Below are 43,286 nucleotides of genomic sequence, written 5' to 3'. Positions count from 1 at the left end.
AGAGCCAGAGCCAGAGCCAGAGCCAGAGCCAGAGCCAGAGCCAGAGCCAGAGCCAAAATTACAGCTGCAATACGCAGAACCGGAGTCGTATCAATACAGTGATTCGTACTCGCCAGAATTAGAAGCGCCTAATCTGGAAGACGTTCAGCGATTGCTTAGCCAACTTGAGTCCACCAACGTGGTGGCAGAGTTGGATATCGATGAAATTCTGGAACAAAACACCATTGATATTGCGACTGAAGCAAAAGCAATGGAGCCAGAAATTGAAGTCGAAACAGCGGTGGAAACCGTTGAAGAAATTCAAGAGTGGGTGATCGACGAAGAGCCGATACCGACTGTTGAGGTTGAACAACCTGAGCCAGTTTGGGAGCAACCAGAAATTGAAATGGTTGAACCCACAGTTGATGTTGAAGTGGAGATTGAACAGCACACTGAGACAGAAACAGAACTGGAAACCGAAGCGGGTGCAAAGTTACCCAATACTTGGGAAAGCACCCAGCGGAGTGCAGACTTTCAAGTGCTTTACTTCGATGTAAATGGCGTGACTTTTGCGGTGCCGCTTGATGAGTTAGGGGGTATTCACCGCATCACAGAGCTGAACCACTTGATTGGTCGCCCTGCATGGTACTTGGGTTTGCAAACCAGTCGTGAGCAACAATTTGATGTTGTCGACACTGCAAAGTGGGTGATGGCGGATAAGCTTCGCGACGACAACTACAAAGATAACTACCAATACGTCGTCATGCTTGGGGAAAGCATGTGGGGGCTGGCCAGTAACCAATTGATGGGGACTGAAACGCTCAATATCGACAAAGTCCGGTGGCGTGAACAAGCGGGCAAACGCCCTTGGCTAGCGGGCATGGTGAAAGAAAAAATGTGTGCTTTAATTCATGTCCAAGCACTTATAGACATGCTAAACGCGGGTTTAGATGTAAAATCACTGAATTAGATTTTTGGTCGGGAACGACATTAACGAGGATTAACTATGTCTCAAGCTTTTGAAGTAGAAGTGAAGAAAGATACATCGAACGACGAAGTTCTTCAGTGGGTGACGTTCCAACTAGAAGAAGAAACGTACGGCATTAACGTAATGCAAGTTCGTGAAGTTCTTCGCTACACAGAAATCGCTCCGGTTCCAGGTGCGCCAGATTACGTGCTAGGTATTATCAACCTACGTGGCAATGTTGTAACGGTTATCGATACACGCTCACGTTTTGGCCTAATGGAAGGCGAAGTAACAGACAACACGCGTATCATCGTGATTGAGTCTGAGCGTCAAGTAATCGGTATCCTAGTAGACAGCGTTGCTGAAGTGGTTTACCTACGTTCTTCTGAGATCGATACAACACCTTCTGTAGGTACTGACGAAAGTGCGAAGTTCATCCAAGGTGTAAGCAACCGTGACGGTAAGCTGCTTATCCTTGTTGATTTGAACAAGCTGCTAACTGATGACGAATGGGATGAGATGGCTCACCTGTAATTGGCTGATGAATCATGGCTGAAGAAACCTTCCTATCATTACCGCTTATTGTAGGCGGTCTAGCGTTTGTCTTCTTGGTGCTGCTTTTGCTTCAGCTGCGCGTGCGTGCGGGTTTGCAAAAGCAGATGGACCAGCAACGTGCTCAAGCGCGTCATGCGGAAAAAGAAGTGCAAAAGCTGAATAAACAACTGTTGGAAGTACGTTCAGTGGTGGTTGGCCTAGGTCAGAAAGTCACTGAACAACAAGATGTTATTCAACATCTTAATGAGCGCATTCGTGAACTTGAACACGCTGATACAGACGGACGTTTGTACAGCCGCGCTTCAAAAATGGTTCAACTTGGTGCTGACATCAATGAGTTGATTGAAGAGTGTGAATTGCCGAAAGCAGAGGCGGAATTGATGTTGTCTCTGCAGAAAAAACTGGCAGGGAAAGAGAAAATCCCACCGCTAAGCAGTCAACCGTCTGATGACCCGACATATTCCTCTCGCGGAAGACGTCGATAAAGATTGAAAAAAGAAGCTTCGGCTTCTTTTTTTATTTTTAAAATAAAAACTTATAATCACTTATGGTTATTTTTATTAAAATGTGACTATAAGTTAACAAAAACTCACGAACTTACATACATCAACGCTTTCTTATCCTGTTTTGTCATATCTAAGCTGTGCTAATATAGCGACTCGTTCATTTTTTAGTTGAAGCCCTATGTTAGAAGTCTCTAACCTAACTGCGATCCGTGATGACCGGGTTCTGTTTGAAAACCTGCAATTCGAAATCAAGCCTGGTGAGTTGGTCCAGATTGAGGGACGTAACGGTACAGGTAAAACCACATTATTGCGTATCGTGACAGGGTTAGGAGACAGAGAAGAAGGCATCATCAAATGGAAGGGTGAAGAGGTTGAGAAATCTCGCGACGTATTCCATCAAGACTTGCTGTTCTTAGGGCATCAAACTGGCGTTAAACGCGAACTGACCGCATTAGAAAACCTGCGCTTTTACCAATCTATCCACAATAATCGCTCCTCTGAAGAAGAAATCTTTGCCGCACTTGCCCAAGTGGGGCTTGCAGGCCGAGAAGATGTGCCTGTAGCACAACTTTCTGCAGGCCAGCAACGTCGCGTGGCGTTGGCAAGGCTGTGGTTAAGCAATCAAATCTTGTGGATTCTGGACGAACCTCTTACTGCCATCGACAAACAAGGTGTCAAAGTGTTGGAGTCATTGTTTGCCAGTCATGCAGATAATGGCGGCATTGTTGTACTTACCACACACCAAGATATGTTTGCAGACAGCCCGAAACTTAGAAAAATAAAACTGGGTGATTGATATGATTTCGGCCATGACAACCATTATCCGCCGTGAGCTTCTGATCGCATTTCGCCGTCAAGCGGACATCTTGAACCCGTTGTGGTTCTTCATCATCGTGATCACACTTTTTCCTCTCAGCATCGGTCCCGAGCCTAATTTGTTAGCACGTATTGCAGCTGGCATTGTTTGGGTTGCTGCGCTGCTGTCTGCCTTATTATCATTAGAGCGTTTATTCCGTGATGATTATCAAGACGGCGCACTTGAACAAATGATGCTAATGCCAATTCCATTGCAACTTGTTGTGATTTCAAAGGTCATAGCTCACTGGTTGCTGACGGGATTGCCTCTGATTTTGATCAGTCCATTGTTGGCGATTCTGCTTTCTCTTGATTTCAATACTTGGTTGTCTGTAGTGCTGACACTTGCTATCGGTACCCCGACGCTGAGTTTTATCGGTGCCATTGGCGTGGCACTGACGGTTGGGTTGCAAAAAGGCGGCGTTCTTTTGAGTTTGCTCATTCTTCCGCTCTACATCCCGATTCTGATTTTCGCTACGTCCGCGATTGATGCTGCGGCATTAGGTATGTCGTATAACGGACAACTGGCAATTTTAGGCGCAATGCTGATGGGGGCGATGACCCTCACGCCATTCGCCATAAGCGCAGCATTGCGAGTTAGTGTTAACTAACTCAATAAATACGATTTAAGCGACGTTTGATCAAAGAATTATTATTAAAGCACTGCTACGGTCTCGGCCCAATGGACAGTGTCCCTGAAGTAAGAGTGAGAACTTAACATGTGGAAATGGCTACATCCTTATGCCAAGCCTGAAACAGCTTATCACCTGAGTGGTAAGTTCCTACCTTGGTTTTCTGTATTGGCTCTCGTATGCCTAACGGTTGGTACTGTCTGGGGCCTTGCATTTGCGCCTTCTGACTATCAACAAGGCGACAGTTTCCGAATCATCTATATCCATGTACCTTCGGCTATCTGGTCGATGGGTGTTTACATGTCGATGGCCATTGCCGCATTTATCGGCTTGGTTTGGCAAGTACGCCTGTCAGATATGGCAGCATTGGCGATGGCGCCAATCGGTGCAGTATTTACCTTTATCGCTCTATTAACGGGTGCCGTTTGGGGTAAACCTATGTGGGGCACTTGGTGGGTATGGGATGCACGTCTGACTTCAGAATTAATTCTTCTATTCTTGTACCTTGGTGTTATTGCGTTGTACCACGCGTTTGACGACCAAAAAACAGCGGCGAAAGCGGCAGGTATTTTAGCTATCGTTGGTGTTGTTAACCTTCCGATAATCCACTTTTCAGTAGAATGGTGGAACACGCTTCACCAAGGCGCGACTATCACTAAATTTGAAAAACCATCCATCTCATCCGATATGCTTTGGCCTCTACTGCTAAACATCTTTGGTTTTGCGTTCTTCTTTGGCGCAGTCACGATGGTGCGTTTCCGTAACGAAATTATCAGCAAAGAGAGTCACCGCCCTTGGGTGCGCAAACTCGCAACTGAAAAAACTCAGTGAGGTAATTGATTATGCTTTTTGATTCTCTGAGCGAACTATTTGCCATGGGTGGCTACGCAGGATACGTATGGAGCGCGTTTGGTATCACCTTCTTATCTATGCTTATTCTTCTGATTTCGAGCATCCGTCGTGGGGATGCATTGTTGAAAGAGGTGAAAGCGAAAATTGATCGTCAAGCGCGTATCGACGCGGCGAAGAATATGGAGAACACGTTATGAACCCGAGACGTAAAAAGAGGCTAGGCATTGTTTTAGCAATCTTTATCGGTATTAGTGCAACCATCGGTTTAATGCTATATGCACTGAACCAAAACATGGATCTATTCTACACGCCGACGGAATTGGTAAACGGTAAGCCAGACGGTACTAAACCTGAAGTAGGCCAACGCCTGCGTATCGGTGGCATGGTAGTTGAAGGTTCGGTTCGCCGTGACCCTGAATCATTAAAAGTAAGCTTTGATCTGCACGATGTGGGCCCTAAAGTAACCATCGTTTATGAAGGTATCCTTCCTGACTTGTTCCGTGAAGGTCAAGGTATCGTTGCGCAAGGTGTTCTTGAAGACGCGACGACCGTAAAAGCTTTTGAAGTGTTGGCAAAACACGACGAAGAATACATGCCACCTGAGATTGCAGAAGCAATGAAGAAGACTCATGAGCCTCTGCAGTACACAACTGAACAGAAACAAGGAAGCGGCCAATGATTGCTGAAATCGGTCACTTTGCCCTCATACTCTCGCTAGCAATGGCATTATTGCTCAGCGTATTGCCGCTATGGGGTGCATCAAATAACAACACCATGCTGATGAATACAGCACGACCGCTTTCGTGGTCGATGTTCATCATGCTGTTTTTCTCTTTCATTATTCTATGTTGGGGTTTCTATACCAACGACTTTACTCTGCAATATGTAGCAAGTAACTCAAACAGCCAACTGCCTTGGTACTACCGTCTGACTGCTGTTTGGGGCGCGCACGAAGGTTCATTGTTGCTGTGGGTACTTATCCAAGCTGCGTGGACAGTGGCAGTTGCTACTTTCAGCCGTGGCATGCCACAAGAATCGGTTGCTCGTGTACTTGCAGTAATGGGTATGATCTCGGTGGGCTTCCTGCTGTTTATCATCCTGACGTCTAACCCATTCCTACGTACGTTGCCATTCTTCCCGGTCGATGGCCGTGACTTGAACCCACTTCTTCAAGACCCGGGTTTGATCGTTCACCCACCGATGCTTTACATGGGCTACGTAGGTTTTTCGGTAGCGTTCTCGTTTGCAATTGCGTCTTTGATGACAGGTCGTCTTGATACGGCTTGGGCTCGTTGGTCTCGTCCTTGGACAACGGCAGCTTGGGTATTCCTGACACTAGGTATCGCACTAGGTTCTTGGTGGGCTTACTACGAACTTGGCTGGGGTGGCTGGTGGTTCTGGGATCCAGTAGAAAACGCATCATTCATGCCTTGGCTAGCGGGTACAGCATTGATGCACTCCCTAGCGGTGACCGAAAAACGCGGTACGTTCAAAGCGTGGACAGTGCTACTGGCGATCTCGGCATTCTCATTAAGTTTGCTAGGCACCTTCTTGGTTCGTTCCGGTATCTTGGTATCGGTTCACGCGTTCGCGTCAGATCCATCACGCGGTATGTTTATCCTTGGTTTCCTAGTCTTCGTTATCGGCGGCTCACTCCTGCTATTCGCAGTGAAAGGGGCAGCGGTTCGCGTACGTGGTAATTTCGATTTGGTGTCGCGTGAGAACGCGCTGCTTGCTAACAACGTCCTTCTGATTGCTGCGCTAGTCGTAGTATTGGTTGGTACCTTGTTGCCATTGGTTCACAAACAAATTGGTCTTGGTTCAGTATCTATCGGTGCACCATTCTTCGACATGCTGTTCGCATGGCTAATGATGCCGTTTGCCTTCCTATTAGGTATTGGTCCTATGATTCGCTGGAAGCGCGACAATCTATCTAAGCTTGTTAAGCCAATGATTGTTTCTGGTGTGCTTGCTTTCGCATTGGCTGCAGTATGCGTGTTCCTATTCGCTGACTTCTTCTCAGTGATGGCCTACATCGGTTGGGTGATGGCAATCTGGATCATTGCAATGCATGGCTTTGAGTTGTACGAGCGTGCTACGCACCGTCACAGTTTCGGCGAAGGTGTTCGTAAACTTCAACGTAGCCACTGGGCAATGATGCTAGGTCACATCGGTCTTGCGGTTACCGTGATTGGTATTGCGATGGTGCAAAACTACAGCATCGAACGTGATGTACGCTTAGCACCAGGTGAGCACTTCAAGATTTACGGTTACGACTTCTACTTCTCAGGCCTACGTGACAAAGACGGTCCAAACTACGATGGTTACATCGCGGACTTCGAAATCACCAATGATGGTAAATACGTGAACACGCTGCACGCTGAAAAACGTTTCTACCGCACGGCTAAGTCAATGATGACAGAAGCGGCCATCGACCGCGGCATCACTCGTGACCTCTATATCGCAATGGGTGAGCGTCTAGACGACAACCGTTCTTGGGCAGTACGTATTTACTACAAACCATTCGTTCGTTGGATCTGGGCTGGTTCATTGATCATGTCTTTGGGTGGTGCACTGGCTATCTCTGATAGACGCTACCGCTTCCGCAAAACGGCTAAGAAAGACGAAAAGTCAAAGCTAGCGGAGAAGGAGGCATAATAAATGAATAAGAAGGTCTTATTTATCCCGTTGGTGGCGTTCATGGTATTGGCGGGTATCTTCGCAACTCAGTTGGTTCGTAACCAAGAGGGTGATGATCCAACAAAATTGGAATCGGTACTGGTAGGCAAGCCAGTGCCTGAGTTTCACTTAGAAGATTTGGCGGAGCCAGGTAAGCAATACGATCAATCGATCTTTAAAGGTGAGCCTTTGCTACTTAACGTTTGGGCGACTTGGTGTCCAACGTGTTACGCAGAGCATAAATACCTAAACGAGCTTGCTGGTAAAGGTGTGAAGATCATCGGTATGAACTACAAAGATGATCGCAACAAAGCTGTGGGCTGGCTTAACGACCTAGGTAACCCATACCTAATCAGCCTGTTTGATGGCAGCGGCATGCTAGGTCTAGACCTTGGCGTATATGGTGCTCCAGAGACATTTATCATCGATGCTAACGGTGTGATTCGTTACCGCCATGTTGGTGATGTAAACCCTCGCAACTGGGCGGAAAAACTAGAGCCGCTTTACACCAAGTTGGTTGAGGAGGCGAAGCAATGAGAAAGTTTATCTTAGCGGCATTGGCTGCAATGACATTCTCTCTTGCTGCCCACGCAGCGATTGAAGTGTATGAGTTTGATAACCTAGAGCAAGAGCAGCAGTTCAAAGAGCTAGGCCATACTCTGCGTTGTCCAAAATGTCAGAACAACACTATCTCAGATTCGAATGCGGAACTGGCTCAGGACCTACGCCACAAGGTGTACGAAATGACCAAAGAAGGTAAGTCGAAAGATGAGATCGTCGACTATATGATTGCTCGTTACGGTAACTTCGTAACTTACAATCCTCCGTTTACTTTTGCGACTGCAATTCTTTGGCTAGGTCCGCTTGCAGTGGTATTAGGCGGTTTTGGTTTGATCGTGCTACGTAGCCGCAAATCTAAAGCAAAAGCAGTTCAGGCAAGCAATGAGCAATGGGACGAAGAGAAAGAAGCGCGTCTCAAATCATTACTTGATGAAGAGAACAACGGAGATAAGAAGTAATGACACTATTTTGGGTTTCAACCGTTGTTCTTACGCTAGTAGCGTGTGCACTGATTGCATTGCCATTGCTAAAGCAAAAAGCCAACAACGATGAAGTGTTACGTGATGAGCTCAACAAGGCGTTCTATAAAGACCGTCTATCTGAGCTTGCTGAAGAAACAGATGAAGGTCTGGTGGAAAGCGAAGACGATCTGATTTCGGATCTAAAGCAGTCTCTACTTGACGATATCCCGGGTGGTAAAGCTCAAAAAGAAACCAAGGTTTCTCCTATTGCTGTATTAATCCCATCGGTCATTCTGACAGTAGTCTTGAGTTACGGCTTGTACTACAAGTTTGGTGCATCTCAAGATGTGATCAAGTGGCAAGAAGTTAACGCTAACCTTCCTGAGCTTTCTAAGAAGCTAATGTCTGCTGCATCTGAGCCGTTAAGTGAAGACGAAATGGCCGATCTGTCTTTAGCACTGCGTACTCGTCTGCATTACCAGCCTGAAGATTCAACCGGTTGGTTGCTACTAGGTCGTATTGCTTTGGCTAACCGTGACGTGACGACTTCTATTGATGCGATGGAAAAAGCGTACAAGCTAGAGCCAAAAGACCCTGATGTACAACTAGGCTATGCGCAAGCATTGATGCTTTCTCAAGACGAGATGGATCAAGCGACGGCTCGTTCTCTACTTGGAAAACTGATGCAGCAGGATTACGTTGATCTACGTGTATTCTCGCTTCTAGCGTTTGATGCATTCGAGCGTCAAGACTTCCCTGCGGCCATTAAATACTGGGGCATCATGCAGCAAATGATCGGTCCTGAAGACAGCCGCTACGAAATGTTAGGCCGCAGTATCGAGAGCGCGCGCAAGCAAATGGGCGAAGCGGTTTCTCCAGACAAGAGTGTGGCAGTGACCATTAATGTTGCTCCTGAAGCTCAGTTGGATCCAAACGCAGTGTTGATCGTTTCAGTTCATCGTGCAGATGGTTCTCCAATGCCAGTTGCGGCGGCTCGTTACCCATTAGGCACATTCCCTCGCACAGTCGTACTGGATGATGGTAATGCGATGATGGATGGCCAAAAGCTTTCTTCACTGGATAAGCTGATAGTCCGTGTCCGCGTAGACTCTGATGGTAACGTAGCGACTCGTGACCAAGATTGGCACGGTGAGAGCGCTGTGGTAGATTTCGGTCAGCCAGTTGAAGTAATGATTGATAAACAGTATCAATAGACATCATTGTCTCTGATAGTTGACACTCAGTGAGCGCCACATCGGTTTTGTGGTATGACTTGCAACTATCGAGTAGAATATACAAAGGCCAGCAATCGCTGGCCTTTATTTATATACCCAAGTGACTTTTGTTTCGGCGCTAAAGAGCGACAACACAGGTTGCTTAGGTATATTAATAGTCGTTATGGAACGAAGAATGTATAACAAGGGTAAATCCATCTTCTTGTTGCTGTTTGCAGTTGGACTGGTTGGCTGTTCAAGTGCTCCCGAAGAGGCAGTGACTGAAGAAAACGAAACGAATCAAGCAACTTCTGATGTTTATGACCCATTAGAAGGCTTCAACCGCGCTATGTGGGACATCAACTACGACTATCTAGACCCGTATTTGGTTCGTCCAATCTCTCTTGCGTATGTTGATTACACACCAGTACCGATTCGTTCTGGTATTGCTAACTTCTTAGCGAACTTAGATGAACCAGCGAGTGTGGTAAACAACCTTGTAATGGGTAATGGCACTAAAGCTGTCGATCACTTTAACCGCTTTTGGATTAACTCGACGTTCGGTGTTTTCGGTTTGTTTGATATTGCGACGGCTGCAGGTATCACGAAATACGATAACAAAGAGTTTAGCAGCGTAGTGGGGCACTATGGCGTTGGTAACGGGCCTTACTTTATGATCCCTGGTTATGGTCCATATACACTACGTGAAGTGACAGATACCGTTGATGGTATGTATGTACCCTTGTCTTACCTTAACTTCTGGGCTGGTCTTGGTAAGTGGGCACTAGAGGGTATGGAGAAACGTGCGCTATTGGTGCCACAAGAAGCACAGCTCGATGCATCGCCAGATCCTTACGTGTTAACGCGTGATGTTTACCTACAGCGCCAAGACTTTAAAGCGGAAATCAACAATGTTGATGAAGTGGATGAAGACGAAGAAGCATACTTGGATGAGTACTTAGAAGAAGACTTCTAATCGCTTCAGCAAATAGCAAAATAAAAAGGCTTGGTTTTCACCAAGCCTTTCTTTTTATCGTTAACTTTCTTTTTATCGTTAACTTTCTTTTATCGATAATTCGCGTTCAGATTAGAACGTGTAGTTCGCTTGAACACCGATTAGCCAGATGTCACCCGAAATCTCACCTTGGAATTCGCCACCAATCAGAGAAGATAGTTTATCTGATTGGTCTCTAGGTTCTTTAATAGGCGCATCTTTAGCTAGAATATAAGTAAAGCCACCATCTAAAGTTAGGTTCTTAGTAAATTCGTAAGATGCACCAACGCTTAACCAAGTACGATCTGTCTCTGGAATTGTTGTAGTACGGTATTTGTCATCCACTGCGGCCGTATCATACGCAACACCGGAGCGAAGTGTTAATTTTTGATCCCATTGGTATGTAGTACCGATTGCGAAACGGTAGTTGTCTTTCCAATTTTCAGTTTTGATTACGTCTGATGTGCCGTCTTTAAAGTTAGCTTTTAGCTCTTTAAATGTGCTCCAATCTGTCCAGTTAACACTTGCATGTACACCAAGTTGTTCTGTAATTTGGCTGTATGATGCGATTTCAGCAGTAGCTGGAAGAATAATTTCTAGACTACCATCTTTCTTTGCTGAAGGATTTTTATCGTTGAATCCATAGCCTGTTGCGTAGCCATCAAAATCCATTGTCACTTCAGACTTGTAGGCAAAACCAACTCGGTTAGTATCGTTAATTTGCCATGCTGCACCAATTTGATAGCCCCAAGAGCTGTCATCACCTTCCATATATTTTAGAGTGCCAAGCTTTTTGTTGCTTGCTCCAAAATGCCCCTCACCAGTGACGTAACGAACACCTGCACCAACACTAAATTGCTCGTTAATCTTATATGCTAGGCTAGTAAGTGCTTCAACTGTCATCACTTTAGCTTCATCACCGAAGTGAGTCGCATTAAAAGTGCTTTCTAGTTCTGTTTCCATGCCATAGTTTGTGCCAAGAGCGAAGCCAACAGCCCATTGATCGTTGTACATGTGTGACAGGTAAAAATTGGGAACAACAGCACTATGCGCAATGTCTTTCGCTGAAGTGGCACCACGATTATCACCAGTGAGTGATGGGGTTGTTATTTCACCATCAATATCAATATTAGGATCAACATAGATAGCACCAACAGACACTTGTGTGCCTTCTAGGTAAGTTAGCATTGCTGGGTTACGCCATTGTGCGCTTGCGTTATCAGCCATTGCTGCTTCACCAGCGTATGCACGACCTAAGCCCGTTGCAGAGTATTCCGCAAGTTGGAAACCTGCTGCGTTTGCAACGCTTGAAGTGCTTAGTAGGCCAAATGCCACTGCTGCCGAAAGGAGAGTCTTGTTGGTTTTCATTGTAATGTTCGCTGAGTTATTTATAACGTGGGGCGAAATTTTACGACTAGAGTTATTACTTTAAAAATGAAAAGCCAATAAAACAGTGTTTTTAGTTTGATGCTCTGCTAATTTGTAGGTATGTAGATGATCTATCTAACTGTAATGGCTGTGTGAAAATTTTTCAGCGAACACCTGTGAGTCATAATTATGGCTTTTGATTACACGTGTACGCCCAATCTTGGTGAATGGAAAGCAATAGATAAGAAAAAAGGCTGGAATTCCAGCCTTTTATATAGAGAGTGTTTATATTAGCTTGTCGCGTAATGCTTAGAAGCTGCGGCTGTACTGTAAGCCGAATAGGATCGCGTCTGCACGAGTCGTTGCTTCGATTGTGCTACCTAGGCTAGAAGTCTCGTTAACTTTAACGTCGTCACCCAGTAGGTATGTAAAGCCGATATCAACGTTTGATGCGTTATCAATGTGGTAAGTTGCACCTGCTGAGAACCATTGGCGATCTGAGTCAGGAACAGACACTGATGTCTTCTGGTCTTGAGCACTTGTGTCGTACATGTAACCAGTGCGTAGTGTCCAGTCAGAGTTCATGTAGTAGGTGCCACCGATAGCGTAGTGCCAGCCGTCTTGCCACTTGTATTCGTTAAATGTGTAGTCACCACCGTTCACAGTGCCGTCTAGAGTATCGAATGCGCTCCAACCGATCCATTGAACGCTGTAGTGTACTGCGAACTTAGTATCTTGAATTTTGTGGTAACCAGAGAACTCCGCCATATCTGGAAGAGGTAGCTTCAACTTACCATCAGAGTCTTTAGCGCCTGCTGGTGCATAAGTGATATCGCCTTCAGCTTCGATTTCTGGACTGTAACGGTAAGAGAAACCGAAACGGTTATTTTCATCTAGCTCGAATACGGTACCAACGTTAAAGCCAACGCCAAAACCTGCTGCATCAGCGTCTAGAAGCGTTGTGCCTTTAGGGATAGGGTTTAGACCTGGAACAGTAAAGCCAAGTTTACGTTCTAGTTTACCCGTACCGTAGATAAGGTCGATACCTGCACCAAAGCTCCATTGGTCATTCAGGCGGTAAGAACCTGCAACGCCAAGGTTTACGCTTTTCACGTCAGTCAAGCCACCAAACTCAGACCATGTTAGGTCGTTGCTGAATTCTGTTTTTGTACCGAAGTTAGAGTATGCGTTTACGCCCCATGCAAACTTGTCGTTTACTGGCACGATAAGGTGAATGTTCGGTGCTACAGACGTACTGCCGATATCGTCATAGTCGGTACTATCCGATACTAGGCCACCAAGAGCTTTGTAATTTACGTTTTTTGCCGAGATATCAGTAGTGATCGTTTCAAAACCTAGCGACAGTTCCATTTTGTCAAATAGAGCCATTGCTGCTGGGTTACGAGCCATTACAGATGCGTTATCTGCAATTACCGCATCACCTGCGAATGCACGACCGATACCAGTCGCTGATTGTGCGTTTAGCTGGAAACCAGCTGCCATTGCTTGACCTGATGCCATTGCAACCGTCACTGCTAGGAGAGTCTTTTTAAACAGACGCGTATTCTGAGTCATTTTTTATTCCTTATGGGTTTCGTCTCTTTGGACGATAAGTTGAGCTTTTGCTCAGTGGCGCAGATAGTAGTATTAAGAGTGGACCATACAAATCCGACCATTGGATAAATTTGAATAAAAATTGCAGAAATGATGTCTAAATGTCGGGAAATTGCACCTAAAGTGCATAATTTAGAGTTTTGACTCTAAAGTAAATAATTGGTGTGAATGGTTTTTGTTTTATACATAAACAAAAAGCCGCTAAATTTCGAAATTTAGCGGCTTTTTACTGTGCAGTTGCGTGCTTTCGATGAAGTTACTACATTGGCTCCATCATTGGCGCTAATTTCGCTGCGATAGCATCGATATCTTCGCCGTTGCTACCAACAAGAATCATGCTGGCTTTGCCCACCGGTTTCACTACACCACTCATACCATCTTTATCAAAGTCTACTTTCTGGTCGCTCTTCACATCAGTCACAAACATGGTGACTTTGCCTTCTTTGCCTTGGAAGACGATATGAAGCGCATTATTCGACTCACCAAAACCACAATGGTTTAGGTAGTAGACGTGATATGGGAAATCACCGTTTAGCTGATAGTGGAAAGGCATCATTTTCGCATTGACTTGCTTATTCGAAACATCTTCATCGATGTTGCGAACGAACGGCTCTTCCGCCACGACGTGTTTCATTGCGGTGTCTGCGAGGCTTGCTTGCGCTGGAGAAACAATAACGTTACCCCAGTTAATTTGACCTACGAGTAGACCCGCAGTAAATGCAACTGATGCTGCTAACGCCATCGCTTTGCGAGCAAAGTTCGGTCGTACGACTTTCTCGTCATCTAGCGCACTCGATGTCTGGTTAAACAGAATTTTATCAGCAAGATCTTCAGGCACATCCACATTCATGGCTTGCTTAATCTTAAGGTCGAGATCCAAAACATCATCAGCAAACTTACTGTTAGCGTCGCTCTCAGCTAAAGCTTGCAGAATCTCTTCATCCTTCTGTTTTGGATCCGACAAAATACGACGACGAAATTCTAAATCATCCATTTTTTTGTCCTCTCTGAGTATCTTGAGAATCCAACATCTCTTTTAATTGATTACGTGCACGGAATAGGCGTGTCATTACTGTGTTCTTATTTAGATCAAGAATGCTGCCGATTTCTTCTCCACTGAAACCGCCTACAACTTGAAGAAACAAAGGCTCACGGTATTCAACATCAAGCTTCATGATTTGAGCTTGAAGCCATTCCTGTTGATGATGTGGGTCATCGCTGACTTTAGCATCATTGCCATAGTCATCGATATCAACCAAATCAAATTGTTTACGTTCAAAGCGGCGTGCGTTTTCTCGTCTTAATATAGTAATAAGCCAAGATTTCGCGGCCTTTTCATCTTGAAGACTATCCAGTGACTTCCATGCGCGCAGACAGGTCTCTTGAACCAAATCTTCTGCAATTGCCTTGTCTTTGCATAACCAGTAAGCGTAGCGATACAAATCTCTGTGATAGCCCCGTACAAGAGCTTCGTATTTTCTTTGTCTGTCCATATCAGAGTTGACCGGACTGTTGGAATTTTTCTTTCCAAACATTTTAAATATTGCCACAGGAGCCTCCGTCTTGCTCTGTGAGGTCATGGGTACCGCTTGTATTTATGGTTGTTCTGAGTACACACCATGTAGTTTAGCAGCAGCACAATATACATCTTCTACGATCAAACACTTATTTGAAGTGATGATAATTTGTTCTATATCTTTTTATTCAGGTGTTTTCCTACACTTATTGTTAGGCGATTTGAAGTTATTCGAACTTTGATACGGTTGGAATTCGTAAAATCGCCATAAAATTGATCTATTTCAAAATCTCGTGCAGTGAAGGGGCTATAGTACATCTTGTCATCTAGTTAGTCATTGACGACTAACATGTTGAGCAAGATGACACTTCCTTTTGAAGGCTGACTTTACTTTCTCCTAATCAGGAAACTGATTAATTTTACAATTGGCGTAGGTTAATTGTTTTATAGATATTCCGACCACACAGTTTTGTGTGGTTTTTTTTTGCTTCAATTTTACCTCCCGCACACTTCTCCTCATTTTTACTCACTATAGTTAATCATTCTTAATCGCCGAATAATCAATGAACTAGAGCAATAGATCTACTCGCTTCACGTTTATTTAAACGCATGTTTGATAAATTTAACAAACTGATTACAATGCATCAGGTCAGACCTCTTGTATTTAAGGAGAAACAATGGGCAAGCAGGAAGTGAAAACACGCCACGGTGAACGTGTTGCTATTGTCGCAGGGCTACGAACCCCCTTTGCTCGTCAAAGCACTGAGTTCAGCCAGGTGCCGGCGGTCGATTTAGGCAAAATGGTAGTGAGTGAAATGCTTGCTCGTACAGACATCGACCCGAAACTCATCGAACAAGTGGTATTTGGACAAGTAGTTCAAATGCCAGAAGCGCCAAACATTGCGCGTGAAATCGTACTTGGCACAGGAATGCACATCCATACTGATGCCTACAGCGTAACTCGTGCGTGTGCGACCAGTTTCCAAGCTGCAGTCAACGTCGCAGAGAGCATTATGGCGGGCAGCATTGATGTTGGTATCGCGGGTGGTGCGGATTCTTCATCTGTTCTGCCAATTGGTGTTTCGAAGAAACTTGCCGCTAACTTGCTTGCGCTAAGCAAAACCAAAACGCTGGGTCAAAAGCTCAACATTCTTAAAAAACTCAGCTTCAAAGATTTAATGCCAGTGCCGCCAGCGGTAGCTGAGTACTCGACGGGTCTTTCAATGGGTCAAACTGCTGAGCAAATGGCGAAGTCACACGGCATTACTCGTGCAGAGCAAGATGCTTTGGCGCACCGCTCTCATTCTTTAGCTTCACAAGCTTGGAAAGACGGAAAGATCCAAGACGAGGTGATGACCGCTTTCCCAGAACCTTACAAAAAGTGGATCTCTGAAGATAACAACATTCGTCATGATTCGACATTAGAAGGCTACGCAAAACTGCGTCCGGCTTTCGACCGTCAATACGGCAGCGTAACAGCCGCGAACAGTACGCCATTAACCGATGGTGGTGCTGCCGTGATGTTAATGCGTGAAGGCAAAGCGAAAGAGCTTGGTATGGAAATCCTTGGTTACATCCGCGGTTATGCGTTTTCTGCGATTGGCGTGGAAATGGACATGCTAATGGGACCAACATACGCGACGGCAAAAGTGTTGGAGAACACTGGTCTCGAGCTTTCAGACCTGACGCTTATCGATATGCACGAAGCGTTTGCTGCGCAAGCTCTTGCGAACGTGAAGATGTTTGCTTCTGATAAATTTGCCCAAGAAAACCTAGGTCGTTCGAAAGCGATAGGTGAAATCGACATGGATAAGTTCAACGTCCTTGGTGGTTCCATTGCCTACGGTCACCCATTTGCCGCAACTGGCGCTCGTATGATGACGCAAACACTGCGTGAGCTTAAACGTCGTGGTGGTGGTCTCGCGTTGAATACAGCGTGTGCCGCAGGTGGCCTTGGTGCAGCAATGATTTTGGAGGTTGAGTAATGAGCGAGCAAAAAGCATTTAGTCTAAAGATTGATGAGCAGAACATTGCTTGGCTAGCCATCGATGTGCCAAACGAGAAAATGAACACGCTGCAAGCGGCGTTTGCAGATGAGATGAAAGAAATTTTCGCTCAACTGAAAGACACCAGCGGCGTGAAAGGGATGATTATTCACTCCCTAAAACCAGATAACTTTGTTGCGGGCGCTGACGTTCGTATGCTTGAAGCGTGCACAACGGCGAGTGAAGCGGAAGCATTGGCTAAGCAAGGCCAAGACTTGTTCCAACAGCTATCTGATCTGCCTTATCCGGTTGTCGCTGCGATTCACGGTCCATGTCTAGGTGGCGGCTTAGAGCTTGCTCTTGCGTGTGACTACCGTGTGTGTACTGATTCCGATAAAACGCGTCTTGGTTTGCCTGAAGTGCAACTTGGTTTGTTGCCTGGTTCTGGTGGTACTCAACGTCTTCCGCGTTTGATTGGTCTATTACCTTCGTTGGATTTAATCCTTACAGGTAAACAACTGCGTGCAAAGAAAGCGAAAAAGTTGGGTGTGGTTGACGCATGTGTGCCAGAGACTGTCTTACTCGATGTCGCGAAGATGCATCTCGAAAAAGGCAAGAAGAAAGGTAAACAAAAGCAATCGACAAAAGAGAAGTTGATGTCGGGCAGCGGTTTAGGTCGTAAGTTTGTGTTTGAGCAAGCCGCGAAGAAAACCAATGAAAAGACCCGTGGTAACTACCCAGCAACGGTTGCTATTTTAGAAGTGATCCAGCATGGCCTTGAAAAGGGATTTGCGCAAGGTCAAGAGCTTGAAGCGAAGCGCTTTGGCGAACTGGTGATGAGCTCGGAATCTAAAGCATTGCGCTCTATCTTCTTTGCCACCACTGAAATGAAGAAAGAAAACGGTGCAGAAGCAGACCCAGCTACAGTCAATAAAGTTGGCGTGTTGGGTGGCGGTTTAATGGGGGCGGGCATCAGCCATGTTTCTGTTGCGAAGGCGAAAGTGCCAGTACGTATTAAAGACGTCAGCAATGATGGCGTGCTTAACGCGTTGAACTACAACTACAAGTTGTTCGAAAAGCAGCGTAAGCGCCGTATTATCTCTAAAGCGGGCCTGCAATCGAATATGCTGCAACTGTCTGGTGGCATTGACTTCACAAGCTTCAATCATATTGATGTGGTTATTGAAGCGGTGTTTGAAGATCTTGACCTTAAACAGACGATGGTTGCAGATATTGAAGCGAACGCAAAACCAGAGACCATCTTTGCGACCAACACGTCTTCGCTGCCAATTCACAAAATTGCAGAAAAAGCAGAGCGTCCAGAAAAAATCGTTGGTCTGCATTACTTCAGCCCCGTGGAGAAAATGCCACTGGTGGAAGTGATTCCTCATGAAACTACGTCAGAAGCGACCATTTCTACCGTTGTTGCACTAGCGAAGAAGCAAGGCAAGACACCAATCGTCGTGAAAGATAAAGCAGGCTTCTATGTAAACCGCATTCTTGCGCCTTACATGAACGAAGCTGCACACATCTTGCTAGCAAATGAGCCGATCGAACAACTTGATGGTGCTCTGCTTGACTTCGGTTTCCCAGTGGGTCCAATTACTTTATTGGATGAAGTTGGTGTTGATATTGGTGCTAAGATCATGCCGATCTTGGTTAACGAATTGGGCGAGCGATTCAAAGGTCCAGACGTATTCGACACACTACTGAACGATGGCCGCAAAGGTCGTAAGACTGGTAAAGGCTTCTATACCTACAAAGGTAAGAAGAAAGAGGTCGATAAGTCAGTTTATAAGCTATTGAACCTGACACCAGAATCCAAGCTAAGCGACAATGACATTGCACTGCGTTGTGTGCTACCAATGCTAAACGAGGCGGTTCGCTGTTTAGATGACGGTATTATCCGTTCTCCACGCGATGGTGATATCGGTGCGATCTTTGGTATAGGCTTCCCACCATTCTTAGGCGGTCCATTCCGTTACATGGATCAATTCGGTTTGAAAGAACTGGTTGAGAAAATGAACGAGTTTGCATCGAAATACGGTGATCGTTACGCACCGTGTGATGGTTTGTTAACTCGAGCTGGCGAAGGTCGTAACTTCTACGATTAACGGCTAGCGCTAAAAATAGAAAGGCTTGCATCATGCAAGCCTTTTTTGTAATCGAGGTTACAAGACATTATTTCTTTTTGTCTTTTTTGCCCTTGTCATGGCCTTTGCCAGGGTTGTCGTCCCCATGGACGCTTGCGTTACCTTTGTGGTCTTTATCATGCTTACCTGATGAACAGTCATCAGATTTGATTGATACGTTATCACCACTAAGGCGCAAACAGTCCTCACTTAGCTCGAAGTCGTCACCTTTAATTGTAATATCTGCATATGCTGCAGGAGCAAGTGGCATCAGTACAGCAGCAAGTAAAAGTAGCTTTTTCATATTGTCCCCGTGTTTACGTATGTTTATTGAACGACGCTATTACAGCATAAGCTAAATTAGTATTTTTACCATTTGGCGCCATTTTTTTGGTTATGTCTCTTATCCGAGACCGAAATCTTTCGGGCGCAACTGAAACTCTTCAATCGACCCAATTTCTAAACCAAGGTTGATACGCGGCGCGTCTTCATGAGCGATACCTTGCGAATGCATCACCAAACGATTGGCAGTGCGAGGTTTTAGTTCATTGACCACAAAACGGATCATGTCGGTACGGGTCAACTCTTTAAGCTCTTCCAACACTTTTTCACGCTGGTTAAAGTCGGTGTCTTTGTTACCAATTGCTACCCATAGGCGCTGCGCTCGACCGCGTAATGTCGTATCAGGCGTTGCAATTTGGTTCCATAATCCGCGCTTGCTGCTGTGCCATTGGTATTCGTTAAGCTCCAACAACACCATATAAAACGCATTCAAGAACTCATCGATTGAGGTAACCAATTCAGCTGGCGCCGCGTTTGGTGACTGCACATAAAGCACAATCCCCGGATGGCGGTTAAGCGGCATATTCCCCGTTCCCACCATGTAGCCAAGCTGTTGTTTAGTTCGGATCTCATGGAAGAAGGTTGCCGACATTAAGTGGTTCGCCAAGGAATAAAGCGCAATGTTACGCGGCGAGATGTCTTCACATTGGTGATAAATCACCACCGCTGAATCTTGTTGGTTACAGTTCACTTCGCGTTGGAAACTGCCATTTTCACCCAGCATGACGAGTGGGCGAAGTGCCTCTTCGTAACGCTGCTCTTTCACACGCAATGCGTCTTTTAATGTGGTTGCCATGTCATGAGCTTGCTGACGTTGCCAGTCGCCATACACAAACATCTCAACATGCAACTCGGCAAGAATCGATTCAACAAACACAGACAGCTCATCCACCTCAATCTCTTCCAATGCTTCAACCAGCGTTGCAAAAGGTGGATTGTTAGGTTGGAGCAAACCTGTCAGTGCATTAAAAAGCTGCGAAATTGGGCGATCTTGAGATGAATTGCGCCAATTACGAAGAAGCTGCTGTTTAATGGTTTCAAATCGTTCTGGGTTGAACTCACGTGCTGCAAAGCGATGCAGAATCATTTCTAAAAGCTGAGGTAACTTCTGGCTAAAGCCCGATAATGTAAGCGTGACGCCGCCTTGGTGAGCATACATGTTGTAACCCATCCCCGCGATTTCCGCTTGATAGGTTTCTTTGGCTAGAGAATCGAGGAACATCTCGACACATAGGCGCGTTTTCACAATGTTTTTCGGCGATGCAACGGCGTGTGAACTGTCGATAGCGACGTAAACGACACCTTTCGGCACTCTGAACTCATCATCTTGCAGGTGCCATAGTCGGAAACCTTCGAGATCTTCAACCAATTCTGGCAACGACCCGCCGTTTTCAAATGGTCTTGGGTCGAGGTCATAACAAATGTATGGGTTCTTTTCTGGCAGAACGAATTGCCAACTCGGATCAATTTGATGATAGAAGCGACGCTGGTTTTCACTAAACGGGATGACTGAGTAAGGCGTGAAGTACCACTCTGCGGTTCGGTTGTATTCTAAACCTTGTGCAATCAATGTGATGCGAACATTTTCAACCGAAAGGTACTGCAACAATGAACGTTGAAGCTCTTCATCGTAGCCTGCCATTTTGTAGTCACCATAAACCGTGTCTTCCGGTTGATAGTGCTGCATGTTGATCACCAGATGACTGACCAAATCCATTGGGCGTGATGGCTCTTGGAAGCGGAAAGCCGATTCTAATACCGCTTGTTTTTCCAAGTATCGCCATTCATCCATGCCATCTTGTTTGATCATGGTGAGGTACTGGAATACCGCTTGAACGATGTCATCGACATGATCCAAACCGTTTGGTGTCAAGGTGCAACTTACTGTGAAGTCGCGGTAGTTGCTGCCGCTCGCCCCGCCACCTGCAGAGAGGGAAGTAATCCAGCCTTTCTCTTTGAGTTGAAGCATTAAACTGCCTTCACCTTCGTAGCCCAACAGGTGAGCAAAGTAGGAGAGAGGCTTCACGCTGTAGTGTGCGTCCATTCCCCGCATTGGGAACGTGAGGATCAGTTTACGGAACTCTTTGATTGGTTCGACTTGGACCAAAATACTAGTGCTATCTTCGCTGCCAATAGGGACATCAATCGATTTGCCGCGCAGTTGGTGGTTTGGAATGTCGGCAAACATGGCCTCTACCCAAGCTTGCTGCTCATCGAGAGATTGTGGACCAAACAAAGTCAGCGTCATCAAATCAGCGGAATACTGTGAGTGATGAAACTCAACAATTTCGTCGCGAATCGATTTGCCTTCGCGGTCACCAAGCGTATCCAAATTGCCGACAGAGAATTTAGAAAACGGGTGCTCTGGGTTGATGACTTCTTTGTTGACTTGATACAGACGGCGAGAATCGTCATTCAATTTGAGCTTGTATTCGGAGTCGACCGCTTGGCGTTCTTTGTCTAACGCTTCTTCGTTAAACAGTGGTGCGGTAAAGAATTGGCTGAAGCGATCAAGTGCGCTCTCAAAGGCGGTTGGTGTGACATCGAAGAAGAAACAGGTGTGCTCGGTGCCCGTCCAAGCGTTGTTGGTGCCACCATGTTGACTAATATAACTTTGAAACTCGCCCACTTTAGGGTATTTTTCCGTACCCAAAAAAAGCATGTGTTCTAGATAGTGTGCCAGACCTTGACGATCCATCGGATCATCGAAGTGTCCAACGTTTACTGCTAGGGCTGCTGCCGACTGTTGAGCCATGTCGGAATGAATCAGCAACACGCGCAGTGCATTACTCAATGTAATGTAGCGGTATTGATTTGAATCGTTTGGACTTAGGTGCACGATGCGTCTCCAGATTTCGCATTACAGTAATTATGATCCCCGAGCGGGGAGGCGCAAAGTTTGCGCTTCGACAAATACTGCTTGCCGCATTTTTGTTATTCGTAAGAGTACTGCATAAGCCCATCAGCAAATTGCTATGGGGTTCGAGCTATTTGAAGGAATGCACTGAGTTCATAACTTCATCGTAGAATGTGATGAACTGAGTATATTCTTTTTAATAGATTGTTAAGAAAGTCGCTATCTTTAGCAAGCGAATTGGTATAATGAACCGATAATTATATCAGTATTTTTGTTTCGACATTATTAAAGTTAGCCCGCTATCCGTATAAAGATAGCAGTCAACCTTTTGGTAGCGTTAGCTATCCCTAGGAAATAACATGAAAATATTTATCTTGCGTCACGGTGAAGCAGAGCATTTTGCGAACACCGACGCAGAAAGACAACTGACCCCAAGAGGCAGAACTGAATCGGAAGCAGTTGCCCGAGCATGTAAAGAGCAAGGTTTTGCTCAATTCGACAAGGTACTGGTGAGCCCGTACATTCGAGCGCAGCAAACTTGGCAAGAAATCAGCGCACACTTTTCGGCGAAAAGTATCGAAACGTGTGAAGACATCACGCCTTACGGTCAATCCGACCAAGTGTTTGATTTCGCTAATGCGTTGATTGAAGTTGAGAAGCTTGAATCTTTTTTGTTTGTGTCGCACTTGCCGCTGGTGGGATACCTGACCTCGGAATTTGTGAAAGACATAACGCCGCCAATGTTCCCGACATCTGGCTTGGTGTGCATTGAGTTTGACCCGCAAACACAACGCGGTGAAGTGCTTTGGCATATCACGCCATAGAACAATAGTTCTCGGGATGATGGCTCGAGAAAAACAAAAAGGCAGGGTTAACCTGCCTTTGTCGTTCTTGCGCGTCAGCGAAATACTTTTCGGAGTCGGTGGGTTATTTCTCAGGAATAGAAAGCAGCACCAGTAGGGCACCATCGCCGCCAAACTCTAGAGGCGCTTGGTGGAATGCCATTACGTCTGGATGTTGAGCTAACCAAAGCGGCGCTTTCTGCTTCAGAATGTGCTTACCGATGCCGTGTTGTACACACGCACAGTGGATTTCGTTTTTCACGCAGTACGCGATCATCGCACCGAGTTCTCGCTTGGCTTCTTGCTGTGTCATGCCGTGCATGTCTAGGAAGACGTCAGGCACGTACACGCCACGACGAAGACGTTTCACTTCATAAGTGGACACATCATCACGCGCGTAGCGAGTTGGTCCATCCGCATTTAGGAGCGGGACAAACTCATCGGAAAAGTAAAATTCAGAATCACTCGCTTCACGGTTTGAGCGTGTGATTTCTTTTTGCTTAGTATTTTTTTTTGGTTGCTGGATTATGGTATCCTGTCGTAACTTTTTTACGCCCTGTACTGCATCCTTAAACAAGGCGAAATCGTCATCGTGTTCGGTGTCTTTTTTGCTCATTAGGTAAACAATTTCATTTTTACAATTTATGGCAGTATTGTAGCGCTTTTCGGAGGCAATTTTGGATAAGATTTTTGTAGAAGAGGCGGTATCGGAGCTCCATACCCTTCAAGATATGATTCGTTGGACGGTAAGCCGCTTTAACGCCGCTAACCTGTTTTACGGTCATGGCACTGATAATGCGTGGGATGAAGCGGTTCAGCTTATCCTGCCAACATTATACTTGCCGATTGATGTGCCTCCGCACGTATTGAACTCTCGCCTTACGACAAGCGAGCGTCTGCGTATTGTTGAGCGTGTAGTAAAACGCATCAACGAGCGTACACCAACTGCATACCTAACCAACAAAGCGTGGTTCTGTGGTCTTGAGTTTTTCGTTGATGAGCGTGTACTTGTGCCGCGTTCTCCAATCGGTGAATTGATTCAAGCGGAATTCCAGCCTTGGTTGGTGGAAGAGCCTACACGCATTATGGACCTATGTACGGGTTCTGGTTGTATCGCGATTGCTTGTGCGCACGCTTTCCCTGAAGCAGAAGTTGACGCGATCGATATCTCAACTGACGCACTTCAAGTTGCAGAGCAAAACGTACAAGATCACGGCATGGAGCAACAAGTGTTCCCAATCCGCTCTGACTTGTTCCGCGACCTTCCAAAAGAGAAGTACAACCTGATCGTGTCTAACCCACCTTACGTGGACGAAGAAGACATGAACAGCCTACCAGACGAGTTCACGCACGAGCCTGAACTAGGTCTTGCTGCAGGTACTGACGGTCTAAAACTGGTTCGTCGTATTCTTGCTAACGCACCAGACTACCTAACAGACGATGGTATTCTTGTGTGTGAAGTCGGTAACTCAATGGTTCACATGATGGAACAGTACCCACAAATTCCATTCACTTGGATTGAGTTCGAGAACGGTGGTCACGGCGTATTCATGCTAACGCGTGACCAGCTGGTTGAGTGTGCAGAAGAGTTCAAACTGTACAAAGACTAAGTCAGTCGAAACAAACGAGTTGATCAAATAATGAAAACACCGAGCCCAGTGCTCGGTGTTTTTTTATCCGCTTCGCACTGAGCTTGCAAAATTTCGGCTGTTTTGTTTTTTCCACCAAATCGGGCTTTACATCAAAACGTAATACCGCCACTATGATTCCACGAAGAATTGAAAAGCAGTTGCGCTCATGGAGAGCGTGGCGACAAGAACTTGAGGAAGTAATGGCAGGAAACAGTATCGGACAACATTTCCGAGTAACGACATTCGGAGAAAGTCACGGTATCGCACTAGGATGTATCGTAGACGGATGCCCTCCAGGTTTGGAAATCACTGAGGCAGATCTGCAAACGGATCTCGACCGTCGCCGTCCTGGCACATCACGTTACACTACCCAACGTCGTGAACCGGACGAAGTAAAAATTCTTTCTGGCGTATTTGAAGGTCAAACTACAGGCACTTCAATTGGTCTGATGATTGAGAACACAGACCAGCGTTCTAAAGACTACTCAGACATCAAAGACAAGTTCCGTCCTGGACACGCTGATTACACTTACCACCAAAAATACGGTGTGCGCGATTATCGAGGTGGCGGCCGTTCGTCTGCTCGTGAAACGGCAATGCGTGTGGCGGCTGGTGCAATCGCTAAGAAATACCTGAAAGACGAGTTCGGTGTCGAAATCCGCGCTTACTTGTCACAAATGGGTGACGTTTCAATCGATAAAGTGGATTGGAATGAAATCGAAAACAACGCGTTCTTCTGCCCAGATGCAGACAAAGTCGAAGCGTTTGATCAGCTTATCCGTGACCTGAAAAAAGAAGGCGACTCTATTGGCGCTAAAATTCAGGTTGTGGCAACGAATGTACCTGTTGGTCTTGGTGAGCCTGTATTTGATCGTTTGGATGCAGACATTGCGCATGCGCTAATGAGCATCAATGCGGTGAAAGGCGTTGAAATCGGCGACGGTTTTGATGTGGTAAACCAAAAAGGCAGCGAGCACCGTGATACGCTTTCTCCAGAAGGCTTCGGTAGCAACCACGCAGGCGGCATTCTTGGCGGTATCTCTACCGGTCAAGAGATTGTTGCAAACATTGCGCTTAAGCCAACGTCAAGCATTACGGTTCCGGGTGAAACCATCACTAAAGAAGGTGAGCCAACTCAGTTGATCACTAAAGGTCGTCACGACCCATGTGTAGGTATCCGCGCTGTGCCTATTGCAGAAGCGATGCTGGCTATTGTCGTGATGGATCATTTGTTACGCCACCGTGGTCAAAACCATGGCGTACAAACCGAGACTCCAAAGATTTAAGTTTGAAACGTAAATCGATAGATACACAAAAGGCAGCTCAATGAGCTGCCTTTTTTAATTGGGTTTCAATTTGTTTCGCATTCAATTAGTGAATTGAACCTTCCGTTTCCAAGTGGAATGAAGGTAAGCGCCATTTGAAGCGTACTGCAGCCATACGCAGCATGTAACCAGTAATCAGAGTGACAATCGTCGCGGTTACATCTGGTACGTTGAACTCAAGTAACGCTAGGTATAAACCAGATGCAATAAGTGCTACTGAGGCGTAAAGCTCTTCATGCAGCACAAGCGGCGTTTGGCGACAAATCAAATCGCGTAGCAGGCCACCAAATACACCAGTGACTAGCGCAGACACCATACAAATGCCAGGGTGTAGGCCCATACCAATTGCTACCTTGGTGCCGATAATGCTAAATACGATCAAGCCAAGTGCATCTAAACGAATGAATAGACCTTTCAGCTTAATTACCCACTTCGCCAAGCCAGTTGTCAGTACACCCGCAACGCATGTGATTGCTAGGAATTCAGGGTTCTTTACCCAGCCTAGAGGGTAGTGACCTAAAAGAATATCGCGCACCGTACCACCGCCAATTGCCGTTGCACTGGCTACCAACATAACACCAAACCAATCCATTTTTCTTCGACCAGCACTCAACGCACCAGTCATGGCTTCAGCCGTGATACCAATGATATACAACACACTTAGCAGCATAAGGGGACACTCAAATAAAAGGGCGCTGTCTTAGTCCTTGAGATTAAGGAAAACAGCAGCAAAACTTACCAAAAAGATTCAAGCCTTGAGGAAGGGGCTTAAACCCTAAAAGAATCTCGCTTTAAGTGGCGTTGATGTCGCCATCATTAAGCTTAAAAATAAGGCGTGAGTGTAGTGGGAAATGTGATCTGTGACGAATGAGAAATAGTATGGAGAAAGCGACTTTCAGATAAATCCAGCTAATAACCAAACTTGTTGTGTGGCTTTACCTGTTGAATAAAAACAGCGACAATGCGCACCGCATATCAATTTGAAGTACAGAATCGATGATGAACCACGAATATCAAGACCTTATCGCCATCTTCAACGACACGTTTCTTGAAACTTTTAATACCAAGTTGGAGCTTGGTGGTGATGAGCCAATTTATTTACCAGCAGACCAAGAGCATCCGCATCATCGGATTATTTTTGCTCGTGGTTTCTATGCGTCAGCGCTGCACGAGATTGCCCATTGGTGTGTAGCAGGACCAGAACGTCGTTTGCTGGAAGATTTTGGTTACTGGTATGAACCTGACGGTCGTACAGCCGAGGTTCAAGCTGAGTTTGAAAAAGTGGAAATTCGCCCTCAAGCGTATGAGTGGATTCTAGCGAAAAGTGCTGACTTCCCTTTTAACGTCAGTTGTGACAATCTACACGGCGATTTTGAACCAGATCGTCTTGGTTTCATGCACAAAGTGCACAATGAAGTAATGGGTATTCTAGAAAACGGTCTTCCGCCTCGCGTGAAAATGCTATCGGATGCGTTGTGTGCCTTTTACCAAACCAAGCCGCTGGAAACGTCTGACTTTATCGTTAAATAACCTCAGAGAAGCTCCATGATTATTGAATTTGAAGAAAAACTACTAGAACTGATTGATGCTCGCATTGAAACGGCATCGGATGATGAATTGTTTGCTGGTGGTTATTTGCGTGGTCACATTTCTCTGTCTGCTGCAGCGTGTGAAGAAGAAGGCATTAACGATGTGACTGAGCTGAAGTCTCGCATTGAAAACAGCCTTGAAGAAGCGCGTTCAGAATTGACGCCTGCCGATCGTGTGATCGTGAGCGATCTATGGCAAGAGCTTCAAGCGCAAGCTTAAGTCTCATTCAGTTATATATGCTTCGATTGGCAGCTCTAAGTTTCTGGTTGAAGCAATAGAGAGTTGAAATAAACTCCTTCGAAATTTTCGAATCTCTCCTTAAAATTTTTGTGGTTGTGGCACTTGGGCTCACCTTTTACTCTAGTGAGTACAAAACGTGAACAAAGGATTACAACCATGAAAATTATCGCATTTGGCGCTTCTACTAGCTCTACCTCTATCAATAAAACCCTCGCGACTTACGCTGCCAACCTTGTTGAAGGTGCAGACGTGCAAGTATTAGATCTTAACCGCTATGATGTTCCTTTGTTCAGTGAAGACAAAGAGAAAGAAATTGGTCAGGCGGAAGGCGCAAAATCTTTTCTTGCTGACATCGCAACAGCGGATGCTTTGGTGATTTCTTTTGCTGAGCATAACGGCTCTTACCCAGCGGCTTACAAAAATCTGTTCGATTGGGCGACACGCATCGAGCGCAACGTATTCCAAAACAAACCAGCGGTGTACTTAGCGACTTCACCTGGCCCTGGTGGCGCACAAACGGTTCTCGCTGCGGCAACAGGCTCTGCGCCTTATTTTGGTGCTGAAGTGAAAGCATCGCTATCTGTTCCAAGCTTCTACGATAACTTTGATTTGGAAACGGGTCAGTTCCGTAATGCGGAAATTGCCGAGCAAGTGAAAGCGGCTGTGGCGACATTGAATTAAAAACTGGTAACCCCCTCTAACTCCCCCTTGGAAAGGGGGAGGACTAATGCGGAGCTAAGAACTTGTTCTTCACTTGTTCAAAATGAGGCGAGAAGTGGTTGTTTGTTCTCAGAGCTACCCCCTCTAACTCCCCCTTAGAAAGGGGGAGGACTATGCGGAGTTCATAACTTGTTTTTCCACTTTTCAAGACGAGACAAAGAGGGGGGGACTCAGAACAACCCTCACGAGCTCAGCCTTGGAAAGAGGGAAGACGAATGTGGGGCTAAGAACTTGTTCCTCCCCTTTTTAAGGGGAGGCTAGGAGGGGTTCTTTGCGTATTCGAAACACGTTACAGCTCAGTAATCGCCTTACCTTTACGCAGTTTTCTAACCCACATACGGCTAGGGTGCAGCTCGGTCAGTACATCAACAGGCAGTGGTAATGGGTCACCACAGATTTGTGATGCCAACACTTCGGCCATTAGGGGCGCTGAGCTCAAACCACGAGAGCCTAAACCTAGGAAACAGAATAGGTTAGGGAACTGGTGAATCGCGTCAACGTCTTGCTCTTGTTGATTTTGCAGATCCGCATATTGCGTTTTGATGGTTTCAAAGTCGCCTACGTTTCCTACAAACGGAAGGTGGTCACGGCTAACACAGCGAATACCTTGGCGTGATAAGTTGCCAGAGGTATCCACTTCTTTCGTCCAAGCTTGGTTCGGTAGACACTGCACCAACTTCTCGGCGTTGTCTTTTTGAGCTTCCTCGTCAAACTCGTAGTCTAGGTGACTGCGGTCGTAACTTGCACCGATGCACAAGTGCTGATTATTCGGGTTAACAGGTGTCATGTAACCGTCGTAACACAATACTGTTTTCAGCTTAGACAGCGTTTCAGTTGCAGGGGCGTGGCTAACTTGACCTTTTACCTGACCCATTGGTAGATCGGCAGTTTGGCTTAATGTTTGGAATTCACTGCCGTTAGCAACCACTAAGGTTGAGTGCTCAAAGCTTTGACCGTTCGCTTTCAATGTCCAAAGCTGACGCGCTTCATCCCAATCTAGTGACTTGACCTGATGCTCGAACTTCGCTTCAAAAAGTTCTGTTTTTTCCAGTTCAGCAATCAAACCACGAGTGAGTTCAGCGGGGCATAACCAGCCACCAAGAGGGTAGTGGACCGATGCCATATCGATCGGCAAGCCAATCTTCTCTGCCGTCTCTTCAGCAGATAGCTTGTGAATCAACTCTGGCGTGAAATTACCTGCGAGCATTTTCTCTAACTTGTCTGCGGATTTGTCATCCCACATTAACTGAGTAATGCCACACCAATCGTGATCGAATTGGATATCTTGCGCTGCTTGGTCAACAAACTGACGGGCAAACAAAAAGCCCGGAGCGAACACGCGTGAAACGCCTTTGTGTGGACCATTTAACAATGGGTATACAGCACCTTGTCGATTGCCCGACGCGCCTTCTGCGGGTTGAGCGTCTTTGCAGTAAAGCGTGACATTCTGACCGCGGCGAACCAGCGTTTTAGCCAGAGCTGCACTGGCGATGCCGCCACCAATAATCGCTATGGAATCATGATTGGTCGATGCTGTGCGGTTGAACCAAGGTAGGTGGTTTGAATGCGCTTCACGTTGCTCCATCGAACCTGCGATCATTTCACGCTTGGTGCCGAAGCCTTTGACTTTCTTCATTGCAAAGCCCGCTTCGTTTAAGCCGCGGCGCACAAAGCCCGCAGCCGTGAAGGTTGCGACCGTACAATCCTGTTTCGCCAATTTTGCCATGCCGTTGAATAGGTTTTGATTCCACATCTCTGGGTTTTTGCTTGGTGCAAACCCGTCTAAGAACCAAGCATCAATCAAGCCTTGCTCAGCATAAGGAACAAGCGGCATGCAGTCTTTGATATCGCCAAACCATAGATCGAGCGTGATAGCGCCGTCTTCTAAAACAATGCGATGACACTCAGGCACAGCGGCTGGGTAGTGCTGTTGCAGCTTTTCGGCAAACTCTGCCAATTCTGGCCAAGATTGATGTGCTTTTTCTAAATCAGCTTTGCTAAGTGGGTACTTCTCAAAACTAACGAAATGCAATTCTTTTAGCGTTGCCTCTGGATATTCGCGACGAAATTCGGTAAACCATTGCCACACGGCTAAGAAGTTCAACCCTGTGCCAAATCCGGTTTCACCAATAACAAAACGTCTTTGGTCAAATTCCTGCCATCTTTCTGGTAGATGATTTTGTTTGAGGAACACGTAACGCGTCTCTTCGAGACCGTTTACGTTGGAGAAATAAACATCATCAAATTGGTCAGAAACCGGTGTACCAGCTTCGTTCCAACCAAGTTCTGCGTTTTTAATCGAAGTCATAATGGTGCAAATATGTGATTTGGCGCGGTTAGAATTCGGCGATTGTACGAATTTCTGGGAAAGCTGACCACTTTTGTTGACTATCTTGGTTATTATCTAGCGGATTTTTGAATTATAGGAATGTCATAATGAAACGAGTCGTAATCACCGGTATGGGTATTGTTTCAAGTATCGGTAACAACGTCGAAGAAGTTCTAGCGTCTCTTAAAGCGGGCAAATCTGGCATCACTGCGTCTGAGCAGTTTAAAGAAAACGGTCTGCGTTCGCAGGTATGGGGTGATCTGAAAATCAACCCTGCAGAATTTATTGACCGTAAGCAGATGCGCTTTATGGGTGATGCGGCTGCTTATGCATACCTATCAATGCAGCAGGCAATTGAAGACGCTGGTCTATCTGAAGAACAAGTTTCAAACGATCGTACAGGTATCGTTGCTGGTTCTGGTGGTGCTTCTGCATTAAACCAAACAGTAGCAACTGACACGATGCGTGCGAAAGGCGTAAAACGCGTAGGTCCTTACATGGTTCCACGTACTATGTCTTCAACAGTATCAGCGTGTCTTGCAACACCATTTAAGATTCGTGGTGTGAACTACTCAATGAGCTCAGCTTGTGCAACGTCTGCACACTGTATCGGTCACGCGATGGAGCTTATCCAACTTGGTAAACAAGACATCGTATTTGCAGGTGGTGGTGAAGAGCTAGATTGGTCTCAAACCATGATGTTTGATGCAATGGGCGCACTATCTACTAAGTACAACGAAACGCCAGAAAAAGCATCTCGTACTTACGATGCAGATCGTGACGGTTTCGTAATCTCTGGTGGCGGCGGCATGCTGGTTATCGAAGAACTAGAGCACGCTCTAGCTCGTGGCGCGAAAATCTACGGCGAAATCGTAGGTTACGGCGCGACTTCTGATGGCTACGACATGGTAGCACCATCTGGTGAAGGCGCAGTTCGTTGTATGAAGATGGCAATGCAAGATGTTGACGCTATCGACTACATCAACACACACGGCACTTCTACTCCTGTAGGTGACGTGAAGGAGCTAGGCGCTATCCAAGAGCTATTCGGCGACAACAGCCCTGCGATTTCTGCTACAAAAGCAATGACAGGTCACGCACTAGGTGCAGCTGGCGTTCACGAAGCGATTTACTCAACGCTAATGCTAGACAACAACTTCATTGCGCCAAGTGTGAACATCTCTAACTTGGATGAAGCAGCACAAGGTCTAGACATCGTAACGGAAGCTCGTGACGCTGAGCTAACGACTGTTATGTCAAACAGCTTTGGTTTTGGTGGTACAAACGCAACATTGGTAATCAAAAAGTACCAAGCGTAAGCGACCCAAAGCTAACTGAATTTGTTGGTCGGAATATCACTGTGATTTCCCAAGCGGCGTAAACGGACCAACAAACCAGTTTCCAGAGCTTGATCAGTCAAACTGATCGAACAGACGCAGACTCTATCCCAAGGAGAGCGGGATAGGATCCTTTTGTTCTGGAACTTTGCCCGGCTAATTTAGCCGGGCTTTTTCTTTTCTGAAACCTGCTTTTGAAAGTCACTTGGGTATAGTTGTTGAGATTTTTCAAGAAAAGGGCACAATCGCTTTAGCTTCGCATCTTGCGAATAAACGAACTCATACAAATGGATGTTAAACGCTGGCGCTATGAAAATTATTGTTGATGAAAATATGCCGTACGCTGAAGAGCTATTCAGCCAACTCGGTGAAGTGATTCTAAAACCCGGTCGTACACTGACAGCCGATGATTTAGTGGATGTAGATGCACTAATGATTCGCTCGGTTACTAAAGTAAATGCAGAACTGATCAGCAAAGCAAACAAGCTGAAGTTCGTGGGTACGGCGACGGCGGGCATGGATCATGTCGACCAAACGTTGATGCAAGAGAAAGGTATTTTCTTCACCGCTGCGCCAGGTTGTAACAAAGTTGGCGTTGCTGAGTATGCGTTCAGCGTCATGATGGTGCTAGCGCAACAACAAGGCTTCTCAGTTTTCGATAAAACCGTTGGTATCATCGGTGCGGGCCAAGTGGGTAGTTACCTTGAAAAATGTTTGAAAGGCATGGGCATCAAGGTGCTTATCAATGACCCATTCAAACAAGAAGAGGGCGATTCTCGCAGTTTCACTCCGCTAGCAGAGCTCATCGAACGTTCTGACATCATCACGCTGCACACACCTATCACTAAAGATGGCCCACACCCAACGCATCATTTGATTGATGAGAAGGTGTTAAATGGTCTTCGTAGCGATCAAATTCTTATCAATGCGGCACGCGGTCCAGTTGTGGACAACCAAGCGCTGAAGCAACGTTTACTGAAAAACGACGGCTTTACAGCGGCACTCGACGTATTTGAATTTGAACCAGAGGTTGATATGGAGCTTCTGCCTCTGCTAGCATTCGCAACCCCTCACGTTGCAGGCTATGGTCTGGAAGGGAAAGCTCGCGGTACGACGATGATTTTCAACAGCTACTGTGAGTTCTTAAATAACGAATTACGTGCGCATGCCAGCGATTTACTGCCAACCGCGCCTGTCCCTACTATGGTATTGGACAGAGCATGGGATGAAGCAACGCTGCACAACATCACGCAGTTAATCTATGATGTGCGTAAAGATGACGCTCTTTTCCGCCGCGAAATCAGTAAGCCAGGTTCTTTTGACCTGATGCGTAAAAACTACTGGGATCGCCGCGAGTACAGCGCTGTCACGCTAGTGGGCAACGAAACATGCAATCTTGCGCCATTAGCAGAACTAGGTTTTCAGGTTGAGGTAAGTCAATGAGCCAGCAATACAATGTTGCCGTATTAGGTGCGACCGGTGCGGTCGGTGAAACAATTTTGGAAGTGCTTCAAGAGCGCAAATTCCCAGTAGGCGAAATCTTCCTGTTGGCAAGTGAACGCAGTGAAGGTAAGACTTACCGCTTCAATGGTAAAACAATTCGCGTACAAAACGTGGAAGAGTTTGATTGGTCACAAGCGCACATCGCTCTGTTCTCTGCTGGTGGTGAACTGTCAGCGAAATGGGCACCAATCGCAGCAGACGAAGGCGTTATCGTTATCGACAATACGTCACACTTCCGTTACGAGTACGACATTCCTCTTGTTGTGCCAGAAGTAAACCCAGAAGCGATTGCAGAGTTCCGTAACCGTAACATCATTGCGAACCCGAACTGTTCAACCATCCAAATGCTGGTGGCACTAAAGCCTATTCACGATGCAGTAGGTATTGAGCGTATTAACGTATCAACGTACCAATCGGTTTCTGGTGCAGGTAAAGCGGGTATTGATGAGCTAGCAGGTCAAACAGCGAAGCTGCTAAACGGTCTGCCAGCCGACAAGAAGCAATTCTCTCAACAGATCGCGTTTAACTGTATTCCACAAATCGATCAGATGATGGAAAACGGCTACACCAAAGAAGAAATGAAAATGGTGTGGGAAACGCAAAAGATCTTTAACGACCCATCAATCACCGTAAACCCAACTTGTGTGCGCGTGCCAGTATTCTACGGCCACGCAGAAGCACTTCACGTTGAAACGCGTTCACCAATCGATGCACAAGAAGTCGTTAACTTGCTTGAGCAAACTGACGGTATCGAAGTATTCCACGGTGAAGACTTCCCAACACAAGTTCGCGATGCGGGCGGTAAAGACCACGTAATGGTAGGTCGTATCCGTAACGATATCAGCCATCACAGCGGCGTAAACCTATGGGTTGTTGCAGATAACGTACGTAAAGGCGCAGCAACTAACGCGGTTCAAATCGCAGAAGTTCTGATCCGCGACTACTACTAAGTCGACATCGCTAAGAACCTTTAAGCCTCGCACTATGCGGGGCTTTTTTGTTCGAACGGCGTAAAATTGTGTGAGATTAGTACGAATATGGTGAGAGCCACACATTTTTTGCCCTCAACGCTATAGTTTTGCGTGCTTTATCCGATATATTTAACCGATCACCATTTCAAATTGTTACTAGCACCTAACTGAGCCTTCTATGCGTCAAAATTATAAGCGTTTGTTAGCAGCCCTTGTGCTGATGAGCGCGACTCAGACATCGTCAGCGGTTCAAGCCGAAGGTATTCGTCTTGTAGGACCCTCTGGTGAAGTGCAAGCGTCTCCAAGCTATGCTGAGGAGATTGAACGAGCGTTGCCCGCTCCACCTAAAAATGACCAACCGTCGCGTTTCTTCGGTCCAACTGGTCAAAACGAGACTCTCTGGTCGATTGCTTCTGAATTGCGACCATCTCGAAATGTTTCTGTACAACAAACGCTACTCGCCATTTACCGTATCAACCCTCAAGCGTTTGATAACCAAAATATCCATGAATTGATCCCTGGTAGTCGTCTTCGCGTGCCTTCTCTTGACCAGGTTCAAAGTGCGACGACAGAGCAAGCCGTCGCGATCATGAAAGCGCACGAAGCTCGCTTAACTCAACCGAAGCCAAAGCAACCAGTAAAACCAAAAGTTGAGCAACCAAAGCCTGTTACTGAAGTTGCAAAACCTGAACCAAAACCAGAAACGGTTAAGCCAGAATTACCAAAACCGCAACCGATTAAAGTGGTTGAGCCAACAACACCGGTTCCAGCGGTGACCACATCACCTGAGGGTGAGAAGCAGATCAGCGAGCTAAAAGACAAGCTGCAAGGTTCGCACAGTGAGTTAGAGTCACTGGAAGAGAAGAACCATCGTCTGCGTTTGATGCTTTCTGAGGTACAAAGCGAAGTTGAAACGCTAAAAACGTCGTTGAATGACGAAGAGCGTATTCGCTCAGAAGTAGAAAAACTGTTGGCTGAGGAGCGTCAGCGTGTTGCTGAACAACAACGTATGCAGCCAAGTACGATGGATAAAATCCTATCGAATGGTTGGCTTGTCGGTCTTGCGGCATTAATCCCAGGTGCGCTAATCGCTTTACTCGTTGTCATGCTACTTGGCCGTCGTTCTAAGGCGAAAGAGGAAGAAGCGGCTACGCAAGAACAGCAAAACGTTGATCCTCTCGCTGCGCCTATTGGTCTAGCTTCTGCGGATGAGCTAGACGAAGAGCTAAGCCTTGATGACGATCTGTTTGGCGATGACGACGAAACAGAAAACCTATTTGGGCAAGAAGAACAGCAACCTGAAGAAGAAGACGTTTTCGGTAACCTAGATGACGATGACCTCGACTTCAACCTAGAGGGTGATGATGGCGAAGATCCATTTGCTGGTATCGGCGATGATGGTGAACTAGACGTTGGTTTCGATGAATTCGATTCTTCTAGCAACGGCATCAAGGTCAACGGTGAAGAAAAAGCCCTTGGTCTTGAAGAGATGGAACGTGCGCTTGATGAAGTCACGCCAGAGCTGGAAGTGTTGGATGACGATGATGATGCAGGCTTCGATCTTTCTGACGAAGACGGTTCGGATGCATTGTCTGATGATGCTTTCGCAGAATTGCTTGCCGCAGATGAGCCAGCAGAAGCGCTACAAAATGATGCCGTCGACCAAGCTATGCTGGATGACCTATTCGCCGATCTTGATGGTGATGATCTCAACTTAGACGTTGAAGATGACAAGTCAGCGGTGTCTGAGAGTGCGTTCTCAGCAGGTGAAGCGACAGACGATGACATCGATAAACTGCTAGCACAATACGAGCAGCCAACATCAGGCGAATCAGATGAGGATGTGTTTGATGAACTTGAAGCACTTTCTGGACTAACAGAAAACGACTCAAATGAAGAGGACGCATCGGCGTTACTTGATGAATTGATCGGTGAAGACGATGGCGAGTCACTTAACGAACTCGATCCCCTTCAAGAGCTGGAAGATATCGCGGGTTTAAGTGAAGAACCAACCATTGATGAAGACAGCACGGACTTACTTGATGAGTTAATTGGCTTCGAAGATGAAGACTCCACCGATGATGACTTTGACCCGCTTGATGAGCTAGAAAAGCTGTCGGGATTTGATGGTGACGATACTCTAGAAGACATTGATGAAAACAGTGTTGACCTGTTGGACGAGCTGCTCAGCGACGAGAGCGTTGAAGAAGAGCAGAACGAAACAAGCAGTGAAATCGACCCATTTGATGAATTGATTCGTGAAGATGACGAGACAGAGCAAACAGCGGCTACACAGAGCGATGACGATCTTCTCGCTTCGCTAGGTTTTGATGATTTAGAGCCAGCAGTAGAGGAAGTACTGCCTCAATCTCAACCAGTGATGGAGGCTGAGCCTGTTGTTGATCTCGAAGATGAAAAGGCTGCGCTGGGTTTAGACTCTGGTTTGGATATCGATGCGTTATTGAGTGAAAATCAGCCAGAGGCTGAAACACAATCGTTAGAACAAGCATCAAACGACGAACTTGACTCAGAAGCAGCCGAATCTATTGCCGACTTTGATAGCAACGATTTCCTTGGTGATCTAGAAGACGCGTCGCCTGAGCATGATCCGTTAATGACGGAACTGGATGAGCTATTCGAAAGTAACAATGAAGCTCTGTTACCAAGTGAACAAGAGCGTTCAGACTTCGCAGCAGAACTGGATGCTTTGATCGGTGAAGAAGCATCAGAAACGGACACTGAAGAGCATTTACCTGAGCTGCCTGAAGCATTAGCGCCACAAGAAGAAACGATCGTAGAACCGGACGCAGAACCAGAACCAGCTCCAGCGTTCACGCCAACACCAAATACGGTTGAAAACGAATTTGGAATTCCTCAAGAAGAGGATTGGCTGGTTGATGAGATCGAATCTGAGAGCAAAGTTGAACAAGAGCCGGTGGCGGCAAGCTCAACTGATGCTGATGTTGACGAAGAAGAGTTCAACTTCGATGAGTTAGAGCTTCCAGAGTTTAACGAAGAAGACGCATTAGCTTCGATGGCCGATGAGCCTGCGCTAGCTGAATCTGAAACCGTTGAGCCTGAAGCATCAGTTGCGGAAGCAGAAGAAGAGTTCAACTTCGATGAGTTAGAGCTTCCAGAGTTTAACGAAGAAGACGCATTAGCTTCGATGGCCGATGAGCCTGCGCTAGCTGAATCTGAAACCGTTGAGCCTGAAGCATCAGTTGCGGAAGCAGAAGAAGAGTTCAACTTCGATGAGTTAGAGCTTCCAGAGTTCAACGAAGAAGACGCATTAGCTTCAATGGCCGAAGAGCCTACGCTTGCGGAATCTGAAACCGCTGGGCCTGCAGCGCCAGTTGCGGAAGCCGAAGAAGAGTTCAACTTCGACGAGTTAGAGCTGCCAGAATTCAACGAAGAAGATGCATTGGCTTCAATGGGCGATGAGCCAGCGCTTGCGGAATCTGAAATCAGTGAGCCTCAAACGCCAGTTGCGGAAGCAGAAGAAGAGTTCAACTTCGATGATTTCGAACTACCAGAGTTCAATGAAGAAGACGCTTTGGCATCAGTGACAGAAGAGGTAGCAAGTTCTGACTCTGACACTGTTGAACCTGAGGTTGTTAAAGAGCACTCAGAAGTCTCTCAAGCTGTACAACAAGCAGAGAATGACCATGACGCTCTGTTTGAAGTCTTCGCGCAACCAGAAGCTTTCAGTGCCGATTTAGAGCCTGAGCCGAGCAATGACCTAGAGTCGGAATTAAATGACTTTGAAGAGTCTGCGATGGCGAACTTGTTGTCTGAAAACGCGGAATCGGAAGTATTTGATGGCAAGTTAGACAGCGACACCATTGCAAGTGCAGGTATGGACTTTGAAACCATGCTGGATGTTGGTGACGATTGGGATGGCTTTAAGCTGTCGCCAGAAAACACCTCGTCAACGGCAGAGGTTCCAGAAGACCAGCGTGAAGTATGGAGTTCATCAGAAGCACTGGCACAGCCAGAGATCGCGCAAGAAAACTGGGGTGAGCAAGACGACCTAACCGATTTTGATCCGAAGAAAAATCAATTCATGACCATTGATGAGTTGATGGCTCAGGTAGACAAAGACGGTGGTGAGTTTGAAGAGCAAGAGCTTAAACTTGACGTGGGTTTGAATGAGTTCCCGGATGTGATTGGCGATATTGGTGATGTCGACGTAGATACCAATGCAGAAGCCGCAGGTAAGCTGGATCTCGCAAAAATCTACCTTGAAATGAACGATCCTCAAGGTGCGATTAAACTGTTAGAGGAAGCTATCGTCTACGGGGAAGATGATATTCGCCGAGAGGCTAAGAGTCTCATCGATACGATTAACGGTCGATAAGTAAAAAGGGGTAGCAAACGCTGCCCTTTTTTGTATCTGGAAAGACTTACGTATATACTTCCCGCCCCATTTTAGAGTTCGAAGGTTAAAATGAGAATCGCATTAGGTATCGAATACAACGGTACAAACTACTTTGGTTGGCAACGCCAAAGAGAAGTGAAAAGTGTCCAAGAAGAGCTAGAAAAAGCATTGTCCGTGGTCGCGAATCATCCTGTCGAAGTACAGTGTGCGGGTCGTACCGATGCTGGCGTACATGGCACTGGTCAGGTTGTTCACTTTGACACCAACGTGAGTCGTAAAATGGTGGCTTGGACCATGGGCGCAAACGCGAACATGCCAAGTGATATTGCTGTCCGTTGGGCTGTGGAAGTGAACGATGATTTCCATGCTCGATTCTCTGCAACCGCACGTCGTTACCGCTACATTATCTTCAACCACGCATTGCGCCCAGGTATTTTGAACTCTGGTGTGAGCCACTACCATGGTGAACTCGATGAGAAGAAGATGCATGAAGCAGGGCAGTACCTGCTGGGTGAGAATGACTTTAGTTCATTCCGTGCGGCACATTGCCAATCATTAAGCCCATGCAGAAACATGATGCACTTGAACGTGACTCGTCATGGTGATTACATCGTGATTGATATTAAAGCGAACGCTTTTGTACACCATATGGTGCGCAACATTACCGGTAGTCTCATTAAAGTGGGGCGAGGCGAAGAAAAGCCAGAGTGGATCAAGTCACTTTTAGAAGCGAAAGATCGCAAATTAGCAGGCGCAACGGCCAAAGCTGAGGGCCTATATTTGGTGGATGTGGACTACCCAGAAGAGTTCGGATTACCACGTGTGCCGATCGGTCCGTTATTTTTGCCCGATAATTTGAACTAAATTTGCGATTTTGTTTCAAAATATCGGTACTTTAGACTGGATACGTACAGAAACTGTGCGTTATTAATGATATCAAAAATAGGTACAACCAGTTTTTTATCTACAGTCGCGGCAAGATATGTTTTAATCCATCCGCAATATTCCGAATTTATATCTTTCGCAATGAAGCGGAAGAGTTGAGAGAAAAGGTCTTCCATGAGTTGGCTTGAAAAGATTTTAGAGAAAAGCAACCTAGTAAGTTCACGTAAAGCTTCTATCCCTGAAGGCGTGTGGACGAAATGTACTTCTTGTGAGCAGGTTTTATACCATGCTGAGCTTGAGCGTAACCTAGAAGTTTGTCCCAAGTGTAATCACCACATGCGCATGAAAGCGCGTCGTCGTCTAGAAACATTCCTAGATGAAGGTGAACGCGTAGAGCTTGGCACTGAACTTGAGCCACAAGATAAACTGAAGTTTAAAGATTCTAAACGCTACAAAGAGCGTATCTCTGCTGCACAAAAGAGCAGCGGCGAGAAAGATGCACTGATCGTAATGCAAGGTGAATTGCTGGGCATGCCACTAGTGGCGTGTGCGTTTGAATTCTCTTTCATGGGCGGTTCAATGGGTTCAGTTGTTGGTGCACGCTTTGTTAAAGCGGTAGAAGCAGCAATTGAAAACAACTGTGCGCTTGTTTGTTTCTCTGCAAGTGGCGGTGCGCGTATGCAAGAGGCTCTGATGTCTCTAATGCAAATGGCGAAAACCAGTGCAGCACTTGAGCGTCTTTCAGAGAAAGGTCTACCATTCATCTCTGTACTGACTGACCCAACAATGGGTGGTGTATCAGCGAGTTTGGCGATGCTAGGTGACATCAACATTGGTGAACCTAAAGCACTTATCGGCTTTGCAGGTCGTCGTGTAATCGAACAGACAGTACGTGAAGATCTTCCTGAAGGCTTCCAACGCAGTGAATTCCTTCTTGAGCACGGTGCGATTGACATGATCGTTGACCGTCGTGAAATGCGTCAGCGTGTGGGTGGTCTAGTGGCTAAGCTAACTAACCACAAGTCTCCTATGGTGGTTTCGGTTAACGAATCTCCAAATGAAGAACCATATTCTGTACCAGAAGCGGACGAAAAAGGGTAAAGTATCAGCTAACATAAAAACCAAAGAAATTAATGGTTAAAGTTAGATGACCCAAAACTCTATTCCTCAAGCCACATCCCCTCTAACGATGTGGCTTGATTATTTAACAAATCTCCACACTTCAGCTATCGACCTTGGCTTAGACCGCGTTCAAGCGGTAGCGCAAAAAGCCAACCTTACCAAACCAGCTCCTACTGTGATTACTGTTGCCGGCACCAATGGCAAGGGTTCGACGTGTGCGTTAATGGAAGCGATTCTATTAGATGCAGGTTATTCAGTGGGCGTTTACAGCTCACCACACCTAATTCGTTACAACGAACGTGTACGCATCAATGGCGTGGATGCAGAGGACAGCAAACACTGTGAAGCGTTTGATTACGTTGAGCAGCAACGCGGCGACATCAGCCTAAGCTTGTTTGAATTCGGTACGCTAGCCGCACTTCGTATTTTCCAAGTTGAGAAAGTCGATGTGGTTCTGTTAGAAGTTGGCCTTGGTGGCCGCTTAGATGCGACTAACGTTGTTGATCACGATGTATCAGTAATTACCAGCTTGGCTATCGACCATGTTGATTGGCTGGGCGATGACATCAACGTGATTGGCTTTGAGAAAGCGGGCATCTACCGCTCGGGTAAGCCGGCGATTTGTGGCCAACCAACGCCGCCAGCAACTGTTGCGGCACACGCAGATGACATTCAAGCTGAATTCTTCCAAGTCGGCATCCAGTTTGATTACCAGTTGACTGAGAAAGGTTGGAAGTGGACCAGTGGCGCATTTGCACTAGAAGACCTGCCGGTCCCATCGCTACCGTTACCAAATGCGGCGACAGCATTAATGGCTCTTGGCGCTTCAGAATTGCAAATCACTGACATTAATATCGTTAATGGCTTGAATAATGCTCGCCTAGCTGGCCGAATGCAGGTTTTGCAAACGGGTCCAGAAATCGTTCTTGATGTCGCACACAATCCTCACTCAGCAGAATACTTAGTTGGGAAGGTGAAACGCCAATACGCGGATAAAAACATCCACGTTGTGGTGGCTATGCTGCACGATAAAGACATCAAGGCAACAATCGAAGCATTAACCCCAATTGCAACACAATGGTACCCAGCATCGCTGACTGGCCCACGCGCGGCAACAGCAGATGAATTGTGCCAATACTTACCTCAAGGTCAAGTTCAGTTCTTAACTCCAGTAGAGGCGTTTGAGAGTGCGAAAATTCACGCGGCTCAAGATGATGTCATTCTGGTGGTTGGATCCTTCCATACTGTGGGCGAAGTGTTGGAGCATTGGCAATCAAATAATGAGTAATCAAAGGTAATTTGATGGCAAGTAAATTCCAAAGTCGTTTAGTCGGCACCATCATTCTAGTAGCAGTGGGGGTCATCGTACTTCCTGATGTCCTAGATGGTAAGAAACTGCACTACAAAGAAGAGTTTGCCAGTATTCCTATCAAACCTGAGCTTGATAGCGATGTGGAGAACTTCGAAATACTCGAGCCTGTAGAAGATGATATCTCTTTGCCTGAATCTCCGGTAACGGCAACGGTGAATGAATCTGAAGAGCCTCATGTCGCAGTTTCACAGCCAGAATCGGAGCCTGCGATTCAACCGGAAGAAGTCAAACAGCCTGAACAAGTTGAAGTTGCTGTTCGTCCGGTTGAAGAAAAAAATCAATATGAAGATTCCGCCTGGATCATTCAGTTGATGGCACTGAAAAATCATGAGAATGCAGTTGCACTGGTAGAGGATTTACAGAAGCGTGGTTACCAAGCTCATGTAAAAAAAGAGACAGCCTTTACTCGAGTGATTGTTGGTCCTGATGTATCAAAAAGTAAACTTGAACGACAGGTCAAGGAATTACAAAAAATTACAGGCTCAAAAGGTCAATTGCTTAAATTTAAGCCATTAAATCCATAAGAAAACGTTTGCGTCAGCATTTTTTCTGTTAAAATGCGCGCCAACTTAAGATGAAGAAAACATGAATTGGTTAGATTTTGTCATTTTAGGTGTGATCGGATTTTCAGCTCTGATCAGTTTAGTTCGCGGTTTTGCTAAAGAAGCTTTGTCTTTGGTGATTTGGTTCGGAGCATTTTTTATCTCCAGTAACTACTACGCCAAATTGGCGGTGTATTTCACCAACATCGAAGACGAAATGTTTCGAAACGGAGCCGCAATTGCGGCGTTATTCGTCGCAACCCTAGTGGTTGGTGCAGTGGTGAATTACGTCATTGGTCAACTGGTACAAAAAACAGGACTGTCAGGTACCGATCGAATTCTCGGTGTGGTGTTTGGTGGTTTACGCGGAGTACTGATTGTTTCTGCGGTGCTGTTTTTTATGGATGCGTTTACTGCATTCCCAAGCTCG

Annotated in this window: 39 protein-coding genes (1 of these 39 running past the window's edge); 30 read left to right on the top strand and 9 right to left on the bottom strand. The window is 46.2% G+C overall.

Annotation, left to right across the window (positions count from 1 at the left end; translation table 11 throughout):
• From GXP65_RS15125 to GXP65_RS15065, 13 genes are all read left to right on the top strand, one after another.
• Nucleotides 1–949: chemotaxis protein CheW (locus GXP65_RS15125; protein ID WP_162093160.1), on the top strand; the 949-nt coding region annotated here is incomplete at its 5' end.
• A 36-nt stretch (nt 950–985) separates the two neighbouring features.
• Complete coding sequence (locus tag GXP65_RS15120) at nt 986–1,480, top strand: chemotaxis protein CheW (protein ID WP_005438733.1); 495 nt, start codon at nt 986–988, stop codon at nt 1,478–1,480.
• Nucleotides 1,481–1,494: 14 nt separating this feature from the next.
• Nucleotides 1,495–1,986, top strand: coding sequence for a DUF2802 domain-containing protein (locus tag GXP65_RS15115; RefSeq protein WP_045400544.1), 492 nt, complete (start codon nt 1,495–1,497; stop codon nt 1,984–1,986).
• A 199-nt stretch (nt 1,987–2,185) separates the two neighbouring features.
• Entirely contained in the window at nt 2,186–2,803 is a 618-nt protein-coding gene (ccmA, locus tag GXP65_RS15110) for a cytochrome c biogenesis heme-transporting ATPase CcmA (RefSeq protein ID WP_005433131.1), read from the top strand.
• Between the two features lies 1 nt (nt 2,804).
• Nucleotides 2,805–3,473 carry a heme exporter protein CcmB gene (ccmB, locus tag GXP65_RS15105; protein ID WP_005433124.1) on the top strand — a complete coding sequence of 223 codons (669 nt, stop codon included), beginning with the start codon at nt 2,805–2,807 and terminating at the stop codon, nt 3,471–3,473.
• Nucleotides 3,474–3,581: 108 nt separating this feature from the next.
• Complete coding sequence (locus GXP65_RS15100) at nt 3,582–4,325, top strand: heme ABC transporter permease (protein WP_005433101.1); 744 nt, start codon at nt 3,582–3,584, stop codon at nt 4,323–4,325.
• Between the two features lie 11 nt (nt 4,326–4,336).
• Nucleotides 4,337–4,543 (top strand): heme exporter protein CcmD, encoded by a 207-nt coding sequence (gene ccmD / locus GXP65_RS15095; protein WP_162093159.1) that lies wholly within the window; start codon nt 4,337–4,339, stop codon nt 4,541–4,543.
• Nucleotides 4,540–5,025 carry a cytochrome c maturation protein CcmE gene (ccmE, locus tag GXP65_RS15090; protein WP_005433109.1) on the top strand — a complete coding sequence of 162 codons (486 nt, stop codon included), beginning with the start codon at nt 4,540–4,542 and terminating at the stop codon, nt 5,023–5,025. Before ccmD ends, ccmE begins: the two co-directional genes overlap by 4 nt.
• Nucleotides 5,022–7,004 (top strand): heme lyase CcmF/NrfE family subunit, encoded by a 1,983-nt coding sequence (locus tag GXP65_RS15085; protein WP_162093158.1) that lies wholly within the window; start codon nt 5,022–5,024, stop codon nt 7,002–7,004. Before ccmE ends, GXP65_RS15085 begins: the two co-directional genes overlap by 4 nt.
• Before the next feature lie 3 nt (nt 7,005–7,007).
• Nucleotides 7,008–7,562, top strand: coding sequence for a DsbE family thiol:disulfide interchange protein (locus GXP65_RS15080; protein ID WP_005433114.1), 555 nt, complete (start codon nt 7,008–7,010; stop codon nt 7,560–7,562).
• Nucleotides 7,559–8,044: a cytochrome c-type biogenesis protein gene (locus GXP65_RS15075; protein WP_005433110.1), complete on the top strand. Its 486-nt coding sequence runs from the start codon at nt 7,559–7,561 to the stop codon at nt 8,042–8,044. The genes GXP65_RS15080 and GXP65_RS15075 overlap by 4 nt, the downstream gene beginning before the upstream one ends.
• Complete coding sequence (ccmI, locus tag GXP65_RS15070) at nt 8,044–9,261, top strand: c-type cytochrome biogenesis protein CcmI (protein ID WP_005531137.1); 1,218 nt, start codon at nt 8,044–8,046, stop codon at nt 9,259–9,261. The genes GXP65_RS15075 and ccmI overlap by 1 nt, the downstream gene beginning before the upstream one ends.
• A gap of 196 nt (nt 9,262–9,457) precedes the next feature.
• Nucleotides 9,458–10,237, top strand: a complete 780-nt coding sequence (locus GXP65_RS15065; RefSeq protein WP_038893057.1) for an MlaA family lipoprotein — start codon at nt 9,458–9,460, stop codon at nt 10,235–10,237.
• A gap of 111 nt (nt 10,238–10,348) precedes the next feature.
• On the opposite strand, the gene GXP65_RS15060 is transcribed toward GXP65_RS15065, so the two are convergent.
• The 4 genes from GXP65_RS15060 to GXP65_RS15045 all read right to left on the bottom strand — a co-directional run bounded on the left by GXP65_RS15060 (nt 10,349) and on the right by GXP65_RS15045 (nt 14,817).
• Nucleotides 10,349–11,623 carry an outer membrane protein transport protein gene (locus tag GXP65_RS15060; protein WP_162093157.1) on the bottom strand — a complete coding sequence of 425 codons (1,275 nt, stop codon included), beginning with the start codon at nt 11,621–11,623 and terminating at the stop codon, nt 10,349–10,351.
• Nucleotides 11,624–11,932: 309 nt separating this feature from the next.
• On the bottom strand, nt 11,933–13,198 hold the full coding sequence (locus GXP65_RS15055; RefSeq protein ID WP_047481236.1) for an outer membrane protein transport protein: 1,266 nt from the start codon (nt 13,196–13,198) through the stop codon (nt 11,933–11,935).
• 298 nt (nt 13,199–13,496) lie between these two features.
• Entirely contained in the window at nt 13,497–14,231 is a 735-nt protein-coding gene (locus GXP65_RS15050; protein WP_162093156.1) for a DUF3379 domain-containing protein, read from the bottom strand.
• Nucleotides 14,224–14,817, bottom strand: a complete 594-nt coding sequence (locus GXP65_RS15045; protein ID WP_077262342.1) for a sigma-70 family RNA polymerase sigma factor — start codon at nt 14,815–14,817, stop codon at nt 14,224–14,226. The genes GXP65_RS15050 and GXP65_RS15045 overlap by 8 nt, the downstream gene beginning before the upstream one ends.
• A 613-nt stretch (nt 14,818–15,430) precedes the next feature.
• On the opposite strand from GXP65_RS15045, the gene fadI reads away from it, so the two are divergent.
• Both fadI and fadJ read left to right on the top strand, forming a co-directional pair.
• The gene (fadI, locus tag GXP65_RS15040; RefSeq protein WP_005433092.1) at nt 15,431–16,738 is read left to right on the top strand and encodes an acetyl-CoA C-acyltransferase FadI; all 1,308 of its coding nucleotides are present in this window, start codon (nt 15,431–15,433) and stop codon (nt 16,736–16,738) included.
• Complete coding sequence (gene fadJ / locus GXP65_RS15035; RefSeq protein WP_162093155.1) at nt 16,738–18,852, top strand: fatty acid oxidation complex subunit alpha FadJ; 2,115 nt, start codon at nt 16,738–16,740, stop codon at nt 18,850–18,852. Before fadI ends, fadJ begins: the two co-directional genes overlap by 1 nt.
• Before the next feature lie 67 nt (nt 18,853–18,919).
• Here the strand turns inward: fadJ and GXP65_RS15030 are convergent, their stop codons facing one another.
• Both GXP65_RS15030 and GXP65_RS15025 read right to left on the bottom strand, forming a co-directional pair.
• Nucleotides 18,920–19,174: a hypothetical protein gene (locus GXP65_RS15030; RefSeq protein ID WP_005433107.1), complete on the bottom strand. Its 255-nt coding sequence runs from the start codon at nt 19,172–19,174 to the stop codon at nt 18,920–18,922.
• Between the two features lie 99 nt (nt 19,175–19,273).
• Entirely contained in the window at nt 19,274–22,051 is a 2,778-nt protein-coding gene (locus tag GXP65_RS15025) for an insulinase family protein (protein WP_162093154.1), read from the bottom strand.
• Nucleotides 22,052–22,428: 377 nt separating this feature from the next.
• Between GXP65_RS15025 and sixA the strand changes: the two genes are divergently transcribed.
• Nucleotides 22,429–22,893 carry a phosphohistidine phosphatase SixA gene (gene sixA / locus GXP65_RS15020; RefSeq protein WP_162093153.1) on the top strand — a complete coding sequence of 155 codons (465 nt, stop codon included), beginning with the start codon at nt 22,429–22,431 and terminating at the stop codon, nt 22,891–22,893.
• Nucleotides 22,894–22,996: 103 nt separating this feature from the next.
• Here sixA and smrB read toward each other — a convergent pair whose 3' ends face one another.
• Complete coding sequence (gene smrB / locus GXP65_RS15015; protein WP_005433105.1) at nt 22,997–23,527, bottom strand: endonuclease SmrB; 531 nt, start codon at nt 23,525–23,527, stop codon at nt 22,997–22,999.
• A 61-nt stretch (nt 23,528–23,588) separates the two neighbouring features.
• On the opposite strand from smrB, the gene prmB reads away from it, so the two are divergent.
• Nucleotides 23,589–24,521: a 50S ribosomal protein L3 N(5)-glutamine methyltransferase gene (gene prmB, locus GXP65_RS15010; RefSeq protein ID WP_005433096.1), complete on the top strand. Its 933-nt coding sequence runs from the start codon at nt 23,589–23,591 to the stop codon at nt 24,519–24,521.
• A gap of 221 nt (nt 24,522–24,742) precedes the next feature.
• On the top strand, nt 24,743–25,828 hold the full coding sequence (gene aroC, locus GXP65_RS15005) for a chorismate synthase (RefSeq protein WP_005433120.1): 1,086 nt from the start codon (nt 24,743–24,745) through the stop codon (nt 25,826–25,828).
• A gap of 85 nt (nt 25,829–25,913) precedes the next feature.
• On the opposite strand, the gene GXP65_RS15000 is transcribed toward aroC, so the two are convergent.
• Nucleotides 25,914–26,537 carry a trimeric intracellular cation channel family protein gene (locus GXP65_RS15000; RefSeq protein ID WP_005433103.1) on the bottom strand — a complete coding sequence of 208 codons (624 nt, stop codon included), beginning with the start codon at nt 26,535–26,537 and terminating at the stop codon, nt 25,914–25,916.
• Between the two features lie 329 nt (nt 26,538–26,866).
• Here GXP65_RS15000 and GXP65_RS14995 point away from each other — a divergent pair, with 329 nt between their 5' ends.
• The 3 genes from GXP65_RS14995 to GXP65_RS14985 all read left to right on the top strand — a co-directional run bounded on the left by GXP65_RS14995 (nt 26,867) and on the right by GXP65_RS14985 (nt 28,378).
• The gene (locus GXP65_RS14995; protein WP_038893052.1) at nt 26,867–27,397 is read left to right on the top strand and encodes an elongation factor P hydroxylase; all 531 of its coding nucleotides are present in this window, start codon (nt 26,867–26,869) and stop codon (nt 27,395–27,397) included.
• Between the two features lie 15 nt (nt 27,398–27,412).
• The gene (locus GXP65_RS14990; RefSeq protein WP_005433127.1) at nt 27,413–27,676 is read left to right on the top strand and encodes a YfcL family protein; all 264 of its coding nucleotides are present in this window, start codon (nt 27,413–27,415) and stop codon (nt 27,674–27,676) included.
• A 177-nt stretch (nt 27,677–27,853) separates the two neighbouring features.
• The gene (locus GXP65_RS14985; RefSeq protein ID WP_162093152.1) at nt 27,854–28,378 is read left to right on the top strand and encodes an NADPH-dependent FMN reductase; all 525 of its coding nucleotides are present in this window, start codon (nt 27,854–27,856) and stop codon (nt 28,376–28,378) included.
• 328 nt (nt 28,379–28,706) lie between these two features.
• Here the strand turns inward: GXP65_RS14985 and mnmC are convergent, their stop codons facing one another.
• Nucleotides 28,707–30,725, bottom strand: a complete 2,019-nt coding sequence (mnmC, locus tag GXP65_RS14980) for a bifunctional tRNA (5-methylaminomethyl-2-thiouridine)(34)-methyltransferase MnmD/FAD-dependent 5-carboxymethylaminomethyl-2-thiouridine(34) oxidoreductase MnmC (protein ID WP_162093151.1) — start codon at nt 30,723–30,725, stop codon at nt 28,707–28,709.
• A 128-nt stretch (nt 30,726–30,853) separates the two neighbouring features.
• On the opposite strand from mnmC, the gene fabB reads away from it, so the two are divergent.
• From fabB to GXP65_RS14935, 9 genes are all read left to right on the top strand, one after another.
• Nucleotides 30,854–32,065 carry a beta-ketoacyl-ACP synthase I gene (fabB, locus tag GXP65_RS14975; RefSeq protein ID WP_005433116.1) on the top strand — a complete coding sequence of 404 codons (1,212 nt, stop codon included), beginning with the start codon at nt 30,854–30,856 and terminating at the stop codon, nt 32,063–32,065.
• A 327-nt stretch (nt 32,066–32,392) separates the two neighbouring features.
• Complete coding sequence (locus GXP65_RS14970) at nt 32,393–33,526, top strand: 4-phosphoerythronate dehydrogenase (protein ID WP_077262511.1); 1,134 nt, start codon at nt 32,393–32,395, stop codon at nt 33,524–33,526.
• Nucleotides 33,523–34,536: an aspartate-semialdehyde dehydrogenase gene (locus GXP65_RS14965; protein ID WP_005433088.1), complete on the top strand. Its 1,014-nt coding sequence runs from the start codon at nt 33,523–33,525 to the stop codon at nt 34,534–34,536. Before GXP65_RS14970 ends, GXP65_RS14965 begins: the two co-directional genes overlap by 4 nt.
• A gap of 199 nt (nt 34,537–34,735) precedes the next feature.
• The gene (locus GXP65_RS14960) at nt 34,736–38,914 is read left to right on the top strand and encodes a FimV/HubP family polar landmark protein (protein WP_162093150.1); all 4,179 of its coding nucleotides are present in this window, start codon (nt 34,736–34,738) and stop codon (nt 38,912–38,914) included.
• 90 nt (nt 38,915–39,004) lie between these two features.
• Entirely contained in the window at nt 39,005–39,799 is a 795-nt protein-coding gene (gene truA / locus GXP65_RS14955; protein ID WP_005433129.1) for a tRNA pseudouridine(38-40) synthase TruA, read from the top strand.
• 195 nt (nt 39,800–39,994) lie between these two features.
• Complete coding sequence (gene accD, locus GXP65_RS14950; protein ID WP_162093149.1) at nt 39,995–40,921, top strand: acetyl-CoA carboxylase, carboxyltransferase subunit beta; 927 nt, start codon at nt 39,995–39,997, stop codon at nt 40,919–40,921.
• A gap of 46 nt (nt 40,922–40,967) precedes the next feature.
• A complete protein-coding gene (gene folC, locus GXP65_RS14945; RefSeq protein ID WP_162093148.1) occupies nt 40,968–42,230 on the top strand; it encodes a bifunctional tetrahydrofolate synthase/dihydrofolate synthase in 1,263 nt (420 codons plus the stop codon).
• Between the two features lie 14 nt (nt 42,231–42,244).
• Nucleotides 42,245–42,838 (top strand): SPOR domain-containing protein, encoded by a 594-nt coding sequence (locus tag GXP65_RS14940; RefSeq protein WP_162093147.1) that lies wholly within the window; start codon nt 42,245–42,247, stop codon nt 42,836–42,838.
• A gap of 61 nt (nt 42,839–42,899) precedes the next feature.
• Nucleotides 42,900–43,286 carry the 5' portion of a CvpA family protein gene (locus GXP65_RS14935; RefSeq protein ID WP_005432921.1) on the top strand. 105 nt of this gene lie beyond the right edge of the window, so the window shows 387 of its 492 coding nt (coding positions 1–387); its start codon is at nt 42,900–42,902; the stop codon falls past the right edge of the window.

It is taken from the genome of Vibrio sp. LB10LO1 (assembly GCF_010092875.1).
GTDB classification, from domain to species: Bacteria; Pseudomonadota; Gammaproteobacteria; order Enterobacterales; family Vibrionaceae; genus Vibrio; species Vibrio campbellii.
The sequence above is the reverse complement of the archived record's forward strand: the minus strand, read 5'-3'. Positions and strand labels throughout refer to the sequence as shown.

Coding starts and splice junctions, on each gene's coding strand:
- sixA (WP_162093153.1), top strand. CDS start 22,429: ATGAAAATATTTATCTTGCGTCACGGTGAAGCAGAGCATTTTGCGAAC.
- GXP65_RS15100 (WP_005433101.1), top strand. CDS start 3,582: ATGTGGAAATGGCTACATCCTTATGCCAAGCCTGAAACAGCTTATCAC.
- ccmA (WP_005433131.1), top strand. CDS start 2,186: ATGTTAGAAGTCTCTAACCTAACTGCGATCCGTGATGACCGGGTTCTG.
- fabB (WP_005433116.1), top strand. CDS start 30,854: ATGAAACGAGTCGTAATCACCGGTATGGGTATTGTTTCAAGTATCGGT.
- GXP65_RS15055 (WP_047481236.1), bottom strand. CDS start 13,198: ATGACTCAGAATACGCGTCTGTTTAAAAAGACTCTCCTAGCAGTGACG.
- GXP65_RS15030 (WP_005433107.1), bottom strand. CDS start 19,174: ATGAAAAAGCTACTTTTACTTGCTGCTGTACTGATGCCACTTGCTCCT.
- GXP65_RS14995 (WP_038893052.1), top strand. CDS start 26,867: ATGAACCACGAATATCAAGACCTTATCGCCATCTTCAACGACACGTTT.
- GXP65_RS14990 (WP_005433127.1), top strand. CDS start 27,413: ATGATTATTGAATTTGAAGAAAAACTACTAGAACTGATTGATGCTCGC.
- GXP65_RS15050 (WP_162093156.1), bottom strand. CDS start 14,231: ATGGATGATTTAGAATTTCGTCGTCGTATTTTGTCGGATCCAAAACAG.
- ccmB (WP_005433124.1), top strand. CDS start 2,805: ATGATTTCGGCCATGACAACCATTATCCGCCGTGAGCTTCTGATCGCA.
- GXP65_RS15000 (WP_005433103.1), bottom strand. CDS start 26,537: ATGCTGCTAAGTGTGTTGTATATCATTGGTATCACGGCTGAAGCCATG.
- GXP65_RS15065 (WP_038893057.1), top strand. CDS start 9,458: ATGTATAACAAGGGTAAATCCATCTTCTTGTTGCTGTTTGCAGTTGGA.
- GXP65_RS15060 (WP_162093157.1), bottom strand. CDS start 11,623: ATGAAAACCAACAAGACTCTCCTTTCGGCAGCAGTGGCATTTGGCCTA.
- ccmI (WP_005531137.1), top strand. CDS start 8,044: ATGACACTATTTTGGGTTTCAACCGTTGTTCTTACGCTAGTAGCGTGT.
- GXP65_RS14970 (WP_077262511.1), top strand. CDS start 32,393: ATGAAAATTATTGTTGATGAAAATATGCCGTACGCTGAAGAGCTATTC.
- ccmD (WP_162093159.1), top strand. CDS start 4,337: ATGCTTTTTGATTCTCTGAGCGAACTATTTGCCATGGGTGGCTACGCA.
- GXP65_RS15115 (WP_045400544.1), top strand. CDS start 1,495: ATGGCTGAAGAAACCTTCCTATCATTACCGCTTATTGTAGGCGGTCTA.
- GXP65_RS14940 (WP_162093147.1), top strand. CDS start 42,245: ATGGCAAGTAAATTCCAAAGTCGTTTAGTCGGCACCATCATTCTAGTA.
- fadI (WP_005433092.1), top strand. CDS start 15,431: ATGGGCAAGCAGGAAGTGAAAACACGCCACGGTGAACGTGTTGCTATT.
- truA (WP_005433129.1), top strand. CDS start 39,005: ATGAGAATCGCATTAGGTATCGAATACAACGGTACAAACTACTTTGGT.
- GXP65_RS15085 (WP_162093158.1), top strand. CDS start 5,022: ATGATTGCTGAAATCGGTCACTTTGCCCTCATACTCTCGCTAGCAATG.
- fadJ (WP_162093155.1), top strand. CDS start 16,738: ATGAGCGAGCAAAAAGCATTTAGTCTAAAGATTGATGAGCAGAACATT.
- folC (WP_162093148.1), top strand. CDS start 40,968: ATGACCCAAAACTCTATTCCTCAAGCCACATCCCCTCTAACGATGTGG.
- GXP65_RS15045 (WP_077262342.1), bottom strand. CDS start 14,817: ATGACCTCACAGAGCAAGACGGAGGCTCCTGTGGCAATATTTAAAATG.
- aroC (WP_005433120.1), top strand. CDS start 24,743: ATGGCAGGAAACAGTATCGGACAACATTTCCGAGTAACGACATTCGGA.
- GXP65_RS14965 (WP_005433088.1), top strand. CDS start 33,523: ATGAGCCAGCAATACAATGTTGCCGTATTAGGTGCGACCGGTGCGGTC.
- accD (WP_162093149.1), top strand. CDS start 39,995: ATGAGTTGGCTTGAAAAGATTTTAGAGAAAAGCAACCTAGTAAGTTCA.
- GXP65_RS15080 (WP_005433114.1), top strand. CDS start 7,008: ATGAATAAGAAGGTCTTATTTATCCCGTTGGTGGCGTTCATGGTATTG.
- GXP65_RS15120 (WP_005438733.1), top strand. CDS start 986: ATGTCTCAAGCTTTTGAAGTAGAAGTGAAGAAAGATACATCGAACGAC.
- GXP65_RS14985 (WP_162093152.1), top strand. CDS start 27,854: ATGAAAATTATCGCATTTGGCGCTTCTACTAGCTCTACCTCTATCAAT.
- ccmE (WP_005433109.1), top strand. CDS start 4,540: ATGAACCCGAGACGTAAAAAGAGGCTAGGCATTGTTTTAGCAATCTTT.
- smrB (WP_005433105.1), bottom strand. CDS start 23,527: ATGAGCAAAAAAGACACCGAACACGATGACGATTTCGCCTTGTTTAAG.
- GXP65_RS15075 (WP_005433110.1), top strand. CDS start 7,559: ATGAGAAAGTTTATCTTAGCGGCATTGGCTGCAATGACATTCTCTCTT.
- mnmC (WP_162093151.1), bottom strand. CDS start 30,725: ATGACTTCGATTAAAAACGCAGAACTTGGTTGGAACGAAGCTGGTACA.
- GXP65_RS14960 (WP_162093150.1), top strand. CDS start 34,736: ATGCGTCAAAATTATAAGCGTTTGTTAGCAGCCCTTGTGCTGATGAGC.